58 protein-coding genes (2 of these 58 only partly in view) are annotated in these 53,710 nt (G+C 67.2%); 30 read left to right on the forward strand and 28 right to left on the reverse strand.

What is annotated here, in order from left to right; all coding sequences use genetic code 11:
* On the forward strand, positions 1 to 1,047 hold the 3' end of the coding sequence (locus BLV15_RS09040; protein ID WP_090226850.1) for a winged helix-turn-helix domain-containing protein. 1,689 nt of this gene lie to the left of the window's left edge; 1,047 of the gene's 2,736 nt are visible here — the last part of the coding sequence; its start codon lies beyond the left edge, outside the window; its stop codon occupies positions 1,045 to 1,047.
* 122 nt (positions 1,048 to 1,169) lie between these two features.
* A complete protein-coding gene (locus tag BLV15_RS09045) occupies positions 1,170 to 2,111 on the forward strand; it encodes an alpha/beta fold hydrolase (RefSeq protein WP_090226852.1) in 942 nt (313 codons plus the stop codon).
* 11 nt (positions 2,112 to 2,122) lie between these two features.
* On the opposite strand, the gene BLV15_RS09050 is transcribed toward BLV15_RS09045, so the two are convergent.
* Positions 2,123 to 2,956 (reverse strand): metal-dependent hydrolase, encoded by an 834-nt coding sequence (locus tag BLV15_RS09050; RefSeq protein ID WP_090226855.1) that lies wholly within the window; start codon positions 2,954 to 2,956, stop codon positions 2,123 to 2,125.
* Between the two features lie 107 nt (positions 2,957 to 3,063).
* Between BLV15_RS09050 and BLV15_RS09055 the strand changes: the two genes are divergently transcribed.
* Positions 3,064 to 4,092: an AraC family transcriptional regulator gene (locus BLV15_RS09055; protein ID WP_407072473.1), complete on the forward strand. Its 1,029-nt coding sequence runs from the start codon at positions 3,064 to 3,066 to the stop codon at positions 4,090 to 4,092.
* A 1-nt stretch (position 4,093) separates the two neighbouring features.
* On the opposite strand, the gene BLV15_RS09060 is transcribed toward BLV15_RS09055, so the two are convergent.
* A complete protein-coding gene (locus BLV15_RS09060) occupies positions 4,094 to 4,420 on the reverse strand; it encodes a thioredoxin family protein (protein ID WP_090226858.1) in 327 nt (108 codons plus the stop codon).
* A gap of 90 nt (positions 4,421 to 4,510) precedes the next feature.
* Here BLV15_RS09060 and BLV15_RS09065 point away from each other — a divergent pair, with 90 nt between their 5' ends.
* On the forward strand, positions 4,511 to 5,188 hold the full coding sequence (locus tag BLV15_RS09065) for a YiaD family glycine zipper/OmpA-like lipoprotein (RefSeq protein ID WP_090226862.1): 678 nt from the start codon (positions 4,511 to 4,513) through the stop codon (positions 5,186 to 5,188).
* A 224-nt stretch (positions 5,189 to 5,412) separates the two neighbouring features.
* Complete coding sequence (locus tag BLV15_RS09070; protein WP_090226865.1) at positions 5,413 to 7,557, forward strand: putative bifunctional diguanylate cyclase/phosphodiesterase; 2,145 nt, start codon at positions 5,413 to 5,415, stop codon at positions 7,555 to 7,557.
* A gap of 6 nt (positions 7,558 to 7,563) precedes the next feature.
* On the opposite strand, the gene BLV15_RS09075 is transcribed toward BLV15_RS09070, so the two are convergent.
* The 4 genes from BLV15_RS09075 to BLV15_RS22495 form a co-directional block, all read right to left on the reverse strand.
* Positions 7,564 to 8,475, reverse strand: a complete 912-nt coding sequence (locus BLV15_RS09075) for an acyltransferase (protein WP_090226867.1) — start codon at positions 8,473 to 8,475, stop codon at positions 7,564 to 7,566.
* A gap of 147 nt (positions 8,476 to 8,622) precedes the next feature.
* A complete protein-coding gene (gene pta / locus BLV15_RS09080) occupies positions 8,623 to 10,716 on the reverse strand; it encodes a phosphate acetyltransferase (protein WP_090226870.1) in 2,094 nt (697 codons plus the stop codon).
* 58 nt (positions 10,717 to 10,774) lie between these two features.
* Positions 10,775 to 11,959, reverse strand: a complete 1,185-nt coding sequence (locus tag BLV15_RS09085) for an acetate kinase (RefSeq protein WP_090226872.1) — start codon at positions 11,957 to 11,959, stop codon at positions 10,775 to 10,777.
* Positions 11,960 to 12,124, reverse strand: a complete 165-nt coding sequence (locus BLV15_RS22495; RefSeq protein ID WP_376747811.1) for a DUF3565 domain-containing protein — start codon at positions 12,122 to 12,124, stop codon at positions 11,960 to 11,962. It lies immediately after the preceding gene.
* A 132-nt stretch (positions 12,125 to 12,256) separates the two neighbouring features.
* On the opposite strand from BLV15_RS22495, the gene BLV15_RS09095 reads away from it, so the two are divergent.
* The 4 genes from BLV15_RS09095 to BLV15_RS09110 all read left to right on the forward strand — a co-directional run bounded on the left by BLV15_RS09095 (position 12,257) and on the right by BLV15_RS09110 (position 15,178).
* Complete coding sequence (locus tag BLV15_RS09095) at positions 12,257 to 12,742, forward strand: FKBP-type peptidyl-prolyl cis-trans isomerase (protein ID WP_090226877.1); 486 nt, start codon at positions 12,257 to 12,259, stop codon at positions 12,740 to 12,742.
* 81 nt (positions 12,743 to 12,823) lie between these two features.
* Entirely contained in the window at positions 12,824 to 13,306 is a 483-nt protein-coding gene (locus BLV15_RS09100) for a glutathione peroxidase (protein ID WP_090227445.1), read from the forward strand.
* A gap of 109 nt (positions 13,307 to 13,415) precedes the next feature.
* Positions 13,416 to 14,009: a TetR/AcrR family transcriptional regulator gene (locus BLV15_RS09105; RefSeq protein WP_455430408.1), complete on the forward strand. Its 594-nt coding sequence runs from the start codon at positions 13,416 to 13,418 to the stop codon at positions 14,007 to 14,009.
* Positions 14,010 to 14,068: 59 nt separating this feature from the next.
* Positions 14,069 to 15,178 carry an NADH:flavin oxidoreductase gene (locus BLV15_RS09110; RefSeq protein WP_090226881.1) on the forward strand — a complete coding sequence of 370 codons (1,110 nt, stop codon included), beginning with the start codon at positions 14,069 to 14,071 and terminating at the stop codon, positions 15,176 to 15,178.
* A 68-nt stretch (positions 15,179 to 15,246) separates the two neighbouring features.
* Here the strand turns inward: BLV15_RS09110 and cysZ are convergent, their stop codons facing one another.
* Positions 15,247 to 16,005, reverse strand: a complete 759-nt coding sequence (cysZ, locus tag BLV15_RS09115) for a sulfate transporter CysZ (RefSeq protein ID WP_090226884.1) — start codon at positions 16,003 to 16,005, stop codon at positions 15,247 to 15,249.
* A gap of 78 nt (positions 16,006 to 16,083) precedes the next feature.
* Positions 16,084 to 18,051 (reverse strand): sensor domain-containing diguanylate cyclase, encoded by a 1,968-nt coding sequence (locus BLV15_RS09120; RefSeq protein ID WP_090226885.1) that lies wholly within the window; start codon positions 18,049 to 18,051, stop codon positions 16,084 to 16,086.
* A gap of 227 nt (positions 18,052 to 18,278) precedes the next feature.
* Here BLV15_RS09120 and trxB point away from each other — a divergent pair, with 227 nt between their 5' ends.
* Positions 18,279 to 19,223, forward strand: a complete 945-nt coding sequence (trxB, locus tag BLV15_RS09125; protein ID WP_090226888.1) for a thioredoxin-disulfide reductase — start codon at positions 18,279 to 18,281, stop codon at positions 19,221 to 19,223.
* Positions 19,224 to 19,232: 9 nt separating this feature from the next.
* On the opposite strand, the gene BLV15_RS09130 is transcribed toward trxB, so the two are convergent.
* Both BLV15_RS09130 and BLV15_RS09135 read right to left on the reverse strand, forming a co-directional pair.
* On the reverse strand, positions 19,233 to 19,571 hold the full coding sequence (locus BLV15_RS09130; protein WP_090226890.1) for a HopJ type III effector protein: 339 nt from the start codon (positions 19,569 to 19,571) through the stop codon (positions 19,233 to 19,235).
* Positions 19,568 to 19,861 carry a DUF1244 domain-containing protein gene (locus BLV15_RS09135; RefSeq protein ID WP_090226893.1) on the reverse strand — a complete coding sequence of 98 codons (294 nt, stop codon included), beginning with the start codon at positions 19,859 to 19,861 and terminating at the stop codon, positions 19,568 to 19,570. The genes BLV15_RS09130 and BLV15_RS09135 overlap by 4 nt, the downstream gene beginning before the upstream one ends.
* A gap of 211 nt (positions 19,862 to 20,072) precedes the next feature.
* Here BLV15_RS09135 and BLV15_RS09140 point away from each other — a divergent pair, with 211 nt between their 5' ends.
* Positions 20,073 to 20,441, forward strand: coding sequence for a sensory rhodopsin transducer (locus BLV15_RS09140; RefSeq protein WP_090226895.1), 369 nt, complete (start codon positions 20,073 to 20,075; stop codon positions 20,439 to 20,441).
* Between the two features lie 4 nt (positions 20,442 to 20,445).
* Here BLV15_RS09140 and BLV15_RS09145 read toward each other — a convergent pair whose 3' ends face one another.
* From BLV15_RS09145 to BLV15_RS09155, 3 genes are all read right to left on the reverse strand, one after another.
* Entirely contained in the window at positions 20,446 to 21,192 is a 747-nt protein-coding gene (locus tag BLV15_RS09145; protein WP_090226898.1) for a hypothetical protein, read from the reverse strand.
* Complete coding sequence (folM, locus tag BLV15_RS09150; protein ID WP_090226899.1) at positions 21,185 to 21,880, reverse strand: dihydromonapterin reductase; 696 nt, start codon at positions 21,878 to 21,880, stop codon at positions 21,185 to 21,187. Before folM ends, BLV15_RS09145 begins: the two co-directional genes overlap by 8 nt.
* 92 nt (positions 21,881 to 21,972) lie before the next feature.
* On the reverse strand, positions 21,973 to 22,551 hold the full coding sequence (locus BLV15_RS09155) for a putative antibiotic biosynthesis monooxygenase (protein ID WP_090226902.1): 579 nt from the start codon (positions 22,549 to 22,551) through the stop codon (positions 21,973 to 21,975).
* A gap of 418 nt (positions 22,552 to 22,969) precedes the next feature.
* On the opposite strand from BLV15_RS09155, the gene BLV15_RS09160 reads away from it, so the two are divergent.
* A complete protein-coding gene (locus BLV15_RS09160; protein WP_090226905.1) occupies positions 22,970 to 23,920 on the forward strand; it encodes a MerR family transcriptional regulator in 951 nt (316 codons plus the stop codon).
* Positions 23,921 to 23,923: 3 nt separating this feature from the next.
* Here BLV15_RS09160 and BLV15_RS09165 read toward each other — a convergent pair whose 3' ends face one another.
* Both BLV15_RS09165 and BLV15_RS09170 read right to left on the reverse strand, forming a co-directional pair.
* Complete coding sequence (locus tag BLV15_RS09165; RefSeq protein ID WP_090226908.1) at positions 23,924 to 24,544, reverse strand: hypothetical protein; 621 nt, start codon at positions 24,542 to 24,544, stop codon at positions 23,924 to 23,926.
* Positions 24,545 to 24,601: 57 nt separating this feature from the next.
* On the reverse strand, positions 24,602 to 25,051 hold the full coding sequence (locus tag BLV15_RS09170; RefSeq protein WP_090226910.1) for a PAS domain-containing protein: 450 nt from the start codon (positions 25,049 to 25,051) through the stop codon (positions 24,602 to 24,604).
* 97 nt (positions 25,052 to 25,148) lie between these two features.
* Here BLV15_RS09170 and BLV15_RS09175 point away from each other — a divergent pair, with 97 nt between their 5' ends.
* Positions 25,149 to 25,604, forward strand: coding sequence for a flavodoxin (locus tag BLV15_RS09175; protein WP_090226913.1), 456 nt, complete (start codon positions 25,149 to 25,151; stop codon positions 25,602 to 25,604).
* A 1-nt stretch (position 25,605) separates the two neighbouring features.
* Positions 25,606 to 26,070: a cupin domain-containing protein gene (locus tag BLV15_RS09180; RefSeq protein ID WP_090226916.1), complete on the forward strand. Its 465-nt coding sequence runs from the start codon at positions 25,606 to 25,608 to the stop codon at positions 26,068 to 26,070.
* Here the strand turns inward: BLV15_RS09180 and BLV15_RS09185 are convergent.
* The gene (locus BLV15_RS09185; protein ID WP_090226918.1) at positions 26,062 to 26,949 is read right to left on the reverse strand and encodes a LysR family transcriptional regulator; all 888 of its coding nucleotides are present in this window, start codon (positions 26,947 to 26,949) and stop codon (positions 26,062 to 26,064) included. The genes BLV15_RS09180 and BLV15_RS09185 overlap by 9 nt on opposite strands.
* A gap of 85 nt (positions 26,950 to 27,034) precedes the next feature.
* On the opposite strand from BLV15_RS09185, the gene BLV15_RS09190 reads away from it, so the two are divergent.
* The 9 genes from BLV15_RS09190 (at position 27,035) to BLV15_RS09230 (ending at position 38,243) form a co-directional block, all read left to right on the forward strand.
* On the forward strand, positions 27,035 to 27,421 hold the full coding sequence (locus tag BLV15_RS09190) for a CidA/LrgA family protein (protein ID WP_245728152.1): 387 nt from the start codon (positions 27,035 to 27,037) through the stop codon (positions 27,419 to 27,421).
* Complete coding sequence (locus tag BLV15_RS09195; RefSeq protein WP_090226923.1) at positions 27,411 to 28,097, forward strand: LrgB family protein; 687 nt, start codon at positions 27,411 to 27,413, stop codon at positions 28,095 to 28,097. Before BLV15_RS09190 ends, BLV15_RS09195 begins: the two co-directional genes overlap by 11 nt.
* Before the next feature lie 194 nt (positions 28,098 to 28,291).
* Complete coding sequence (locus tag BLV15_RS09200) at positions 28,292 to 29,059, forward strand: class II aldolase/adducin family protein (RefSeq protein WP_175534336.1); 768 nt, start codon at positions 28,292 to 28,294, stop codon at positions 29,057 to 29,059.
* A complete protein-coding gene (locus tag BLV15_RS09205) occupies positions 29,059 to 29,973 on the forward strand; it encodes an alpha/beta fold hydrolase (RefSeq protein ID WP_090226928.1) in 915 nt (304 codons plus the stop codon). The genes BLV15_RS09200 and BLV15_RS09205 overlap by 1 nt, the downstream gene beginning before the upstream one ends.
* A gap of 157 nt (positions 29,974 to 30,130) precedes the next feature.
* Entirely contained in the window at positions 30,131 to 31,042 is a 912-nt protein-coding gene (locus BLV15_RS09210) for an SDR family oxidoreductase (RefSeq protein WP_090226931.1), read from the forward strand.
* A gap of 82 nt (positions 31,043 to 31,124) precedes the next feature.
* On the forward strand, positions 31,125 to 31,892 hold the full coding sequence (locus BLV15_RS09215) for a crotonase/enoyl-CoA hydratase family protein (protein ID WP_090226933.1): 768 nt from the start codon (positions 31,125 to 31,127) through the stop codon (positions 31,890 to 31,892).
* A gap of 326 nt (positions 31,893 to 32,218) precedes the next feature.
* The gene (locus BLV15_RS09220) at positions 32,219 to 34,090 is read left to right on the forward strand and encodes a DUF1302 domain-containing protein (protein WP_090226936.1); all 1,872 of its coding nucleotides are present in this window, start codon (positions 32,219 to 32,221) and stop codon (positions 34,088 to 34,090) included.
* Positions 34,091 to 34,118: 28 nt separating this feature from the next.
* Positions 34,119 to 35,486 carry a DUF1329 domain-containing protein gene (locus tag BLV15_RS09225; RefSeq protein ID WP_090226938.1) on the forward strand — a complete coding sequence of 456 codons (1,368 nt, stop codon included), beginning with the start codon at positions 34,119 to 34,121 and terminating at the stop codon, positions 35,484 to 35,486.
* Between the two features lie 153 nt (positions 35,487 to 35,639).
* Positions 35,640 to 38,243: a LuxR C-terminal-related transcriptional regulator gene (locus BLV15_RS09230; protein ID WP_090226941.1), complete on the forward strand. Its 2,604-nt coding sequence runs from the start codon at positions 35,640 to 35,642 to the stop codon at positions 38,241 to 38,243.
* 3 nt (positions 38,244 to 38,246) lie between these two features.
* Here BLV15_RS09230 and BLV15_RS09235 read toward each other — a convergent pair whose 3' ends face one another.
* The 3 genes from BLV15_RS09235 to BLV15_RS09245 all read right to left on the reverse strand — a co-directional run bounded on the left by BLV15_RS09235 (position 38,247) and on the right by BLV15_RS09245 (position 40,019).
* On the reverse strand, positions 38,247 to 39,050 hold the full coding sequence (locus tag BLV15_RS09235; RefSeq protein WP_090226943.1) for a SirB1 family protein: 804 nt from the start codon (positions 39,048 to 39,050) through the stop codon (positions 38,247 to 38,249).
* A gap of 166 nt (positions 39,051 to 39,216) precedes the next feature.
* Positions 39,217 to 39,510 carry a DUF3509 domain-containing protein gene (locus BLV15_RS09240; RefSeq protein WP_090226946.1) on the reverse strand — a complete coding sequence of 98 codons (294 nt, stop codon included), beginning with the start codon at positions 39,508 to 39,510 and terminating at the stop codon, positions 39,217 to 39,219.
* A 245-nt stretch (positions 39,511 to 39,755) separates the two neighbouring features.
* The gene (locus BLV15_RS09245) at positions 39,756 to 40,019 is read right to left on the reverse strand and encodes a YebG family protein (RefSeq protein ID WP_090226949.1); all 264 of its coding nucleotides are present in this window, start codon (positions 40,017 to 40,019) and stop codon (positions 39,756 to 39,758) included.
* A gap of 219 nt (positions 40,020 to 40,238) precedes the next feature.
* On the opposite strand from BLV15_RS09245, the gene BLV15_RS09250 reads away from it, so the two are divergent.
* The gene (locus BLV15_RS09250) at positions 40,239 to 40,733 is read left to right on the forward strand and encodes a phosphate-starvation-inducible protein PsiE (protein ID WP_090226951.1); all 495 of its coding nucleotides are present in this window, start codon (positions 40,239 to 40,241) and stop codon (positions 40,731 to 40,733) included.
* A 183-nt stretch (positions 40,734 to 40,916) separates the two neighbouring features.
* The gene (locus tag BLV15_RS09255; protein ID WP_175534323.1) at positions 40,917 to 41,198 is read left to right on the forward strand and encodes a DUF3509 domain-containing protein; all 282 of its coding nucleotides are present in this window, start codon (positions 40,917 to 40,919) and stop codon (positions 41,196 to 41,198) included.
* A gap of 24 nt (positions 41,199 to 41,222) precedes the next feature.
* On the opposite strand, the gene BLV15_RS09260 is transcribed toward BLV15_RS09255, so the two are convergent.
* The 3 genes from BLV15_RS09260 to BLV15_RS22090 form a co-directional block, all read right to left on the reverse strand.
* Positions 41,223 to 43,880: a DEAD/DEAH box helicase gene (locus BLV15_RS09260; protein ID WP_090226956.1), complete on the reverse strand. Its 2,658-nt coding sequence runs from the start codon at positions 43,878 to 43,880 to the stop codon at positions 41,223 to 41,225.
* Positions 43,881 to 44,006: 126 nt separating this feature from the next.
* The gene (locus BLV15_RS09265; RefSeq protein ID WP_090226958.1) at positions 44,007 to 44,888 is read right to left on the reverse strand and encodes a helix-turn-helix domain-containing protein; all 882 of its coding nucleotides are present in this window, start codon (positions 44,886 to 44,888) and stop codon (positions 44,007 to 44,009) included.
* Between the two features lie 113 nt (positions 44,889 to 45,001).
* Positions 45,002 to 45,163 carry a hypothetical protein gene (locus BLV15_RS22090; RefSeq protein WP_175534324.1) on the reverse strand — a complete coding sequence of 54 codons (162 nt, stop codon included), beginning with the start codon at positions 45,161 to 45,163 and terminating at the stop codon, positions 45,002 to 45,004.
* 299 nt (positions 45,164 to 45,462) lie between these two features.
* On the opposite strand from BLV15_RS22090, the gene BLV15_RS09270 reads away from it, so the two are divergent.
* Positions 45,463 to 46,362 (forward strand): DMT family transporter, encoded by a 900-nt coding sequence (locus BLV15_RS09270; protein WP_090226961.1) that lies wholly within the window; start codon positions 45,463 to 45,465, stop codon positions 46,360 to 46,362.
* Positions 46,363 to 46,372: 10 nt separating this feature from the next.
* On the opposite strand, the gene BLV15_RS09275 is transcribed toward BLV15_RS09270, so the two are convergent.
* From BLV15_RS09275 to yaaA, 3 genes are all read right to left on the reverse strand, one after another.
* Positions 46,373 to 46,705, reverse strand: a complete 333-nt coding sequence (locus BLV15_RS09275; protein ID WP_090226964.1) for a YnfA family protein — start codon at positions 46,703 to 46,705, stop codon at positions 46,373 to 46,375.
* Between the two features lie 58 nt (positions 46,706 to 46,763).
* Positions 46,764 to 47,594 (reverse strand): SDR family oxidoreductase, encoded by an 831-nt coding sequence (locus BLV15_RS09280; protein WP_090226965.1) that lies wholly within the window; start codon positions 47,592 to 47,594, stop codon positions 46,764 to 46,766.
* A 142-nt stretch (positions 47,595 to 47,736) separates the two neighbouring features.
* A complete protein-coding gene (gene yaaA, locus BLV15_RS09285; protein ID WP_090226968.1) occupies positions 47,737 to 48,516 on the reverse strand; it encodes a peroxide stress protein YaaA in 780 nt (259 codons plus the stop codon).
* Positions 48,517 to 48,981: 465 nt separating this feature from the next.
* Here yaaA and BLV15_RS09290 point away from each other — a divergent pair, with 465 nt between their 5' ends.
* The 4 genes from BLV15_RS09290 to moaE all read left to right on the forward strand — a co-directional run bounded on the left by BLV15_RS09290 (position 48,982) and on the right by moaE (position 51,689).
* Positions 48,982 to 50,373: a PhoH family protein gene (locus tag BLV15_RS09290; protein WP_090226971.1), complete on the forward strand. Its 1,392-nt coding sequence runs from the start codon at positions 48,982 to 48,984 to the stop codon at positions 50,371 to 50,373.
* Between the two features lie 119 nt (positions 50,374 to 50,492).
* Positions 50,493 to 50,966: a cyclic pyranopterin monophosphate synthase MoaC gene (moaC, locus tag BLV15_RS09295; protein ID WP_090226974.1), complete on the forward strand. Its 474-nt coding sequence runs from the start codon at positions 50,493 to 50,495 to the stop codon at positions 50,964 to 50,966.
* Positions 50,966 to 51,214: a MoaD/ThiS family protein gene (locus tag BLV15_RS09300; RefSeq protein WP_090226976.1), complete on the forward strand. Its 249-nt coding sequence runs from the start codon at positions 50,966 to 50,968 to the stop codon at positions 51,212 to 51,214. The genes moaC and BLV15_RS09300 overlap by 1 nt, the downstream gene beginning before the upstream one ends.
* Position 51,215: 1 nt before the next feature.
* Entirely contained in the window at positions 51,216 to 51,689 is a 474-nt protein-coding gene (moaE, locus tag BLV15_RS09305; RefSeq protein ID WP_090226979.1) for a molybdopterin synthase catalytic subunit MoaE, read from the forward strand.
* Positions 51,690 to 51,743: 54 nt separating this feature from the next.
* Here moaE and BLV15_RS22095 read toward each other — a convergent pair whose 3' ends face one another.
* The 3 genes from BLV15_RS22095 to rhlB form a co-directional block, all read right to left on the reverse strand.
* On the reverse strand, positions 51,744 to 51,908 hold the full coding sequence (locus BLV15_RS22095) for a hypothetical protein (protein ID WP_175534325.1): 165 nt from the start codon (positions 51,906 to 51,908) through the stop codon (positions 51,744 to 51,746).
* 71 nt (positions 51,909 to 51,979) lie between these two features.
* Complete coding sequence (locus tag BLV15_RS09310) at positions 51,980 to 53,020, reverse strand: DUF2157 domain-containing protein (protein WP_090226982.1); 1,041 nt, start codon at positions 53,018 to 53,020, stop codon at positions 51,980 to 51,982.
* Between the two features lie 117 nt (positions 53,021 to 53,137).
* On the reverse strand, positions 53,138 to 53,710 hold the 3' end of the coding sequence (gene rhlB / locus BLV15_RS09315; protein WP_090226984.1) for an ATP-dependent RNA helicase RhlB. The gene runs 879 nt beyond the window's last position; only the last 573 of its 1,452 coding nucleotides appear in the window; its start codon lies off the right edge, out of view — the gene reads right to left on this strand; the stop codon is at positions 53,138 to 53,140.

The raw sequence follows: 53,710 nt of genomic DNA on the forward strand, positions 1-53,710 counted from the left end.
GCGCGGGGGGAAGTGGTCCGCGCGCTGGATGAAGTGCGCCAGGGCCTGCAACGTCTGTACGGGCTGCCGGCGCAACGGCTGTACGCGGTGCGCGCGCGGCTGACGATCTACGAGGGTCACCTGCTCTCGCTGGGCCTGCAGCCGCAACAGGCGCGCACTCGGCTGGTGGGCGGAATCGGCGAGGCGCGCGCCTGCCGCGACGTCAGCGTGCTGATCGGCTATTGCGTGCTGGCCACCCTGGAGGGGCGCAACGGCAACCTGCCGGAGGCCTTCGTCCAGTTGGCCGAGGCCGAGCGGCTGATGCACATCTGGGACATTCCGCCAGTGTACTACCTGGCGATGATCACCCTGGTGAAGTGCGAGCTCTGGCTGGCCCAGGGGCAACTGGAGCTGGCGCAATCCTGGCTCGAGCGCCTGGCGGAAACCTACGGCGGCGCGCAGCCGGCGGCGGCCCCCGAGTGTCATCCGCAGTTGCCGCTGTTCATCGAGCTGCAATGCGCGGCCCTGGAGCGTCACCAGGGCCAGATGCAGGCCGCCGAACGCCGCCTGCGCGCGCTGTGCACCCGCGCGCAGACCGAGGGCGGGCAACTGGTGGCGGTGATCGCCCAGGTGCAGCTGACCCTGCTGATGCTCGCTGGCGGCCGTGAGGGTGAAGCACGCCAGCAGTTCGGCGAAAGCCTGGCCGGCGCGGCGGGCGGCGCCCTGCTGCCCTTCAACGAATTGTTCGTGCAGCGGCCGGAATGGCTTCGCGAACGGCTCCGCGAGCGGCCGGGCTGCCCGATTCGCGGGGCGATTTCAGCGGCCATTCCGGCGCCCAGCGAAGCCGTGGCCAGCGTGGCGACGGCGCTCGCCGACGCGCTCAGCTCGCGCGAGCTGGCGGTGCTCCAGCTGATCGCCCAGGGCTGCTCCAATCAGGAGATCAGCGACCAGCTGTTCATCTCGCTGCACACGGTGAAGACCCACGCCCGCCACATCAACGCCAAGCTCGGCGTCGAGCGGCGCACCCAGGCCGTGGCCCAGGCGAAGACGCTCGGCCTGCTGAGCTGATCCGCGCGCGTCCGTTTTCGTAACGCCCTTCTTGCTTGCCCGGCGGCGACCTGCCGAACCAAAGTTGGGCACAGTTGCGCCGTGCTGCGTGCTGTGATGGAGCCTGCCAAGAGGGAACTGCCATGCCTGCGTCCGCCTACTCACTGCTGCCTCCGGTAGCCTCCGGTTTGTCCCGCCTGGGTTTCGGCGCCTTGTCGCTGGAGCGTCTTAAAGCCCGTTATGGCAGCGCGGAAAGCGGCTCGAGGTTCGTCGCCCTGGACGGCTTCGAGGTTCATTACCGCGACGAAGGCAGCCGCGACAAGCCGGTCCTGGTGCTGATCCACGGCGTGGTGTCCTCGTTGCATACCTGGGACGGCTGGGTCGCCGAGCTCGCTCCGCACTACCGCCTGGTCCGCTTCGACCTGCCCGGGTTCGGCCTCACCGGTGCGCCCCGCGACGGTGGCTATTCCGCCGAGCGGCTGGTGCGCGTGCTCGGCCTGCTGCTGGACCACCTGGGCATCCGCCGCGCGCATATCGCCGGCAATTCGCTCGGCGGTCACGTCGCCTGGAACTTCGCCCTGCAGGCGCCGCAACGGGTGGACAAGCTGCTGCTGATCGACAGCGCCGGCTACCCGATGAAGAAGGTCCCGTGGATGATTGCCTCCGCCGCGCTGCCCGGCGCCCACCTGACGATTCCGCTGTGGATGCCGCGCGCGCTGATCGCGCAGGGCATCAAGGAAGTCTACGGCGACCCCGAGCGCATCGCGCCCGGTGTGGTCGATCGTTATTACGATCTGACCCGGCGCCCCGGCAACCGGCGCGCGATGGTGGATATCTTCCGCCTGCTGCTGCAGGTCAACCGCGACGACCTGCACGACACGCCGGCGCGGGTGGCGAGGATCGAGGCGCCGACGCTGCTGATGTGGGGCGAAAGCGATCGCTGGATTTCACCGCGCCACGTCGACCTCTGGCGCCGCGACCTGCCGGGGTTGCAGGTGATCACCTACGAAGGCGTCGGGCACATTCCCATGGAGGAAGTGCCCGAGCGCAGTGCGATGGACGCACTGCGCTTCCTGCGCGGATGAGGGCCGGGGGATCAGGCGGCGTGAGGTTGCGGATCGAATTCTTCCTGGACCCGCTGCAGCAGTTCGAGGTTGTCGTGCTGCCAGGGGTGGAAGTCGCTATCGAAGAAGTCCCGGTAGGTGCGCAGCAGCGGCCTGAACACGCCGTTCCTGCCCCACATCCATTGCAGGCCGTCGCGCCATACCCGCCAGTTCCACAGCAGGCCGTCGCGCCTGAGCATGTGCACCAGGCCGCGGGTGGTGTCGAGCACGAAGAACAGCGTGGCCAGCCGCATCGCCCGGCGCAGCAGCCGGCGGCTGCCGCAGACCTGCTGGTAGACGTCGAAAGCCACTGCCTTGTGCTCGGTTTCCTCCAGCGCGTGCCAGCGCCACAGCCGTGCCATGTTCGCCTCGGCGCCGCGCAGGCACTCGGGTTCGCGCAGCACCTGGTCCGCCATGATCGCGGTGATGTGCTCCAGGGCCGCGGTGGCTGCCAGTTGGCGCTGCGGCGAAAGGCGTTTCTGCGCGTAGCGAATGCGCCCGCGGGCACGCCGTTCGATCGGCTCGATGGCGTAGCCCAGGTCGCGCAGGCGCTGGCTGTACTGCAGGTGTTCGCGGCTGTGATGACCTTCCTGGCCGATGAAGCCGCGAATCTGTTCCTTCAGTGTCGGATCGGTGATCTGGTCGCGAAACTGCCTCACCGAGTCGATGAAGAAACGTTCGCCATCGGGAAACAGCACGGACATGGCGTCGAACAGGTGACTCTTGAACGCGTCGCCACTGTGCCAGTGGCGCGGCAACGGATCGGGCAGGTCGAAGTCGAGGTGCCGCGGGCGAATCTGCAGTCCTTCCGGCGTGCTGCTGGCCATGATCGGTACTCCTGGAACGGGATGGGCCTTCACTATCGCCAGGCGCGCGCATGGCGCACAGGTCGCTACCTGCCAATCGAGCGGTCATATCCGGCCAAGAGGCGCCCATGACGCTGCGCCGCTCCCTCGACGCGGGCAGCGACCAGTTGCCCCTGGCCTACGCCGAAGCGCTGCTGGATCTCGCGGCCGAACGGGGTGTGCCGCGCGAGCGCCTGCTGACGGCCGCCGGGCTGCGTGCCGAAGCGCTCGCCAGCGTCAGCGGCAGGCTGGGTTTCGCCGATTTCTACCGCCTGGCCAGCACCGCGTTGCAGATCTGCGACGAGCCGGCGCTGGGGCTGCTGTTCGGGCAGCGGCTGAACCTGTCCAGCCACGGCATCCTCGGCTATGCGGTGCTGGCCAGCGCCGACCTGGGCACGGCGATCCAGTTCGCCTTGCGCTATTACCGGGTGCTGGGTCTGGCCTTCGACCTGGAGGTGCGCGAGGAGGGCGACTACCTGGTGCTGAGCGCCGTCGAGGGCGTGCCGCTGGCGGGCCTGGCGCGATTCGCTGCGGAAAGTCTGCTGAGCAGTCTGTACCGCATCGCCTGTTTCCTGCTGGGGGAGCCGCCGCAGGGCGTCCAGGTTGGGTTCGCCCACGCCGCGCCGGACTACGCCGCACGCTATGCCCCGGCGTTCGGTGGCGCCGACGTGGCGTTCGCCCAGGCCGAGCATTGCCTGAGGCTGCCGCTGCACTACCTGCAACGGCCGATGGCGCTGGCCAACCCGGCGGCGCTGCGCATGTGCCAGGAGCAATGCGAGGCGCTGCTGGCGACGCTGGATCTGGGCGAGGGGCTGCTGACCCGCCTGCGGCGCCTGCTGCTGGCGCGCCCCGGCGAATTTCCCGATCTGGAAAGCGCCGCGAAGGCCCTGCACATCAGCGGACGCAGCCTGCGCCGTCATCTCGCGGCCAGCGGAACACGCTACCAGGCGGTGCTCGACGACGTGCGCAGGCGTCTCGCGCTGCAATACCTGACCACCACGCAATTGCCGTTGCAGGAGATCGCCGGCCTGCTGGGGTTCAGCGACCCGTCCAACTTTCGCCGCGCCTTCCGCAACTGGACCGGACGCACGCCGGGCAGCTACCGCTCGCCGCGCTGAGTCAGCCTTCGATGCGCGTCAGCGCGCGCTCGATCTCCTCGGCTTCGGTCGGGCGCACCAGCCGTGCGACTTCCTCGCCGTCCTGCAGGAACACCAGCGTTGGCCACAGCTTGACCTTGAACGAGCGACCCAGGCGCCGGCCCTGGCCATCCTCGATCTTCAGGTGGCGCACGCCGGGGTGCGCGGTGAAGGCGTCGGCGAGCAGAGGCTGGGCGGCGCGGCAGTGACCGCACCAGCCGGTGCCGAATTCGATCAGCGTCGCTCCGTGAAGGGCGTCGACCTCCCGGCGCGTGGGCTCGACATTTGTATACTCGGTAGTCATGGGCATCGTGTTGCATCCTCCTCGGGATGTCCCCTGGGGGAATTTCCACTGGGGCTGGCTCTCTAACCGGCCTGGTTCTGTAAAGAAGGAGCAATCATGTTCGAAGTTCCCCGCCTGTTAATCGGTGCGACAGTTCTGGCCCTGATGGCCGGCTGCGCCTCGCCCAACCCCTACGACAACCAGGGTTCCGCGGGCGGCAGCAACCACACCGCCAAGTACGGCGGCCTCGGCGCGCTGGCCGGTGCGGTGGCGGGCGCCGCCATCGACCACAACCACCGCGGCAAGGGCGCGCTGATCGGTGCCGCAGTGGCCGGCGCGGCAGGCGCCGGCTACGGCTATTACGCCGATCGCCAGGAAGCCGAACTGCGCCGCAGCATGGAAGGCACCGGCGTGGAAGTGCAGCGCCAGGGCGACGACATCAAGCTGATCATGCCGGGCGCGATCACCTTCGCCACCGACTCGGCCGAGATCGTCAGCGCCTTCTACGCACCGCTGAACAACCTGGCGACCTCGTTCAAGCAGTACGAGCAGAACAACATCGAGATCGTCGGCCATACCGACAGCACCGGCTCGCATGCCTACAACATGAGCCTCTCGCAGCGCCGGGCGCAGAGTGTCGCCGACTACCTGACCGCCCAGGGCGTCTCTGCGGCCCGCCTGACCACGCGAGGCGCCGGGCCGGACCAGCCCGTAGCGAGCAACGCGACGGACAGCGGCCGCGCGCAGAACCGCCGTGTCGAAGTGAACCTGCGTCCCATAACCACGCAACAGTAATGGCCAATAGCCGCCCGTCGACCGCCTCGTGGGAACGGTCGACGGGACGGTCGTGTCAGACAATAGCGGCTATCCTCAGAAGTGCGGTCAGCGCGACCGCCGATAACTAAAGTGCAGTTCGATAACAGGTGTGCCTTATGTGCCAACGATCCTGGTTCTCCGTTCACGCCCTTTGCCCAAATCGACTGCCGACTGGTAAATCCTTGTCTTCAAAGGAGTGAAGAATGGCTTCGGCACACGCTAAGGTTCCTTTCGCAGCAGCCCAGACGCTGCTGGTGGTCGATGATCGCGAAGCCAACCTGATAGCCATGAAGGCACTCCTGCAGAACGGCGACTGGAATGTGCGTACTGCCATTTCCGGCGTCGAGGCGCTGCAATGCCTGCTGGAGGATGACGTCGGCCTGGTGCTGCTGGACGTTCAGATGCCGGAAATGGACGGCTTCGAGGTCGCCCGGCTGATGCGCGGCAACTCGCGCACGCGCTTCACCCCGATCATCTTCATCTCCGCGGTGGACCACACCTCCGAGTCGGTGATGCGCGGCTACGCCACCGGCGCCGTGGACTTCATCCACAAGCCTTTCAACCCCCAGGTGCTGCGCCACAAGGTCAGTTCGCTGCTGGACCACGAACGCAGTCGCCGCGACCTGCAACTGCTCACGCAACAGCTGGAAAGCGAGCGCGCCTTCAACGCCTCGGTGCTGGAGAACGCCGCCGAAGGCATCCTGGTGGTGAACGATGAAGGCATGATCGACTTCGCCAACTCGGCCATCGCGCAGATGCTGCATTGCCAGGTGAGCCAGTTGCAGGGCACGCGCCTGCTCGATCACATCGAGACCACCACGCTGCAGGACGGCAACTGGAAGGAGTCGCAGATCTACGAGCACTGGCGTCGCGGCATGGTCTACCGGCTCCACGATGCCTTCCTGCGGATCGTCAACGACGGGCTGTTGCCGGTCGCCTTGTCCTGCTCGCCGCTGTCGCGCCAGCAGCGCTCGATGGTGGTGATCGTTCTCGACATGTCGGTGGTGCACAGCCTGCACGCGCAGCTCGAATCCCAGGCCGTCACCGATGCGCTGACCGCGCTGCCCAACCGGCGCGGCTTCGACCAGGCGCTGGAAGCGGCGCTGGCGCGCAACGACCGCAACGGCAAGTACCTGGCGGTGCTCTACCTCGACCTCGACGGTTTCAAGCGCATCAACGACTCCCTCGGCCATGCGGCGGGCGACGAGGTGCTCAAGCGCGTCGCCGACCAGTTGCAGAAATGCCTGCGCCCGTACGACATCCTCGCGCGCATGGGCGGCGACGAATTCACTGCCTTGCTCGATTCCCTCGATCACCCCGAGGACGCCGCGCGGGTCGCCGAGAAGCTGATCGAGGCCATCTCGATCCGCTACAAGGTCGACGGCATGGAGGTCACCCTGGGCGCCAGCATCGGCATCGCCTGCTTCCCGGACAGCGGGCGCAGCGTAGACGCCATATTGCGTGCGGCGGACATGGCGATGTACGAGGCCAAGCGCGCGGGGCGTCAGCAGTACCGCTTCTTCTCACCGGAAATGAACGGCCGCGCGCGTTCGCGGCTGATGCTCGAGGAAAGCCTGCGGGTGGCCATCGAGCAGAACGAGTTCGCCCTGGTCTACCAGCCGCAGATCTACCTCGATACGGGTCGCCTGCGCGGCTTCGAGGCGTTGCTGCGCTGGCAGCACCGGGTCGCCGGCAGCGTGTCTCCCGGCGTGTTCATCCCGCTGCTGGAGGAAACCCGGCTGATCAATCGCCTGGGTGGCTGGATTTTCCGCCAGGGCGTATCGCAATGCCGGACCTGGCCGAGCTTCAGTCAGGGGCTGGTGGTCAGCCTCAACGTCAGCCCGGTGCAGTTCGGCATGCCGCAGTTGGTGGACGACCTTCGCCGGGTGATCGAGGAGGAGGGGCTGAATCCGGCGCAGGTCGAGGTGGAAGTGACCGAAGGCGCGCTGATGGCCGATCTGGAGAACACCCGCGAACAGCTGCGCCAGTTGCGCCTGCTGGGGGTGAAGATCGCCATCGACGACTTCGGCACCGGCTACTCGTCGCTCGCCTATCTGCGCCACTTCGAGCTGGATACGCTGAAGATCGACCGACTCTTCATCTCCAACATGCTCGACTCGCCGAAGGACGCCGCGGTGGTCAGCACCATCATCAACCTGGGACGCGAACTCGGCCTCGAGGTGATCGCCGAGGGCGTGGAAACCATCGCCCAGCGCGACTGGCTGATCGACCACCAGTGCCACATCATGCAGGGCTTCCTGGTGGCGCCGGGCTTGCCGGTCGATCGGGCCCAGGAGTTTCCGCTGCAGATCGACTGGCGCGACCTGCCGCACAGCATCAGCAAATAGGCCGGGTCAGCGCGTTGCGGGGGCGAACTGCTGGTGCAGGCGCCCCAGCTCTTCGTCCTTTTCCTCCCAGAGCGCGTTGACCCACTGCTGGAACTCGAGGCGGTAGGTCGCGTCCTGGTCGTAGCTCTTGCCGATGAAGGCCGCGGGAATCTTCAGCTCCTGCAGGCGCACCACCACTTCGCCGATCTGCCCGCTGAGCAGCGTCCAGAAATCCGGAATGCCCTCGGGGTAGTGGATGGTCACGTTGACGATCGATTCCAGTTGTTCGCCCATGGCATCCAGTACGAAGGCGATGCCACCGGCCTTGGGCTTGAGCAGGTAGCGGAACGGCGATCCCTGCTCGTCGTGCTTGGCGCGGGTAAAGCGCGTGCCTTCGAGGAAGTTGAACACGCCGACCGGCGTATGGCGGAACTTCGCGCAGGTGCGCCGCGTGGTCTGCAGGTCCTTGCCCTTCTTCTCCGGATGCTTGGCCAGGTAGGCCTTGCTGTAGCGCTTCATGAACGGGAAATCCAGCGCCCACCAGCAGGCACCGATCACCGGAACCCAGATCAGTTCCTGCTTGAGGAAGAACTTCATCGGGCGGATGCGCCGGTTCAGCTGGTGCTGCAGCACCAGGATATCGACCCAGCTCTGGTGGTTGCTGGTGACCAGGTAGGAGTGCTGGTAATCCAGCCCGTCGAGGCCCTCCACGTTCCAGCGTGTGCGCCGCACCAGCGCCATCCAGCCCTTGTTGCAGCTGATCCACCCTTCGTGGATGAAATTGACCGCCGGGGTCATCGCGCGGCGCAGTGCCTCGGAGGGCAACAGCAGCTTGATCAGCGTGAGGGTGAACAGCGGAACGCAGCAGATCAGCGTATTCAGGGCCAGCAGCAGCGCGGCGAGGATGCCGCGCACGAAGGAAGGAAGAAAACTGAGCATGGAACCGACACGTCTCGGCAGGGGGCGAAGGGCCCGCCGATCGGTCGCCGGCGGGCAGTTGGCGGTAAAGGGTAACGATTGCCCGGTGAACTGCAAGCCTGGCTTTCGGTGGGTTCGCCGGGCCTGCAGCGCCGTTCGCGGCGGCTGTCAGGCTTCCTGGCTGGCCGCCTGGATCGCGGTAAGCGCGATGGTGAAGACGATGTCGTCCACCAGCGCCCCGCGCGAAAGGTCGTTCACCGGCTTGCGCAGGCCTTGCAGCATCGGCCCCACGCTGATCACCCCGGCGCTGCGTTGCACGGCCTTGTAGGTGGTGTTGCCGGTGTTCAGGTCGGGGAACACGAACACCGTGGCGCGGCCGGCGACCTGGCTGTTCGGCGCCTTCTGCCGGCCGACGCTCTCGATGGCGGCGGCATCGTACTGCAGCGGGCCGTCGACCAGCAGGTCGGGGCGATTCTCGCGGGCGATGCGGGTCGCCTCGCGGACTTTCTCCACTTCCTCGCCACTGCCGGAGTCGCCGGTGGAATAGCTGATCATCGCCACCCGCGGCGAAATACCGAAGGAAGCGGCCGAATCGGCGCTCTGGATGGCGATCTCGGCCAGCTCCGCGGCGCTCGGGTCGGGATTCACCGCGCAGTCGCCGTAGACCACTACCTGGTCGGGCAGCAGCATGAAGAACACCGAGGACACCAGCTTGTAGCTCGGCGCGGTCTTGATCAGCTGCAACGCGGGGCGAATCGTGCTGGCGGTGGTGTGCACGGCGCCGGAGACCAGCCCGTCGACTTCGTCCAGCGCCAGCATCATGGTCGCCAGAACCACGCTGTCTTCCAACTGCTGCTCCGCCATCGGCGCATTCAGGCCCTTGTTCTTGCGCAGTTCGACCATCGGTTCGACGTAGCGCCCGCGGATCAGGTCCGGGTCGAGAATCTCCAGCCCGGCCGGCAGCGTGATGCCGTGCGCCTGGGCGACGGCCTGGACTTCCTCGGGCTTGGCCAGCAGCACGCAGCGGGCGATGCCGCGCGCCTGGCAGATCGCCGCCGCCTGCACGGTACGCGGCTCGGCGCCTTCGGGCAGGACGATGCGCTTGTTCGCCGCCAGCGCGCGCCTGACCAGTTGATAGCGGAACGCCGGTGGCGACAGGCGCAGCTCGCGCGGATCGCCGCAGCGCTGCTTGAGGAACTCATGCTCGATGTGCCCGGCGACGAACTCGGTGACCTTTTCCGCACGCTCGCGATCGTCCACCGGGATCTCGTTGTTCATCCGGTTGAGGTTGGTGGCGGTGTCGTAGGAGCCGGTGGACACCGTGAGCACCGGCAGGCCGCCGTGCAGCGCGCTTTTGCACAGCTCCATGATCCGCGGGTCCGGCTGGAAATCGCTGCACAGCAACAGGCCGGCGAGCGGCACGCCGTTCATGCTGGCCAGGCTGGCGGCGAGGATGATGTCGTCGCGATCGCCGGGTGTGACCACCAGCACGCCCGGTTTGAGCAACTGCACGGTGTTCGGCACGGCGCGCGCGCAGAGCACGATCTTGAGCATGCGCCGCTGCTCGTAGTCACCGGCGTTGAGCACCCGCGCGCCGAGCAGGTCGGCGATGTCGCGGGTGCGCGGGGCGTTCAGTTCGTCCTGCCAGGGGATGCAGCCGATCAGGCGGAAATCCTCGCTGCGCAACAGCTGGGCGTGCTCCTGCAGGCGCCGGGTGAAGCCCTCGATGCCGTCGTCGCTGCGGACCTTGTTGAGGATCACGCCGAGCACCTTAGGGTCCTTCGGTCCGCCGAACTGCTGGGCCTGGATCTCGATGCGGTCGGACATCTCGGTCAGCGTTTCATCCTCCGGCGCGGAAACCAGGATCACGTCGGCATCCAGGCTGCGCGCCAGGTGCGCGTTGACCCGCGTCGCGTAGCTGGCCTGGCGCGTCGGCACCATGCCTTCGACGATCACCACGTCCTTGTCCTGCGCGGCCTGCTGATAGAGGCTGACGATCTCCTCGAGCAGCTCGTCGAGGTGGCCGTCGCCGAGCATGTGCTCGACGTGCGCCTGGCCCAGTGGCTGCGGCGGCTTCAGGCCGTGGGTGCGGGCGATGAGCTCGGTGGAGCGCTCCGGGCCTTCGTCGCCTGGATGCGGCTGGGCGATCGGCTTGAAGAAGCCGACCTTGAGGCCGCCGCGCTCCAGCGCACGGACCAGCCCGAGGCTTATGGAGGTGAGGCCGACGCCAAAACCGGTCGGCGCGATGAAGAAGGTGTGCATGGCGGTACTCCTGAAACCGGGTGGAGCGTGCCGGCGAGGTTCGCCGACAGCGTCTTGATCAGCCGAGCGAGGCCAGTGTTTCCAGGGCGATCTGGCGTTCCTCGTTGGTCGGCACCACCAGCACCCGCGGGTGGCCGGCGGCTTCGATCGGGCCGGCGACACCGCGCACGCAGCGCGCGTTTTGCGCGTCGTCGAGGGCCAGGCCGAGCAGCTTGAGGTGGGCGATGGTCTTGCTGCGCACCAGCGGCGAGTTCTCGCCGATCCCGCCGGTGAAAATCACCCCGTCGAGGCGTTCCAGCGCACAACTCATGCTCGCCAGCGATTTGCCCAGGCGGTAGCAGAACACCTCGATGGCCAGCGCCGCGCCGGGGTGGCCCTGTTCGCGGGCCTGCTCCAGCGTGCGCATGTCGTTGGACATGCCGGACAGGCCGAGCAGGCCGCTGTCGTTGTTCAGCATGTGGTCGATCTTTTCCAGGTTCCAGCCCAGGTTGCGTGCCAGGTGGCTGTGCAGGTTGGGGTCGACGTCGCCGCTGCGGGTGCCCATCACCAGGCCTTCGAGCGGTGTCAGGCCCATGCTGGTGTCGCGGCTCTCGCCGTTAACGATGGCGCAGGTCGAGCTGCCGTTGCCCAGGTGCGCCACCAGCCAACTGCTGGAGGCGTAGGGCAGGCCGGCCATCTGCGCGCCGCGATGGCTGACGTAATGGTGGCTGGTGCCGTGGAAGCCGTAGCGGCGTACGCCGTGCTCGCGGTACAGCGCCTCCGGCAGGGCGTAGCGGTAGGCGTGCTCGGGCATGCTCTGGTGGAACGCGGTATCGAACACGGCGACCTGCGGCAGGGTCGGGAACAGCTTCAGCGCCGCCTCGATCCCCTGCAGCGCGGCGGGATTGTGCAGCGGTGCCAGCGGCGCGATGGTGGCGATGGTGGCGATCACCTGGTCGTCCAGCCGGCGCGCGCGGGTGAAGGATTCCCCGCCGTGCACGACTCGATGGCCGATGCCGTGCAGGTGGCCGTCGGCGGCGCCCTGCACCATCGGCAGAAGGTGGGCGAGGGCGATGCGGTGGTCGGCATTCGGGATCGCCAGGCTGTCCTTGCCGCCATCACGCTGCCAGTGGAGCACGGCATCCGCGCTGCCGAGGCGTTCGGCCAGGCCACTGAGGGGGAAGTGTTCCTGTGCCTCGTTGACCAGGGCGAACTTGATCGAGGAACTGCCGCAATTGATGACCAGGATATTGCGTGCTGGCATTCAGGAATCCTTGCTCTGTTCGGTCTGTTGGATGCGGCACCAGCCGCAGGCAAACGGACGGCCTAGCTGAGCGAGGCGTCGTGCCGGGTCGAGCACCCATTCGCGCAACTGCCAGGGCGGTTGATGGCGCAGATGCTGGGTGTGACCGCAGGACAAGATTGCCACCCAGTGGCCGTCCTCGTCCTGACGGAAATCAAGCAGATATGGGCGGTCCCGTCCGTCAGCGCCGGGTTCGCTTTCCCGCGGGGCGACGGTTAAACTCGTTCGTTCATCATACTTTTGCAAAGGTCCCGCCCCATGCTGATCGCCGCCAACAAGGCCGTCTCCATCGACTATACCCTGACAAACGACGCCGGCGAGGTGATCGACAGCTCCGCCGGTGGTGCGCCGCTCGCCTACCTGCAAGGCGCAGGCAACATCATAGTCGGTCTGGAAAAAGCCCTTGAAGGCAAGAAGGTCGGTGACCAGGTCAAGGTCGCCATCGAGCCCGAAGACGCCTATGGCGAGTACAGCGCCGAGCTGGTCACCACCCTGAGCCGCGCGATGTTCGAGGGCGTCGACGAGCTGGAAGTCGGCATGCAGTTCCACGCCTCCGGCCCGGACGGCGGCATGCAGATCGTCACCATCCGTGACCTCGACGGCGACGACGTCACCGTCGACGGCAACCATCCGCTGGCCGGCCAGCGCCTGAACTTCGACGTTACCGTGGTCGACGTTCGCGACGCCTCCGCCGAGGAGATCGCCCACGGCCACATCCATGGCGAAGGCGGTCATCATCACTGATCGGCATCGATCGAAAGGCGCCTTCGGGCGCCTTTTTGTTCGGCGCGGGAAAGGGCGGCAATGCGCCGTCAGGAGTTCGTCATGAGTGTCTTTCACGATCTGCAGCTGCTCGACCTCGAAGGTCGTCCGCTGCCTCTGGCGCCCTTCAAAGGCAAAGTCGTGCTGGTCGTCAACGTCGCCTCCAGGTGCGGGCTGACGCCGCAATACGCCGGCCTCGAGAAGCTCCATCGGCAGTACCGCGACCAGGGCTTCAGCGTGCTCGGTCTGCCATGCAACCAGTTCGCCGGGCAGGAGCCGGACAGCGAGAGCGAGATTCGCGCGTTCTGCAGCCTCAACTACGACGTCAGTTTCCCGCTGGGCGCCAAGCTCGAGGTGAACGGCCCGGGACGGCACCGTCTGTATGGCCTGCTGGCAGGCGAGGGCGCCGAGTTTCCCGGCGATATCACCTGGAACTTCGAGAAATTCCTCGTCGGCAAGGATGGCCGCGTGCTCGCGCGCTTCTCGCCGCGCACCACACCGGATGACCCGGCGCTGATCCAGGCCATCGAGAAAGCCCTGGCCTGACCCTCCCTCGCGCCGGCCGACGGCCGCCACTCGATGACCTCTGATCCCGCTTCATCATCTGCATCAATAGTGATGGGCGCGCGAGACGACCGGTCATATGCTCGCCGCCATGAGCACAAACCCGCGTTCCGACAAGCGTGAACTGATCCTCGCAAAAGGTGCGCAGGTGATGCTGCGTCGCGGCTACCACGGCACCGGCGTGCAGGAAATCGTCCAGGCCGCGAGCATCCCCAAGGGATCGTTCTACCACTACTTCGCGAGCAAGGAAGACTTCGCCCTGCAGGCGCTGGAGTACCTCTACCTGCCGCGCCTGGAGCGCTACGCCCAGGCGCTGGCGAATCCGGCGCTGTCGCCGCGCGAGCGCATCCTCGGTTACTACCGCGAGTTGCTGGCGCATTTCGCCCGGCCGGAAAAACTCCAGTTCCACTGCTTCATCGGCAGCCTGAGTTTCGAGATGGCCGAGTTGTCGCCGGCCATCGGTAACCAGGTCGGCGCCATCCTGCAACGCTCGGCGCAGATTCTCCAGGGCTGCCTGGAGCAGGCGCGGGCCGCCGGAGAACTGCCGGCCAACGAGGATTGCGAGAACCTCGCCGCGTTCATCGCCAATGCCTGGCAGGGCGTGCTGACGCAGTTGAAGGTCGGCAGCCGCGGCGAGCCGATCCAGTCGTTCATCGTGCGCCTGGAGCGCCTGCTGCAGGCCTGATTTTTTAACCCCCAAAAACGAGACGACCGGTCACCTGGCCGGCCGAAGGAGAAACGCCCATGTCCGCCCCCTTGCACACCCTGTTCGAGCCCTTCCGCCTGGGCGCTCTCGAATTGCCCACCCGCGTGGTGATGGCGCCGATGACCCGCTCGTTCTCGCCGGGCGGAGTGCCCAATGCGAAGGTCGTCGAGTATTACCGCCGTCGTGCCGGCGCTGGCGTCGGCCTGATCGTCACCGAGGGCACCACCGTCGGGCACAAGGCCGCCAACGGTTACCCGCACGTGCCGCGCTTCTATGGCGAGGATGCCCTGGCCGGCTGGAAACAGGTGGTCGACGCGGTGCACGCCGAAGGCGGCAAGATCGTTCCGCAACTGTGGCACGTGGGCAACGTGCGCAAGCTCGGCACCGAGCCGGACGCCAGCGTGCCGGGCTACGGCCCGTGCGAAAAACTCAAGGACGGCCAGGAAGTCGTGCACGGCATGACCAAGGCCGACATCGACGAAGTGATCGCCGCCTTCGCCCAGGCCGCGCGCGACGCCAAGGCCATCGGCATGGACGGCGTGGAAATCCACGGCGCCCACGGCTATCTGGTCGACCAGTTCTTCTGGGAAGGCAGTAACCAGCGGACCGACGAGTACGGCGGAGACCTCGCGCAGCGCTCGCGTTTCGCCATCGAGCTTATCCAGGCGGTACGCGCCGCGGTCGGCCCGGATTACCCAATCATCTTCCGTTTCTCGCAGTGGAAGCAGCAGGACTACAACGCCCGCCTGGTGCAGACGCCGGAGGAGCTGGGCGCGTTCCTCAAGCCGCTGTCCGAGGCCGGCGTGGACATCTTCCACTGCTCCACGCGACGTTTCTGGGAGCCTGAATTCGAGGGTTCGGACCTCAACCTCGCCGGCTGGACCCGCAAGCTGACCGGCAAGCCGACCATCACCGTCGGCAGCGTCGGCCTGGACGGCGAGTTCCTGCAGTTCATGGTCAACACCGACAAGGTCGCCCAGCCGGCCGGCATCGAAAGCCTGCTGGAGCGTCTGAACAACCAGGAGTTCGATCTGGTAGCCGTCGGCCGCGCGCTGCTGGTCGACCCGGACTGGGCGGTGAAGGTCCGCGAAGGCCGCCAGCAGGACATCCTGCCGTTCAGCCGCGACGCGCTCACCAGCCTGGTCTGATTCCTGCCCCTCCGCGCCGTCCCGCCGTTGAAGCGGGGCGGCCGCGACATGCCCCGGAATGCCCGCGTCTAGCGCCGGACCGGGTTGCCGATCCCGCCCTTGCCCCCCTCACGTACCCAGAACAGCGTCGCGCCGGCTACGGCGGCGGGCATGATCAGCAGGTTGAGCAGCGGCACCAGCAGCGCGACGTAGACGATGCCGCCGAAGCCCAGGCTCTGCCAGCGCTTGGCGCGCAGCCAGGCGAGCATTTCGTCGAAGCCCAGCTTGTTGTTGTCCGCCGGGTAGTCGATGTATTGCACGGCCATCATCCAGATGCCGAACAGCACCCACAGCGGCGTCGCCACCAGGTTCAGCACCGGGATGAAGGACAGGATCAGCAGGCCCAGCGCGCGCGGCAGGAAGTAGCGCAGCTTGCGCAGTTCGCGGCCCAGGGTGCGTGGCAGCATGGCCACCAGCTCGCTCCAGTGGAACGGCGGAAAGTCGTCCTGACCGCGGACCACCACTTCGACCTTTTCCGCGAGGAAGCCGTTGAACGGCGCGGCGATGATGTTCGCCAGCAGGGTGAAGCTGAAGAAGATCATCACCAGCACGAGCATCACGAACAGCGGCCAGAGCAGGTATTCGAGGAAGCCCAGCCAGCTCGGCAGGCTCGGCATCAGCGTCTCGACCCAGACGTTGAACTGGGTCAGGGCGAAGCCGACCAGGCCGGCGAACAGCAGCACGTTGATCGTCAGCGGCAGCAGCAGGAACAGCCGCAGGCCAGGGCTGAGCACCAGTCTCAAACCTTCGCGCAGGTACTGCGGGCCACTCAGGGCGGGTAGCGCCATGTCGTCCTCCTAAAGGGTAAGGCTGCCGAGCTTATCAGCGGCGCCGCCTGGCCGCTGCGGCGCAATTTCGACGACGCGTTACCGCGAGTCGGGCTGCGGCCGGTAGAGCAACACCTGGTTGCGCCGTTGCTTGGCCTGATACATGGCGCTGTCGGCGGCCCTGATCAGTTCGTCCGGCTGGCGGGCGTGGTCCGGATAGAGCGCGATGCCAATGCTCGGGGTGACGAAATCCACGCGCTGGCCGTTGAGCTCGAAGGCCGGTTCGAGCACCTGCAGCAGGCGTTCGGCGAGCGCCAGCGCGCTGCTCGCGTCCTCGCCGCCGAGCAGCAGGGTGAACTCGTCGCCGCCCAGCCGGTAGAAGTGGTCGGGGTAGCGCAGCGCGCCGCGCAGGCGTTCGGCGATGGCTGTCAGCAGGGCGTCGCCGAGGTCATGGCCGAAGCGGTCGTTGACTTCCTTGAAGCGGTCCAGGTCGATGAACAGCAACGCCAGCGGCGCCTCGTCCTGCTGCGCCTTTTCCAGCGCCGCGTGCAGGTGTTCGTCGAAGGCCTTGCGGTTGCCCAGGCCGGTCAGCGGGTCGCGGTAGGCCATGTCCAGCAGGCTGTTCTGGTAGGCCACCAGATCGCTCACATCGCGCAGGATTCCGCGGATGCCGGCGTACTGGCCGTCGGCATCCTCGATGTTGGAGAAGCGCGTCTCGAAGTAGCGCAGGCTGCCGTCGCGGCGCTTGAACGGCGAGATCAGGCTGGCGTGCTCGCCCTTGCTCTCGCGCATCAGGGTGCGGGCGCGCTCGACCACGTCAGCATCGAGGATTTCCTCGATGGCATGGCCGACCAGCTGTTCGCGGCTGCAATCCAGCTGCCGCTCGAGGCTGCGGTTGACGGCGAGGATCTCGCCGCCCGGGGCGATCTCGAAATAGCCTTCCTGGATCGAGTCGAGAATCGCCTTGTCGCGTTCCTCGCTGCGTTCCAGTCGCTCCAGCATGTGGTTGAGTTCGCCGGCGAGCTGCCCCAGTTCGTCGTCGCCCTGTTCGCTCAGTCGTTTCCGGCCGCTATCGATGCCGATCGCCGCCACTTCCTGGTTGAGCCGGCGCACCCGCCGCAGCACCCAGCGATCCAGGCCGGTATAGGCGAGCAGCATGGCCGCGACCAGAAGCAGCAGCGTCAGGCCGAGAAAGAAGCCCACCGCCGTGCGGCCCTGCTGGTAGAGCAGCCGCGGCTGGGTGATCTGCAGACGCAGCTCGGCCTCGCCCAGCGGATTGAAGAACTGCAGGTCGACCTGCTGGGTGTTTGCATCGAGCACCCGCCGCGGGCTCAGGCGAATCTCGCCCTGGCGCGAACTGCGCGGGCGCAGCTGCTGCCAGCCCGTGGTGTCGCCGGCTAGCGGCACCACCCGCAGGCTGCCGGGGGCGTCCTGGAGGAAACCGTCGAGAAGGCGCTGATCGAGGATCTGCCCGGCGACCACCACCCCGTTGGGCGGCGCCTTGCCCAGGTTGTCGCTGATCGGGCTGCTCACCAGCAGCAGCGCCACGCCCTGCACGACCATCACCTGGCCCATCGCATGCTGGGCGTCGCCGGCGTAGTCGAGGCTGCCCATCTGGCGACTGCGTTGCAGGATGCCCTGGCGCAGTCCGATCATGCTGCGCGGGCCTTTGCCGCCCTCGGGCAGCAGGTCCGTCACTTCGAGCAACTGCTGGGCGCGCCAGGTCTGCGCGACGATGCGCGGCTGGCGATCGAAGAACACCATGAAGTCCAGGTCGAGGTTCGCCAGCCTCGCCGCCGGCAGGTTGCTGCGGATGTAGTCGACGCGCGGCCGCTCGATGAAGGCGTAGGTCCGGTCCCACCAGGCCAGGCTGCGCAGCAGGTCCAGGTGGCGGGAGATGTCCGCCTCCATGTGTTCGTGCAAATGGCGCGACTTGCTCATCAGCTGCGCGCTGTCCTGGCGGTCGAAACGGCTGAGCAACAGCCGTTCGGAGAGCGCACCGACGGCCACCAGCGTCAGGGTGAGCGTCGGGATGAACAGCCAGAGCAGGCGTTTGCGCAGATTCATGGGAGGGTACTGACCTGTTGGGACAGCGGCGACACCACATACGATAGCCGCTGCCTATCGGGGAAATTGAAAAGCGCCACTTTGCCCAGGCAGAAGGCGGCTATAGGCTCCAGCGCATTCGAGCCGAACCCTGCGCAATCGTGCATCGGGTCGGCGTGTTTTTTCGGAGCCGCCTGTTGAGTCTTCCCCTATTGCCTGGCGGCTCCGCTTTATTCGAGGAGTCCGTGATGTCTGCCGATCGTCATTCGAAGGTGATCATTCTCGGCTCGGGTCCCGCCGGTTACACCGCGGCGGTCTACGCGGCCCGGGCCAACCTCAAACCGCTGCTGATCACCGGCCTGCAGGCCGGTGGCCAGCTGACCACCACCACCGAGGTCGACAACTGGCCCGGCGACGCCCACGGCCTCACCGGCCCGGCGCTGATGCAGCGCATGCAGGAGCACGCCGAGCGCTTCGAGACCGAGATCGTCTTCGACCACATCAACGGGGTGGACCTGGCCGGAAAACCCTTCGTCCTCCACGGCGACAACGGCAGCTACAGCTGCGATGCGCTGATCGTCGCCACCGGCGCCAGCGCGCGTTACCTCGGCCTGCCCTCGGAAGAAGCCTTCATGGGCCGCGGCGTTTCGGCCTGCGCCACCTGCGACGGCTTCTTCTATCGCAACCGCGAAGTGGCGGTGGTCGGCGGCGGCAACACCGCCGTGGAAGAAGCGCTGTATCTGGCCAACATCGCCAGCAAGGTGACCCTGGTGCATCGCCGCGGCAGCTTCCGCGCCGAGAAGATCCTGCAGAACAAATTGCAGGCCCGTGTCGCCGAAGGGCGCATCGTGCTCAAGCTGCATGCGGAAGTGGAAGAGGTGCTGGGCGATGCCGGCGGCGTCACCGGCGTGCGCCTGAAAACTGCCAGCGGCAGCGAAGACCTGGCCGTCGACGGGCTGTTCGTCGCCATCGGCCATACGCCCAACACCGGCCTGTTCGAAGGCCAGCTGGCGCTGCGCGACGGTTATCTGGTGGTGGGCGGCGGGCGCGACGGCAATGCCACCGCGACCAGCCTGCCGGGCGTGTTCGCCGCCGGCGACGTCGCCGACTCGGTGTATCGCCAGGCGATCACCTCGGCCGGCGCCGGTTGCATGGCCGCCCTGGACGCAGAGCGCTACCTCGACCAGGCCTGAGCCGGGCCGTCAGGCAGCGCGCACCAGGGGCTGGCGGGCGAAACGCACGCCGGCCAGCCCGGTTTTCATCAGCGCGCGGATGTTGCCGTGGTCGCTGCCTTGCGGATTCGCCAGCACGCTGCGGTAGTGTTCGCCGAACGCGCGCAGGGCTTCTTCGTCACTCAACGCTTCCAGCTGCGCCAGGCCGAGGGTCTTGCAGGAACCCTCGTTCTGCCCCTCGGCATTCTCCACCGCGCCGTTGACGAAGGCGCTGGGGCTGAACCGGTAGTTGGCCTCGATGAAGGCGAGGGTGTCGGAAAAGCGATGCTCGTCGCTGCCGAGGGCGGCGCGGAAGTCGTCCAGCGTCATGCCTTGTTTCCCTTGTCGAAAGCGGCCTTCTGCTCGGCGCTGGCTTCCTTCTGGTATTTGGCTTTCCAGTCGGCGTAGGGCATCCCGTAGATCTCCTCGCGCGCCTGTTCCGGGCTGACGTCCAGGGACAGGTCGTCGGCGGCCGCCTTGTACCATTTCGACAGGCAGTTGCGGCAAAAGCCGGCGAGGTTCATCAGGTCGATGTTCTGCACGTCGGGGCGCGAGCGCAGGTGCTGGACCAACTGGCGGAAAGCGGCGGCTTCGAGCTCGATGCGTTGTTCTTCGGTCATCTCGATTCTCGCGGGCGGATTGATCGGTGCCCGGCGCGAGGCGGCGGGCGGTGAGGCGTGGCGATGATAACGCGGGGCCGGAACGATCATCCAGCCTCGCTCGGCGGGCCCGCCGGCCAGCTTTCGCGAGGAACTTTGCCGCGCGCCGCCGGGTCCGGACATCAGGTGCCTGCCGCTCGGGCGGGCGCATCGCATCCCATGGGGAGTACGCATGTCCATTGGAAAGAAACGCTGGGTGATCGCCGAAGGCTACCTGCCGCCGCTCGGTCCGAACCCCGACGACCGCACCCTGCGCAGCCACGAGGCGGCGTGCATTCTGAATGCCGGCGACCAGCCGGCGCAGGTCGACATCACGCTGTACTTCACCGACCGCGAGCCCATCGGCCCGTATCGGCTCGAGGTGCCGGCGCGGCGCACGCTGCATGTGCGCTACGACGACCTTGACGATCCGCAGCCGCTGCCGCGCGAGACCGACTATTCCAGCGTGATCGAGTCCGACGTGCCGGTGGTGGTGCAGCACACTCGCCTGGACGCCCGCGCCGGCATCGCCCTGATGAGCACGGTCGCGTTCGCCGAGTGAGCGTCTAGAGCGGGCCCGGATCGCAGCGGGTGAGGATGCCGACCGAGTTGCGCTCGGCCGTGCGGATGAACGACTGCGTCATCATCGCGATGTCCTGAATGATGAACAGCTTCTTCTCCGGGTTGCTCAGCAGCTCGGTGGAGAGGTGCGAACTGTCCTGGATCGCCGGCCAGGTGCACCAGATCGAGATGATCTGCTCGCCGCTGTCCTTGATCGTGGCTTCCTCGTAATTGACCTTGTAGCCCACCGACTCGGCGCCGCCGAAGGTGTAGCGGAAGGTTTCGCGCACCTCGTCGGTGGTCTGCGTGGCCGGCAGGAAGTAGGCGATGATGATCCGGTCCACGTTGAAGCCGATCCACATCTTGGTCGCCACGCCCGGCGTGTCCAGGCGGTAGTTGGCGCCGAAGATGTTGTTCATCTTCGAGACCTGCACCTTCGGCTTGTGGCCGTTCGAGTCCTCGATGCGTTCCAGCACCGACGGCAGCTGCTTGAGCAGCAGGCGCTCGGTCTTGCTTACCAGGAACTGCAGGTTGGCTTCGCGCTCGCCGAAGATCAGCACCATGCTGATCACCAGCGCCGTGGCGGTGATCTGCGCCATCGACAGTGAAAGCAGAATCCAGTCGCTGCGGTCGGGAACGCCGACGAAGGACAGCGAGATGTAGATGGAGGCGGCGAGGCAGCTGAACAGCGCGGTGACGATGGTGATCTTGATCCAGCGCGGCAGGTAGATGATCTTCTTCGAATCAATCAAGCGGGGCTTCCTTCCTCAGGTGCCGGCCGCCGTTGATCACGACGTTGCTGCCGGTGGTGTAGTTGGATTCGAGCAGATAGGCGACGGTCTGGATCAGCGGCTCGGCACCCGGCTCGAACTCCAGCAGCGCCTTGCGGAAGGTTTTCTCGACGTATTCCGGGGTGCTGTCCTCCTTGAGGATCAGCAGGCCCGGCGAGATGCTGTTGACGCGCACGTTCGGCGCGTACATCTCGGCGAATGAAAGGGTCATGTTCTGCAGCGCGGCCTTGCTCGCGGCATAGGCGACGTGGTTCTTGCTGCCGCGCGAGGCGCTCTCGTCGCAGATATGGATGATGTCGGCGCGGCCGGCCTTCTTCAGCCAGTCGCCCAGTTCCAGGTTCAGCTGGAACGGCGCCTCCACGTGCAGGCGCAACATCGCCTCGAGGTTTTCCAAGCTGTCGTCCAGCCACTGCGAGGCGTTGTGGACGATGCCGCGCAGCGCGTCGTGGCGGGTTCGCACATGGGCGACAAGCCGCTCGCGCTGGGCGCGGTCCATCAGGTCCGCCTGAAAATGGACGATCCGCGGATGCTTCGGTGAGGTGTCGGTGCGGTTCACCGAAAGGATCTCGTAACCCCGCTCGGCCAGGCTCAGGGCCAATTCGTAGCCGACGCGCTTGCTGGTTCCGGTGATCAGGAGAGGAGTGGTCATGTCGAATAAATTCAATCCGTTACGGCATGACCCATCTTATGCATATGCGCCGCCCGCGGCCAGCCTGGCGGCCGCGGGCGGCGGCGCGCTGGCTACTTTGCGTCGAACGCCGGTTTGCCGGTGCGTGCCACGCGGTCGCGCGGGCGCCTGCCTTCCAGCCAGGGCGCCAGCAGGCGGGTGGAGAGCGGGATGAACAGGCAGACCATCACCGGCGTCAGCACCAGGGTGCTGAGCAGTACCCGTTGCACCAGCGGCAGCGCGACCAGGGCGTCGCCGAACAGCAGGTTGAAGGCCAGCGAAACCGGGAAGAACGCCAGCCATACGGCAACGCTCTGCTTCCAGCGTGGCGGACGCTTGTCGGCGCTGCCGAACCAGGCGTCGAGGCCCTGGGCGCGACGTTCGTGCGGCTGGACGAACAGGCCCTGGCCGCGTTCGAGCCAGGCGCTGCGCGACGCCGAATGTTCCCAGGCAGCCATGGTCGCGGCGTCGGCGAAGCGGAAGACGATCTGGAATTCGTTGTCGTGGGCGGGCGGGGCGAGGACGCCGGAACCGAGGTAACCGGCGAAGTCCGCGGCGAGCTGTTCGCCTTCGCGGAGCCAGGTCATGAAATCCTGATAGCGGCCATGGGCGACACGGCGCGCCACCATGAGGGTGACGGGTTCGGCAGACATTGTGTATCTCCATCGATGGGGCGAGCGGTCCGGGTAGGACGTTTCGCATCACGCAGCGCCGGGGTGGTGGGCTGCCTGAAATGACAAGCAAGGATTATTCCTCATGGCGGCGTCGCAGCGCTACCCGCATGCCCATGCGTGGCGTGGGAAAGCGCCGTGTACGGCGCGTGAACCGGGCTTTTTCGACGCCAGGGTGGGCCGGTCTTTAGCGGTCGCTTTGCCTGCAGGGAATAGCCTCGCTCCCCGTCAATCACGGAAATTGCCCACCCAGGTCGCAGCGGCGCGCCAAGTTCGCACCAGCAGGGCGCGTCTTCTGGTCGGTTGTCGCCAAATGGACCGGCGTCCTGCCGGGTCGGATGCTGCCGAGCGTTTCCCTCGCGCGTTACACTGTGCGACACCTTCGCGAGTTGGCGGCGCCATGACTCAGTTCTCCCATGCAGCTTCCCTTGCCTCCGAGGCGTTGAAACGCCAGGAGCTGTTCCCGATCCGCGAGGTTTCGCGGCTGACGGGCGTCAACCCGGTCACCCTGCGTGCCTGGGAACGACGCTACGGCCTGATCGAACCGACCCGCACCGACAGCGGCCACCGCCTGTACTCGCAGGCGGACATCGACCGCGTGCACAGCATTCTCGGCTGGCTCGAACGCGGCGTCGCGGTGAGCAAGGTGGGCACCGTGCTGGCGCGTGGCGAGAGCGTGCCGAAAAGCATGGTCGCCGAGCGCGCGGCGGTTGGCGGCGAATGGGCGGAATGGCAGGCGCGGGTCAGGCGCGCCGTCGCGACCTTCGACGAGCAGGGGCTGGAACGGCTCTACGGCCTGCTGTTTTCCAGCTACCCGCTGCCGGCGCTGTTCCAGGACGTGCTGATGCCCGTCTGGGAAGAGCTGCTGGTGCATCAGGGCGAGTTCGGCAAGACCAGCGAATGGCTGTTCCTCGACGGCTTCCTGCGTGGGCGCGCGTTGCTGCGCCTGCAACTGACCCGCAGCGAGGACGCCGCGCGCGTGCTGCTGGTGGCGGTGCCCGGGCATTGTCGGGAGCTGGAGCTGCTGGTGGCCGGCGTGCTGCTCGGCGGGCCGGACGTATCGATCAGCCTGCCGGGCTTCGGTGTGCCGCTGAACGAGCTGCTGCTGATTGGCGAGAAGCTCCAGCCCGATGCCGTGGTGGTGTTTTCCCACCAGCCGCGCGACGCCGGCTTGCCGCGGCAGCTGTCGAAGCTGGCGCTGATGCTCGACTGCCCGCTGTTGCTGGCGGGCGCAGCGGCGGATTTCGCCGAGGCTCAACTGGCGGGAACCCCGATAGGCTGCCTAGGCAGCGAGGGGCGCGAGATGCACAAGCGCCTGCTGCGCTTTCTCGCCGAGCGCCTCGATACCTGATCGTCAGGCGTCGACGGCGCTGCGCGCCTTGGCGTGCAACTGCGGATGCTGCAGACGATGCTGCTGGAAGATAAACGTGTGCAGGCGCCGCAGCGTGCGCTCGTTCTCGTGCAGCAGGCGGTAGGCACATAGTCCCTGTCCCACCTTGCGTACCAGCCGGCCACGCAGCGGAATCGGCTTCGCGCCGGGCAGCGGCAGTGAAAGTTCGAAACGCGCCGGGGCGACGTCGGTGACTTCCAGCAACAGCCCGTTCGGCGACAGTTCGTGGACCCGCAGGTCGCTGGCCTCGCCGCGTTCGTCGAGAAGCGCCACGGGCTTGTTCAGGTGCAGGCGCCACGGCCGGTCGACCGGGCCCTGTTCGAAGATGCGCGGGGCTTCCAGCTTCAGGTGCAGCGTCTGGAAGTCATCTTCCACGAGCTGCAGCGGAAAGGTCAGGCGTTGATGGCCGATCTGCGCCTCGAGCGACAGTTGCGCGCGTGAGCCGAGCGCCGCCAGCAGCGCCTGGGTTTGCGGGCTGCTGTCGATCAGGAAGTTGGATGCATTGAGTCGCGCACCCTCGCCCTCGTTGAGGAGGCTGCGGATATAGGCCAGCTCGTCGGCGGTAAGCAGCGGATCGTCTTGCATCGGTAGGCTCCCGGCTCGGGGGATAACCTCTGTTGGACCCTTGCGAACTGCGGGGGTTCAGCCTTCCGTCGCTTTCCTGAGCGCAGCCTTCAACGCGGCCACTTCGCTTTCCAGCGCCTTCACCCGTTCGCAGGCCTCGACGAATTCGGTGACGTCCTTCTGGATGCCGATCAGGTAGGTCAGCTGGTCGGCCTCGTTGTGCACCGGCGTGATGGACAGCTCGTTCCAGAACAGGCTGCCGTCCTTGCGGTAATTGCGCACGATCTCCCGGCTGGGTCGGTTGTCCTGCAGCGCGGCGCGGATCGCCCGAATCGCGGGCTGCTCGCGGTCGTCGCCCTGAAGGAAGCGGCAATCCTGGTACAAAACGTCTTCGGCGCGATAGCCGGTGAGCCGTTCGAAAGCCGGGTTGGCATAGATGAGGATGTTGTCGTCGCCTTCGCGTTCGGCCACCACGATGCCGTCGTTGGACGCGTCGATGACCAATTGCAGCAGTTTGGGACTGATCATTCCGGGCTCCGCAGGGTAGAAGCGCGATTCTAAATGATCGGGCCCGCTCATACAGTTATTGCATAATCCGCCCTCCGACTGGTTCTGGAACCCTCGTATGAACGTCCTGATTCTCTCCGGCTCGGTCTTCGGTACCGCCGAGGAAGTCGCCCGGCATGCCGGGCAGCTGCTGCGCGACGCCGGCCTGCAGACCTTGCACAAGCCACGCGCCGAACTGGGCGAGCTGCTGGAATTCCCCGCGGACGCCATTCTCGCGGTGACCTCGACCACCGGCGTCGGCGAATTGCCGGAGACGCTGCAGCCGCTTTTCCACGCCATCCGCGACCAGCTTCCAGCGTCCTGGCGCGGCCTGCCGGGAGCGGTGATCGGCCTGGGCGACTCGGCCTACGGCGACAGCTTCTGCGCCGGCGGCGAGCAGTTGCGCGAGCTGTTCGCCGAGCTGGGCGTGCGCGAGGTGCTGCCGATGCTGCGCCTGGACGCCAGCGAAACGGTGACGCCGGAAACCGACGCCGAGCCCTGGCTGGGCGAATTCATCGTCGCCCTGGGCGCCTGAGGTGCATCCGCGCGCGCAGGAACTGATCGACACGCTGGGCCTGCAGGCGCATCCAGAGGGCGGCTACTACCGGCGGCTGTTCGCCTCGGCGCAGCGCCATGGCGAGCGCGCGGCCTGCAGCAGCATCGTCTTCCTGCTGCTGGAAGGGCAGGCCAGCCGCTGGCATCGGGTGGATGCCGACGAGATCTGGCATTTCCATGAAGGCGACGCGCTGGAGCTGCTGATTGCCGAATCGCCCGACGAGCTGCGTAGCCAGCGCCTCGGCCCGCTCGCCGTCGACCAGTTGCCGCAGGCGGCGGTGCCGGCGCATGCCTGGCAGGCGGCGCGTGCGCTCGGGCGCTACACGCTGGTCGGCTGCACGGTCGCGCCGGAGTTTCGCTTCGAGGGTTTTCGCCTGCTCGCCGATGACCCGCAGGCGCAGCGCGAATGGCCGCGCCTGGCTGGCGAGTTCCCCGAGCTAGTCTGACGGCGACGGGTACTCGCGCAGCAGGGCCAGCCACGCCTGCGCGGCATGCGACAGGTAGGCGTCGCGGCGCCAGATGAAGCCGATGTTCCAGCGCAGGTCGTCGTCGCGCAGCGTCAGGCGTACCACGCCGGGGCGCATCAGCCCACGGGCGACGATGCTCGGCAGCAGCACCGTGCCCTGGCCGGCGGCGACCAGGGCGGCGAGGAAGTCGGCCTGGCCGCTGCGGCCCCCTTCGCGCGGGTTGAAGCCGACCTGCAGGCAGGCCTGCAGCAGGCGGTCGTTGAGGGTGAAGCTGCGCTGGTAGAGCAGGAACGGGGTGTCGGCGAGCTGCGCCAGTTCCAGGCTGCCTTCGCCCGCCAGCGGATGGTCGGTGGGCAGCAGGATGTCCAGCGGCTCGTTGCAGAACAGTTGGCTCTCGAATGCCGGATCGTCGGAGAGCATCCCGGCGCCGATCTCCAGTTCGCCGCTGCTCACCAGTTGCTCGATGCTCTTGCTGCCGTCCTCGGTGAGGTGCACGGCGATGTTCGGGTAGCGCCGTCGGTACTCGGCGAAAGGCCCGGCGAACAGCGCGTTGCTGCCGAGCATCGGCAGGCCGAGGTTCAGCTCGCCGCGCGCCAGGTGGCTGAGGTCGTCGAGTTCGCTGAGCAGTTCCTTGCGTACCCGCAGCAGCTCCTCGACGCGGCGCAGCACGATTTCTCCGGCGTCCGTGAGGCGCAGCTGCGGTCCCTGGCGCTGCAACAGCTGCACGCCCAGGCGCTGCTCCAGTTGCGCCACCTGTTTGCTGATCGCCGACTGGCTGGCGTTGAGCGTGCGTGCTGCCTGGGTAAAGCCGCCCTGACGAACGACTTCGGCAAAGCTGCGCAGCTGTCTGAATTCCATTCTGGAATACCTGTGATTCGAACAATTCGTTTTTTCGATGGTAACGCGCGCCGTAGACTTTCTTCCAACTGTTGAGGAATCCACCGTGACCCGCGCCCGCGTTACCCATCTGTCCCGTCTGCTCTCCGAGTTGCTGGTCCTGCTCGGCCTCTATCTGTTCGGTTCCCAGCTTGCGCTCTGGCTGCACTGGCCGATTCCGGGCGGGGTGATCGGTCTTGGCCTGCTACTGGCCGCGTTCGCCACCGGCTGGATCAAGCCCGCCGCGCTGCAACTGGGCGCCGGCGTGCTGATGGCGGAGATGCTGCTGTTCTTCATTCCGGCGCTGATGAGCATGCTCGACTACGGCGCACTGCTGCGCAGCGAAGGCCTGCGCATCCTCGCGGTGATCGCCTGCAGCACGCTGCTGGTGATGCTGGCCACGGCGCTGACGGTGGAGGCGGTGTGCCGCTGGAGTCTGCGCCATGAATCTTGAGCCGATGCCGCTGTTCTGGTTCGTCCTGACACTGGCGGCCTACCTGCTCAGCCGCTGGCTGTACCGGCGCAGCGGCCGCTACCTGCTGTCACCACTGCTGTTCGTACCAGCGCTGCTGCTGGCGGTGGCGATCCCGCTGCACACCGCCTACGCCGAATACTCCAGCAATACGCACCTGCTCGTGCTGCTGCTCGGCCCGGCCACCGTGGCCTTCGCCGTGCCGATCTGGCAGCAGCGCGCGCTGCTGGTCCGGCACTGGCCCGCGCTGTCGCTGGGCATGCTCGCTGGCAGCACCGTGGCCATCCTCAGTTCCTGGTGGCTGGCCAACGCGCTGGCGCTGGAGGGCCCGGTCAGCCTGTCGCTGGTGCCGCGCTCGATCACCACGCCGTTCGCCATGCCGATCGCCACCGGCCTCGGTGGCGTGCCGGAACTGACGGCGATCTTCGTGATGTTGACCGGTGTGTTCGGCGCGCTGGTCGGTGGCCTGCTGCTGAAGTGGCTGCCGCTGCGCAGCGCGCTGGCCCGTGGCGCGCTGTTCGGCGTCGGCGCGCACGGTGCCGGCGTCGCCCGCGCCCAGGAAGTCGGCAGCGAGGAGGGCACCGTGGCCGGCCTGGTGATGGTGCTGATGGGCCTGCTCAACCTGTTCGCCGCGCCGTTGATCGCCCACCTGATCTGAGCCGCCGGGTCGCGCGCGGCCCGGGCTTTCATCGCCAACCGTCGCGGTTGGCGCCGCTACGGTCAGTCGCCGACGAAACGGCGACGGACGCAAAACTGGCTTCCAGGGCCACTGGCCGTGCACCGAAGCGCCGCTAGACTCTCGGCACACCCACAACAATAAATGCCGAGGTGATCGCCGTGTCCGTAGCCCAATTGCTGCACCCCTCCGAAGTGAAGAACCAGGTTTCCGCCGCTGAATGGCAGACGCGTATCGACCTGGCCGCCTGTTACCGGCTGATCGCGATGTACGGCTGGGACGACCTGATCTTCACCCACATCTCGGCCAAGGTGCCGGGCACCGACGACTTCCTGATCAACCCGTACGGGCTGATGTTCCACGAGATCACCGCGTCGAGCCTGGTGAAGGTCGACCTGGCCGGCAACAAGCTGATGGACAGCCCCTACGACCTCAACCCGGCCGGCTACACCATCCACAGCGCGGTGCACGAAGTCCGTCACGACGTCGGCTGCGTGCTGCACATCCACACCGCCGCCGGCATCGCCGTCTCCGCGCAGAAGCAGGGCCTGTTGCCGCTGTCGCAGCAATCGCTGTTCGTCCTCGCCAGCCTGGCCTATCACGGCTACGAAGGCGTGGCGCTGAACCACGACGAGAAGTCGCGCCTGCAGGCCGACCTCGGCGACAAGAACTTCATGATCCTGCCCAACCACGGCCTGTTGACCGCCTTCGGCAGTATCGCCGACGCCTTCCTCGGCATGTTCACCCTGCAACGCGCCTGCGAGATCCAGGTGATGGCGCAGAGCGGCGGTGCCGAACTCATCCACATTCCGCAGCAGGTTCTCGACGGCGCCCGGGCGATGATCGCCGGGGTGATGCGCAGCCCGCAGGGCATGGGCGGCGCGCTGCCCTGGCCGGCGCTGCTGCGCAAGCTCGACCTGCACAATCCCGGCTACGCCGCCTGATGGCCGCCGTCGGCATCGGCCTGGACGACTGGCGCGCCCAGGGCCGAACGCTGCTGTTCCATCGCCATGAAATCCGCCACTGGATGGCTGGCCCGGTAGACGCGGAGCCGCTGCTGCTGATCCACGGGTTCCCCACCGCCAGCTGGGACTGGCATCGCCTCTGGGCACCGCTGGCGCAGCGCTACCGGGTGATCGCCTGCGACATGCTCGGCTTCGGCGACTCGGCCAAGCCGCGCCACCACCCCTACAGCCTGCTGGAGCAGGCCGACATACAGCAGGCATTGATCAAACACCTGGCCATCGACCGTCCGGTGCACGTGCTGGCCCACGACTACGGCGACAGCGTCGCCCAGGAGCTGCTCGCGCGGCATCAGGAAGGGCGCGTGCGGCTGGCCAGCTGCGTGTTCCTCAATGGCGGCCTGTTTCCCGAAACCCATCACCCGGTGCTGCTGCAGAAGCTCCTGCTCAGCCCGGCCGGCTTCCTCGTCGACCGGCTGTTCACCCGGCGCAGCCTGGCGGTCAACTTCGCCAAGGTGTTCGGTCCGCAGACCCAGCCGAGCGAGGCCGAGCTGGATGCGTTCTGGCAACTGATCGCGAAGAACGGGGGCGCCGCGGTGATGCACCGGCTGATTCGCTACATGCCGGAACGTCGCGAGCAGCGCGAGCGCTGGGTGACGGCGATGCAGCGCAGCGACGTGCCGCTGCGGGTGATCGACGGCGCCGTCGACCCGATCTCCGGGGCGCACATGGTGGCGCGTTACCGCGAGTTGATCCCGCAACCGGACTGCGTGCTGCTCGACGGCATCGGCCACTACCCGCAGGTCGAGGCGCCTGAGCAGGTGCTGGCGCATTACCTGGCGTTCCGCGACAGGCTGCCGCCAACGGATGCTCCGCAGCACGCCGAGGCGGTCTGAGCCCGCCGGGGCCGGCGACTTAGTTCGCCGGTTCCGGTCGCGGTCACGCAGCTCATCCCGTGGCGTTATCGACCATCATTCAGGTGCGTCGTCCCGGTTGTGACCGTTTCCTGTCTGTTGGACACTTCGGGCATCTCAACCTGCCAAGGAGTTTCCCATGAGCCAAGCCGTGCGTTTCGAAGACAAGGTCGTGATCGTCACCGGCGCGGGCGGTGGCCTCGGTCGCGCCCACGCATTGCTGTTCGCCAAACACGGCGCGCGGGTGGTGGTGAACGACCTGGGCGGAAGCACCCATGGCGAGGGCGCCAACGCTTCGGCGGCGGACAAGGTGGTCGCGGAAATCCGCGAGGCGGGCGGCACCGCGGTCGCCAGCCATGACTCGGTGACCGATGGCGAGAAGATCGTGCAGGCCGCACTGGACAGCTTCGGTCGCATCGACGTGGTGGTGAACAACGCCGGCATCCTGCGCGACAAGACCTTCCACAAGATGGAAGACGCCGACTGGGACCTGGTCTACAAGGTCCACGTCGAAGGCGCCTACAAGGTGACCCGCGCCGCCTGGCCGCACCTGCGCGAGCAGAACTACGGCCGGGTGATCTTCACCGCGTCCACCTCGGGCATCTACGGCAACTTCGGGCAGAGCAACTACGGCATGGCCAAGCTCGGTCTCTACGGGCTGACCCGCACGCTCGCCATCGAGGGCCGCAAGAACAACATCCTGGTCAACGCCATCGCCCCCACCGGCGGTACGCGGATGACCGAAGGGCTGATCCCGCCGCAGGTCTTCGAGCAGCTCAAGCCCGAGCTGGTCAGTCCGCTGGTGGTCTACCTCGGCAGCGAGCAGTGCCAGGACACCTCCGGGCTGTTCGAGGTCGGCGGCGGCTGGATGGGCAAGGTGCGCTGGGAGCGCAGCCTGGGCGCCGGCTTCGACCCGCGCGCCGGCTTTTCGCCGGAGGACGTGGCGGCGCACTGGCAGCAGATCGTCGACTTCGACAACGCCGCGCATCCCAAGGACAACATGGAAGCGCTCAGGGAAATGATGGCCAACCTGCAGAAATACGTGGTCTGACGACGGCAGGGTGCGGCTTCTTCCGCGGTTCGCGACGGCAGCACGCTGACCGGTCGCGCCGCTCACCTCGGTGGAGTTCTGCATGGGCGTGATCGTCGAACGGCTGGACGCGATAACCGTCATCACCCTCGACCGGCCGCAGGCGCGCAACGCGGTCGACCGCGCCACCGCCGACGCGCTGAGCGCCGCGTTGCGTGAGTTCGAGGAAGACCCGCAGGCACGCGTCGCGGTCCTCACCGGCAGCGGCGGGACCTTCTGTGCCGGTGCCGACCTGCACGCCGTGGCCGAAGGCGGCGAACGCCGCAACCGCCTGCAGGCGCAGGGCGACGGCCCGATGGGGCCGAGCCGGATGCAACTGCGCAAGCCGCTGATCGCCGCCATCGAAGGCCACGCGGTGGCCGGCGGGCTCGAGCTGGCGCTGCTCGCCGACCTGCGGGTGATGGCGGCGGATGCGGTGCTCGGGGTGTTCTGCCGGCGCTTCGGCGTCCCGCTGATCGATGGCGGCAGCGTGCGCTTGCCGCGCCTGATCGGTCAGGGGCGCGCGCTGGACCTGATCCTCACCGGCCGTCCCGTGCATGCCGAAGAGGCCCTGCAGATCGGCCTGGTCAGTCGCGTGGTCGCCGCCGGCCGCGTACGGGCCGCGGCCGAAGCGCTGGCCGCCGAGATTGCCGCGTTCCCTCCCACCTGCCTGCTGGCCGACCGCGCCAGCGTCCATGCGCAATGGGACCTGCCGTTTTCCGAAGCCCTGGCCAACGAGTTCGCCGGCGGCATGGCGGTGCTCGACAGCGGCGAGACGGAGGAGGGAGCGAAGCGCTTCAGCGCCGGCGACGGCCGCCACGGGCGCTTCTAGGTCGCGTTTCTCCCGGCCTCATCTGCTCATTCCCTGCCTTCCCCGCCATCGCGCCCTGTCGCGTGGTGTTCCTTTTCCCGCTGAAACGACCCACCCAGCGCCTGCGGAACGCCTTCGCCGATGCCCGTCGGGCGCTTTGGTTACGCCCGGCCCGACGTCGCTCTTGGTCGGCCCCATTCAGCGCCTGAATGGCGGCTCCGGCGCAGGCGTGGCGCAGGCATTCATACTTTCGGGCGACAGTCCAAATCCGTCCTTGGTGCGCTTAACCGGGCGTCGGCGCGTGAGTAGGGTTGGCGCCAGTTCTATCCGCCAACAAGGAGCGCCGAATGACAACAACAACACGGCATGCAAAGGTCCAGCCCACGCTATTGGCTCTGGCCGTCGCCATGGGAATTTCCGCCCCCGCAGGGGCCGTCAATTTCAACATCGGTGAAGTCGAGGGCCAACTCGACTCGTCGCTGTCGGTGGGGGCCAGCTGGTCCACCGCCAAGCCCGATCGCGACCTCATCGGGATCAACAACGGCGGCACCGGCTATACCCAGACCGGTGACGACAACCGTCTCAACTTCAAGCGCGGCGAGACCTTCTCCAAGATCTTCAAGGGCATCCACGATCTGGAGCTGAAGTACCGCGACACCGGCGTGTTCGTGCGCGGCAAGTACTGGTATGACTTCGAGCTGAAGGACGAAAGCCGGCCGTTCAAGGACATCAGCGACTCCAACCGCAAGGAAGGCGCGAAGTCCTCCGGCGCGCAGATCCTCGATGCCTTCGTCTACCAGAACTACAGCATCGGCGACCTGCCCGGAACCGTCCGCGTCGGCAAGCAGGTGGTGAGCTGGGGTGAAAGCACCTTCATCCAGAACAGCATCAACTCGATCAACCCGCTGGATGTCTCCGCCTTCCGCCGCCCGGGCGCGGAGATCAAGGAAGGCCTGATCCCGGTGAACATGCTGTACCTCTCGCAGACCGTTAACGACCGCCTCAGCATGGAAGGTTTCTACCAGCTGGAATGGGACCAGACGGTGGTCGACAACTGCGGCACCTTCTTCGGCTCCGACGTGGTCCAGGACGGTTGCGTCAACAACTACAACGTCGCCAGCGGCGCCATCGCGCCGTTCCAGCCGGCCGCCGCGGCGTTCGGCCAGGGCTTCGGCGTTACCAACGAGGGTGTGATCGTGCCGCGCGGGCCGGATCGCGACGCCCGCGATTCGGGCCAGTACGGCCTGGCGCTGCGCTGGCTGGGCGATGCCACCGAGTACGGCTTCTACTTCATGAACTACCACAGCCGCACGCCGGTGCTGAACACCGGCACGGCCGGCGCCGCGACGCTCGCCGCGCTGGGTAACGCCAACCCGCTGGCGGGGCCGCTGAGCGGCATCCTCGGGCAGGTCTGCGGCGCGTTCGGCGGTCCGGCCAGTTGCTTCACCGATCCGCGCTACTCGCCGACGGCGGCAGGCCTCGCCCAGAGCGTGTTGCTTGGTAACGGCAGCTACTCGCTGTCCTACCCCGAGGACATCCGCCTCTACGGGATGAGCTTCTCCACCACGCTGCCCACCGGCACCGCCTGGTCCGGCGAGATCAGCTACCGGCCGAACGCGCCGGTGCAGATCAACACCACCGACCTGACCCGCGCGCTGCTCAACCCGATCGCGCCGGGCACCTCGCCGGTGGCGAGCGCGGCGGGCGCCGAGAACCGCGGCTACAACCGCAAGGAAATCACCCAGATCCAGACCACCCTGACGCACTTCTTCGATCAGGTGATGGGCGCCGAGCGCTTCACCCTGGTCGGCGAGGTCGGCTTCACCCACGTCGGGAATCTGGAGAGCACCAGCGAGCTGCGCTACGGCCGCGATTCGATCTACGGCACCCCGGACGATGCGACGCAACGGGCGGCTTATGGCACCCATGGCTTCGTCACCAGCAATTCCTGGGGTTATCGCCTGCGCGGCATCTGGGACTACAACAACGTGTTCGCCGGTGTGAACCTGCGGCCCAACGTGTCCTGGTCGCACGACGTCGACGGCTATGGCCCGAACGGCGTGTTCAACGAAGGCGCCAAGGCGGTGAGCTTCGGTATCGATGCCGACTACCAGAACACCTACACCACCAGCCTCTCGTACACCAACTTCTTCGGCGGCGACTACAACACGCTCACCGATCGCGACTTTGTTGCGCTCAGCTTCGGCGTGAACTTCTAAGCGGCCTTCAGCAAGTGAGGAAACCCTGATGCATACAACAAGAAAAATCCTCGGTGCGCTTGCCCTCTCGCTGCTCGCCGGCAGCGTGATGGCGGCAGTCGCCCCCGACCAGATCGCCAAGCTCGGCACCAGCCTGACCCCGCTGGGCGGGGAGAAGGCCGGCAACGCCGACGGCAGCATTCCGGAGTGGACCGGCGGCCTGCCGACCAACGCCGCGCCGATCAGCAAGAACGGCTTCGTCGGCGATCCCTACGCCGGCGAGAAGGCGCTGTTCACCATCACCGCGCAGAACGCCGAGCAGTACAAGGACAAGCTCAGCGCCGGCCAGCTGGCGATGTTCAAGCGCTACCCGGAAACCTACAAGATGCTGGTCTACACCACCCACCGCAGCGCGGCCGTGCCGGACGCGATCTACGCCGCGGCCAAGCTCAGCGCGCAGAAGACCGGGCTGGTCGAGGGCGGCAACGGTCTGACCAACTTCACCGAAAGCCGCTACTACGCCTTCCCGATCCCGCAGAACGGCCTGGAAGCGATCTGGAACCACATCACCCGTTACCGCGGCGGCAACCTGCAGCGCACCATCGTCCAGGCCACGCCGCAGACCAACGGCAGCTTCACCCTCGTGCAGTTCGAGGACGAAGTGGCGATGCCGGACAACATGCCCGACCTCGATCCCGCCAAGGCCGCCAACGCGCTGCTGTTCTTCAAGCAGCGGGTGACCGCGCCGGCGCGCCTGGCCGGTAACGTGCTGCTGGTGCACGACTCCCTCGACCAGGTGAAGGAACCGCGCATGGCGTGGATCTACAACGCCGGCCAGCGCCGCGTGCGCCGCGCGCCACAGGTGTCCTACGACGGTCCCGGCACCGCCGCCGACGGCCTGCGCACCTCGGACAACTTCGACATGTTCAATGGCGCGCCGAACCGTTACGACTGGAAACTGATAGGCAAGCAGGAGATGTACATCCCCTACAACAACTACCGCCTGGCGTCGCCCGAGCTGAAGTACGCCGACATCCTCAAGGCCGGCCACATCAACCAGGACCTGGCGCGCTACGAGCTGCACCGCGTCTGGGTGGTGGAAGCCACGCTGAAGAGCGGCGAGCGCAACATCTACGCCAAGCGCCGCTTCTACCTCGACGAGGACTCCTGGCAGATCGCCGCCTCCGAGCTGTACGACGGTCGTGGCCAGCTGTGGCGCGTCGGCGAGGCGCAGATGTACCAGCAGTACGACAAGCAGGTGCCGGTGTACGCCTTCGAATCGCTCTACGACATCATCGCCGGCCGCTACCTGTCGATCGGCATGAACAACGAGGAGAAGAGCGCGATCCGCTACGGCACCAAGGCGTCGGCCAACGACTTCACCCCGGCCGCACTGCGCAACGCCGGCGTTCGCTGAGACGCGCTTCGCCGCGTGCCCGACCGGGCAACAACAGTCCTGCTGATAGGCGGCCATCACGGCCGCCTTTTTTACGACCGCGTATCGCACCGCCGACTGAGCAGGCACTACTATCGGGCAAGGTTCCACAATCACAACAAGAGAGCCGACGTCATGCTTACCCGCGCCATCAGGGACAGCCTGCCGGTCGCGCCGAAAGCGCCCGCATTGCCCCGTCTTCCGCCCCTGCATCTGCCGCGCACGCGGCTCACCCAGCCTTTGCTCGCCAGCGAATGCCGCCTGCGCCTGCTCTGCGCGCCCGCCGGGTTCGGCAAGAGCGTGCTGCTCAACGAGTGCGCGCGCCAGCTGCCGCGCGACGCCCGGCTGGTCTGGCTTGACCTCGCCGGCCGCGCGCTGAGCCCCGCCGCGCTGCTGGAGCGGTTGAGCACGGCGCTGGCCGACGAGGCGGCCGAGGGGCCGGTGCTGGAGGCGCTGCTCGACCTGTTGCAGCGGCAGGCGCAGCCGCTGTGGCTGGTCCTCGACGATTACCCGCGCGAAGACGCGGCGGAGCTGGATGCCTGCCTGGACCAGGTGTTCGAGCGCGGCCCGGCATCGCTCTGCTGGTGGATCAGCAGCCGCCGGCGGCCCGCCTGGAACCTGCCGAGGCTGCAACTGCAGGGCGACCTGCTGATGCTCGGCGCGCAGGCGCTGGCGCTGACTCGCGATGAGCTTCAATGCCTGCTCGACCTGCAGGCACCGACGCTCGGCGCGCAAAGCCTGGAGCGCTTGCACGACGTGAGCGAGGGCTGGCTAGCCGGCGTGCGTCTGCTGTTGCTCGACGCCGATGAGCAGGCACTGGAGCAGCGGCTGGTGAACGGCACGCCGCTGTTGCGCGACTACATCGTGCAGGACGTACTGGCCGACCTGAACGACGAGTTGCGCGAGGCCCTGTTCGCCCTGACCCTGCTGCCGCGCTTCTGCGCCGAACTCTGCGAGCACGTGCTCGATGGCGGAGCCGAGCGGCTTGCCACGTTGCGTCAGCGCCAGCTGTTCATCCGCGGGCTGGACAGCTGCGGCGACTGGTTCCGTCTGTGGCGACCGCTGGCGCTGGTGCTGCGCCGGCTGCCCAGCCCGCTGCCGCCCAACTCGGTGCACGTGCGCGCCTGCCAGTGGTTCGCCAGCCACGGCGACATTCGCGAAGCGGTGGAGCAGGCGCTGCTCGCCGGGCAGATGGAGGTCGCGGCCAATTACCTGCAGCGCTTCGGCCAGGAGCAACTGCTGATCGGGCAGAACGTCTCGCTGTTCCTGCAATGGCGCAACGAGCTGCCGCACACGCTGTTTTCCAGCACCAGCCGGTTGATCGCGCTGCAGGCCTGGGCGCTGATGATCTGCGCGCGGCTCGACGAGGTGGAGACGTGCCTGGCCGACCTGGCGCACTTCCTGCCGCAGCCCGACGCGCGCCGACAGCGCGAGCTGCTTGCCCACTGGCAAGCCATCAGCGGGGCGCTGGCGCGTCAGCGCGGCCAGCCGCAGGCGCGCCAATGGTGTCTCGAAGCGCTGGCCGAGCTGCCCGAGCGGGCCTGGTCGCAGCGCGTGCTGTGCTACCAGATCCTCAGCCAGCAGGCGCTGGCCGAGGGCCATCTGGACGAAGGCGAGCACTACGGCGACGAAGGCATCAAGCTGGCCCGGCTGCATGCCAGCGTGCTCTACGAGGGCCTGCTGACCGTCGACCGCGTGCATCTGCTGGAGATGCGCGGGGAAACCGATCGCGCGCTGGAGCTGCTGGAGCAGGCGCTCGATGCGCTGGGCGACACGCCGACCGGTCCGGTGCCGGCGCGGCTTTGGCTGCTGCGCGGCCATCTGCTGGCGATCCAGGGGCTCTCCAGGCAGGCGCGCGAGGCGTTTCAGGTGGGACTGGATGCGGCGCTGGGCAGCGGCGATGCCTACACCTTCTTCGGCTACCTCGGTCTTGCCGAGCTGGCCGCCTATACCGACCAGCATGCCGAAGCCTTTCGCTGGCTCGCCGAGGCCGAGCGCCTGATGCAATGGCGGCACGTGCCCGCGATCCGCTATCGCTGCGTGCTGCAACTGGGCTTCGGTGTGCTCTGGTTGCAGCAGGGCGAAGTGGGCAAGGCCCGCGCCGCGCTCGAACCGGTTCTCCAGCACTACCGGGACAACGGCCTGCTGGCGCCGCCTGGCGCCTACGACGTGGTGATCCGCGTGCGCCGCCAGCTGGCGCTGTGCGAACTGCTCGACGGATCGCCGCAGCGGGCGGTGGACGACCTGAGCGCGCTGCTCGAGGAATGCCTGCAGAACGACCTGCAGAACCTCGCCTGCGAATGCCGCTGCAGCCTGGCCGAGGCCCTGCTGGCGGCCGGGCAGGCGAACGCGGCGGAGGAGGAGCTGCGCCGCGCGCTCGGCATGGCGGCGCGTCAGCGCCTGGCGCGGCCGCTGTTGGCGTTGCAGCAGCGCCAGGCCCACTGGCTGGATCGCCTGCTGCCCGGCGCCAGCGCGCAGCCGTTGCACGAGCGCCTGCTCAACCCGCTGGAGCGCGAAGCGCAGGTACAGCCGGTGGCGGACGGGGCACTACTCAGCCAGCGCGAACTGACCGTGCTGAAACTGATCGCCCAGGGCTGTTCGAATCAGGACATCGCCCAGCAGCTTTACATCTCGCTGCATACGGTGAAGACCCATGCGCGGCGGATCAACGTCAAGCTGGGCGTGCGCCGCCGCACCCAGGCGGTGGCCACCGCCAAGGCGCTGGGTTTGATGGGGTAGCCCTCAGTGCAGGGCGGTGGTGCGGTTCATCTGCCGCAGGCGCTGGCTCACCGTCAGCCGCTGGGCCTCGTCGTCGCTGAGCAGCAGGGCGCGTTCGAGGTCGTAGCGCTCGCCCTGCGGGCAGTCGATCAGGCGGTAGAGGTCCGCGCGCGCCAGGTGATCGGCCACGTTCGGCGGCCCGAGCAGCAGGACCCGTTCGGCATCCTTCAACGCCGCCAGCGGATCGTCGGCCTGCTGGTGCAATTGCCGCAGGTTGCGCGACAGCCGCCGCAACAGCCCGTGGCCGTCGCAGGTGGCCAGGTGCGCGGCGCTCAGTTCGACCGTATTGCCGAAATGACGCACCAGCAGGTCGCGGCAGTCACGGGTATACAGGCGACGCCCGCCGCAGGGGTCGAGCAGGTGATCGGCGCCGGGCACGCGGAGCAGGAAGTAGCCGGGGAAGTTGACGCCCTGCAGGGGAATCTCCAGACGCCGCGCCAGTTCCAGGGCGATCAGCGCCAGCGACAGCGACTGACCGCGGCGACGCTGCAGCACCTTGTGCAGCAGCGCGGCCTGCGGGCGCAGCGGCGAATCGTCGTCTTCGTGGAAGTCCAGCGCGCTCAGCTGGCGCAGCAGCGGTTGCGCCAGCTCCCTGGCTGGCAATTGCGGCAGTGCCACGGCCACGCGTTGCTCGAGGCTCGCCAGCTCGCGCAGCACCTGCGCGGGTTGCACGTCGGCGTCATGTTCGGCGGCAACCCAGAGCGCCGCCTCGAAAACGGCGGGGGGGGCCGATTCCAGACAGGCTAGGCAGGCTTGACGCGGATTCATGGCGACCCTCCAGGCTGGCTCGCTCTAGTTATTTAGCTGGCCGACGAACCTTCGTCCAGCAGGAGCGGCCCGGCGGTGGAGGCGGGGCGAAAACGGGAGGGGCGGGGTGCGGTCGGGCGAGGCCACCTGCGATGACCGGCGTGCCGGCGCTCGCAGGATTCCTGGTTCAGTTGCGGGCTTGGCTGGCCGAGGATGTCGAATGCGCGCCTTGCGCCATGGAGGCGAGCAGCGCCGGGGAAGCCTCGCCATTCTCGATGGCCAGGCCGAGCTGCACGCTCATGATGAAACGCTCGAGCTTCTCGCGATTGCGCCACTGATCGGCACTGATGAAGCGCTTGACGGTCACGCCGTCGTCATTGGACAGCGTCAGCAGCACGCTGCCATCAAGCCGCTCAATGCTGAAGTTCACGTAATAGTCAGCCTGGAAGACGTCGGAAATCATCTGAAAGGGGCTTTCCATCTCGGTACCTGCCTGGGTGGCTTAATTCACACAGGTAGATGGACGAGGCGGTGCCGATAAAGTTCGCGGCGCATCTACGGAAGGCGGCGCGTTTCGCTGGTTTTCCGGCGAAACCGATGGACGGTCGGGCGATGCACCAGAAAGACCACGGAAATCAAGGCTTTGCCCTTTTCTGGTGAGATTTCGAGCAAGCCTTCCGAGGCGCGCCGGCAGTGCGGTGCAGGCGCTGCCGGTGAGCCGCGCCGCTACTGCCCGGCGCCGTCGAGGACGATTTCGCTCAGGGCGTCCGCCTGATTCTTGAAGGCGCGGGCGAACACCTCGCGATTCTTCGCCATGAAAATGCCGACTTCCTCGACCTGCTGTTCGCTCAGCGAAGGCACGGCCTTCTGCAGCACCTCGCCGAGGGATTCGGCCAGCTCGAGCATCTTGTCGTAACGATCCGCCTCGGCTTTATCCATGAACAAACGCTCCTGATCGCGACTGCTGCGATACACCACTTCGACGGCCATTCCCCACCTCGATTGCCTTCAGCTTGGGTTGATGTTACTGGATTTATATACAGTGTACGGTGCCGCCGCCGCCGAGGAAAGTCTGTCGGCGATTTCCTGCTTTGGTACTGCCGCGGCGAAATCGTCACGGCCATCGCGTAGCATCTTCGATGCCGCTGGTGCCGTTCCTGCATGCGCCGTGCACAGGATAATCCCGCGAGCCAGCCAAGGAGCGTCAACGTGAAACTGAATTGGGCCGAGTCCCTGCGTCATTCCCTGCATGAACTGGCCGAGTCGCTGGGCAACCTGCTGGTGGAGAGCTTCCATTACCTGGCGCTGTTCGCCATTGGCGCGGTGACCGCCTGGGCGGCGGTGATGGCGTTCTGCGACATGGTGGAGAAGGGGCACACCAGCGTCGACGACATCCTCCTGCTGTTCATCTACCTGGAACTGGGCGCCATGGTGGGGATTTACTTCAAGACCAACCATATGCCGGTGCGCTTCCTGATCTACGTGGCGATCACCGCGTTGACCCGCCTGCTGATCTCGGACGTTTCCCACCACAACCGGCCGGACCTCAGCGTGATCTACGTGTCGGCTGCGATCCTGCTGCTGGCCGTGGCGATTCTGGTGGTGCGTTATGCCTCGTCGCGCTTCCCTTCGGTGCAGCACGACGGGCCGGGCAAGCCGGGGCCGCGTCCGGCGGCGGAACGCGAGGCTTCCGAACGCGATTGAAACGCTTCGCGCGTCGGTTCAGGCGCTTTGCGGCGGGGTGTCTGGCGAGGCATTCGGGGATCGAAGGACCGCGTCCCTGTCCGGAATGTGCACTGTTGCTCAACCGGTCGTCGGTGGTTTTCAAGAGTTGGCCGTGGACTTGCTAGGTCACCAGGGACACTCATGTTCCGCAGGTGTACGCCCATGCTCAATCCTTTCCAGTTCGTCAGCGAATCCTTCAAGGACGAGTTCCATGTGCGCTTCAGCATCGAACGCATGGACGGCAGCATCACCATGTCGCTGACCAACGAGAGCGGCGTGGTCGCCCGTCGTGCGCTGAGCAGCGAACAGCTGGGCGACCTGTCCAAGCTGGAGCAGACGGTGCAGAGCATTCGTTTCGGCCTGGCCATCGACAATGGCCAGGGCATTCGCTGCCTCAATCAGATCAGCGCCAAGGCCGCCAACGAGCCGTTGCCCAACGGTTAGATCCGTCACGGGCCGCTGGCTGCCTCAGGCATCCAGCGGCGCCAGCAGCCGGTCCACTTCTTCCTCGGTCATCTCCCATTCGCTCTGCGATCCGCCCTCCAGCACGCCGCGGGCCAGGCCGGCCTTGGCCTGCTGCAGCTGCTGGATCTTCTCCTCGACGCTGCCGCGGGCGATCAGCTTGTAGACGAACACCGGCTTGTCCTGGCCGATGCGGTAGGCGCGATCGCTGGCCTGCGCCTCGGCGGCCGGGTTCCACCAGGGGTCGAAATGGATCACGGTGTCGGCGGCGGTGAGATTGAGCCCGGCGCCGCCGGCCTTGAGGCTGATCAGGAAGATCGGCAGGGTGCCGGCCTGGAACTGCTGCACCGGCGTGCGCCGGTCGCGCGTCGCGCCGGTGAGCAGCGCATAGGGAATCTTGCGGCGCTGCAATTCGGCCTCGATCAGCCCGAGCATGCCGGTGAACTGGGAGAACAGCAGCACCCGCCGGTTTTCGCTGAAGAGCGCCTCGAGCATTTCCAGCAGGGTTGCCAGCTTGGCCGAGTGCTCGGGTTTGTAGGGCGTCTTCTCGCCCTCCAGCAGGCGCAGGTCGCAGCAGGCCTGGCGCAGGCGCAGCAGCGCCTCGAGGATGATGATCTGGCTGCGCGCCAGGCCCTGGCGCCCGATCTCCTCGCGGACCTTGCGATCCATCGCCAGGCGCAGCGTCTCGTAGCGGTCGCGCTGCGCATCGCTGAGCTCGACCCACTGGATCACCTCGGTCTTCGGCGGCAGCTCGCGCGCCACCTGCTCCTTGGTGCGGCGCAGCAGGAACGGGCGCACGCGGGCGTTCAACTGGGCCAGGCGGGCGGCGTCGGCGTGTTTCTCGATCGGCGCGCGGTAGGCCTGGTTGAAACTCTTCTCGGTGCCCAGCCAGCCGGGCATGAGGAAGTCGAACAGCGCCCAGAGTTCGCCCAGGTGGTTCTCCAGCGGCGTGCCGGTCAGGCACAGGCGCTGCCCGGCGTTGAGTTCGCGCACCGCCTGGGCCGCCTTGCTGCGGGCATTCTTGACGTTCTGCGCCTCGTCGAGGATCAGCAGGTGGAAGGGTTGCGCGGCCAGCACCTTGGTGTCGCGCGGCAGCAGTGCGTAGGTGGTGAGCAGCAGGTCGTACTGGTCGAGCTTGGCGAAATGCGCGCGCCGACGTGGACCATGCAGCGCCAGCACGCGCAGATCCGGGGCAAAACGCGCGGCTTCGTCCTGCCAGTTGGGGATCAGGCTGGTGGGCATGACGATCAGCGCCGGGCGGGTCAGGCGTCCGGCGCGTTTTTCCGCCAGCACGTGGGCGAGGGTCTGCAGGGTCTTGCCCAGGCCCATGTCGTCGGCCAGCACGCCGCCGGCCTCCAGTTCGCCCAGCGCCTGCATCCAGGCCAGGCCCTGCGCCTGATACGGGCGCAATTGTGCGTTGAGTCCCGCGGGCGCGGCGGCCGGCTGCTGCGGCAACTCGCGCAGGCGTTCGGCGAAGCGCCGCAGGCGTTCGCCGCCCTGCCATTCCAGCGCGAGGCTGGCCTCCATGCCGGCCAGCCGTGCGGCGTCCGGCTTGGCCAGGCGCAGGCGATCCTGTTCCAGCGGCGGATCGCGGAAGAACAGGTCGCCGAGCGCGCCGAGCAGCGGTTTCAGGCGCGCGAAAGGCAGCGCGACGCGGCGCCCGTCGCCGGGCAGCGGCACCATCAGCATCTCGTCGTCACGGCGCTTGTGCAGCGTGTCGGCGCTGAGCAGCCAGGGCGTATGGCGGATCGCATGGAGCAGTACCGGCAGCAGGCTGACGCGGCGGCCCTCGACTTCGACGCCCATCTCCAGATCGAACCAGTTCTGCTCCGGGGTTTCTTCCAGGCGCGAATACCAGGCGTCGATTTCGGCCAGGTGGAAGAGGAACTCGGGGCGGATCAGGATGCGCCAGCCCCGCTCGCGCAGGCGCGGCAGGCCTTCGCGGACGAAGCTCAGCCAGGCGGCGTCGGAGGGCAGCTCGAAGGCCTCGCCGGCCTTTTCCGGCAGCGCTTCGCTGACCCGTAGGGCGACGCTGAAACCATACTGGCCGAGTTCGCGGCGCAGCGCCGCTTCGGCGTCCAACTGGCGGCGGATGCGCAGTTGCCGGTGGTCGGCGAGCGGCACCACCAGGTCGCGGTTCTGCCGTCCGTGCGCCAGGTGCCCGGCGTATTCGAAGGCGAGGGCGGCGCGGTGCTGGGTCTGTTCGGTCATGCGCCCCTTGCGCGCGTCGAAATGCACGCGCACGTGGCTGTTCAGGCTGAGCAGCGGCTGCGGTTGCAGGTCCTCGCGAAGGATCTCCTCCGCCGCATTCACGCTGGGCAGCGCGTCGTGGCGATCGAGCTGGCGCTGCAGGGTCAGCAGGGCGGCGGCAGCGTGCTTGCAGTTGCGTCCGACCGGGCAGGTGCAACTGCATTGCAGGGTCCAGCCGTCGCCCTGCGCGCGCAGGTGCACGGTCTGCCGGTAAGGCAGGTCGGCGCTGCCGGAGCAGAGCGCGCGCAGCTTCAGTTCGTCCACTTCCAGCAGCGTCGCGCGGTCCTGTTCGGCGTAAGCCCGGGCACGCTCCAGGCAGGCAGGCTCGAATGCGGCCTGCCAGTCGTCAGGCAGGCCCCGGCGGAGGTCCGGGCGCGTGGGCACGGCGGAAGGGGGCGATGAGGGTTTCAACATGCTCGGTCGCTGCGAGTCGTGAACCGTCAATTCTCGCACGCGCCGCCGCGCTTGGGCACCCGTTGGCAGGCGTTCGTCGGAGGTGCAAGCGTGTGCGGGACGGCGCGCGAGCCCGGCGCAAGCGCGCTACAGCGGGCGGTTCAGTGCCTGCCGGTACTGGCCCGGCGTGCCGCCGAATTCGGCGCGGAAGCGGTTGCTGAAGTGGCTGGCGCTGGCGAAGCCGCAGGCCAGGGCGATGTCACCGAGCGCCAGAGGGCTGTCGCGCAGCAGCTCGCGGGCACGTTGCAGACGCCGGGCCAGCAGGTAGCGGTGCGGCGGCAGGCCGAAGCTCTCGCGGAACATCCGCGCGAAGTGATACTCGGACAGCGCCGCGATGCCGGCCAACTGGCCAAGGCTGATGGCGTCGTCCAGGTGCGCTTCGATGTAGTCGACCAGACGCCGCCGCAGCCGCGGCGCCAGCCCGCCCTTCAGGCGCAGCTCGGGCCGACGACCGACCTGGGTCAGCAGCGCGTGTTCGAGCATGGCGTGGGCGAGGCTGCTGGTCAGCAGGCGCTCACCCGGCTCGCTCCAGTCCAGCCGGCTCAGCTGGCGGAAGCGCCGGGCCTGCTGCGGATCGTCGAGGAAGGTCGCTTCGTTGAGCTGCAGTTCGCGCGGTTCGCGGTCGAGCAGGGTCACCGCGCTCTGCGCGAAGCGTTCCGGGCTGACGTAGAGGTGAGCCAGGCGGATGTCGCCGTTGATCACCCAGGCCGATTCATGCCCGGCGGGGAGGACGCACAGCTTGTCCGGCGCGCCCTTGGCATGCGGGCGCTCGCGGCGGAAGGTACCGGTGCCGCCGTCCAGGTAGCAGGACAGCGTGTGCCAGGCCGTACCGGTGTAGTCGCGGGCGTCGTGGTGGTTGCTCCACAACGCCGCGGCCAGCCCGTCGCCCAGTTCCGCGCTGTGTTCCAGGCGGGCATGGGGAGAGCTGGCAAGGGATTGGAAGACCTGATTCTGTTCGAGCTGCGACATGCGGATACCTCAATGTCGCCATCCTACGGCGCCGACGGCGGCCTGCGCAGCCACCGTCGGCGAAAAAGCGCAAGAATCTGCAATTCAGTGCAGCAGCTTCTCGATGGTGGCGATCAGGGCGTCGTAGGCCACGGCTTGCCCAGGTCGATGGACGTGTGCGGGCCGCGGCGTGCCTGCGGGTCGGTCAGGCGCAGGTAGCCGTCGTTCATCGACAGGTCCTTGCCCGGAGGAATCACATAGACGGGGTGTTTCTCGATCGGCACCGGTTCGGTCACCTGCTGATGCTGTTGTCGTTTCGCGGAACGGACATGGAGTCGCCTGGCACTGGGGTCATAGAACTCTATGGACAAGCCTTGCCGGAACCTAACGCTGCGCGGGGTGGATGGACGATGAAACGGGGGCTTGCGGCGCGTCCGTGTGCGGCCATGAAGTACCGCATGTCGATCACCTCCAACGGCTTCCGTTGCCGAGCGATCACGGCCGTCAAAAGCGCAAGTTCCTGCAAGCGGCCAGGCCCGACGCGCGGCAGACTCTGCGTCGCCGCATCGCTTGCCCTTTCGCTTCGGGAGTCACCATGAACCTCGCCTTGTACCTGCTCACCGTGCTGATCTGGGGGACTACCTGGATCGCCATCAAGCTGCAGATGGGCGACGTCGCCATCGCCGCTTCCATCGCCTATCGCTTCGCCCTGGCCGCGCTGGTGCTGTTCGCCTACCTGCTGCTGCGCGGCAGCCTGCAACGGCTCGATCGTCGCGCGCAGCTGCTCTGCGTGGCCCAAGGGCTGTGCCTGTTCTGCGTCAACTTCCTGTGCTTCTACAGCGCCAGCCAGTGGATACCCAGTGGCTTGATCGCGGTGGTGTTCAGCACCGCCACCCTGTGGAACGCGCTGAACGCGCGGGTATTCTTCGGCCAGCGCATCGCGGCGAACGTGCTGGCCGGCGGCGCGCTGGGGCTGTTCGGCCTGGCGCTGCTGTTCTGGCCGGAGCTGGGCGGCCATTCCGCCAGCCGTGAAACTCTGATTGGCCTCGGCCTGGCGCTGCTCGGGACCCTGTGTTTCTCCGCCGGCAACTTGCTCTCCAGCCTGCAGCAGAAGGCCGGCCTGCGCCCGCTGAGCAGCAACGCCTGGGGCATGCTCTACGGCACGCTGGCGCTGCTCGCGGTGTGCCTGGTCAGCGGCACGCCGCTGAGCTTCGACTGGAGCACGCGCTACGTCGGCTCGCTGCTGTACCTGGCGATTCCCGGCTCGGTGATCGGCTTCACCGCCTACCTGACCCTGGTCGGCCGCATGGGGCCGGAACGCGCCGCCTATTGCACCGTGCTGTTCCCGGTGGTGGCGCTGAACATCTCGGCGTTCGTCGAGGGCTACCAGTGGACGCTGCCGGCCCTGTGCGGCCTGGTGCTGGTGATGGCCGGCAACCTGCTGGTGTTCCGCAAGGCGCGTCCGGTCCCGGCGGTGGCGCCGACGCCGGCCTGAAACCGCGGCTTCAGCTGTGCGACAGCCGCGGGCCGAAGAGGATGATCGCGGCGCCCAGCAGGCACACCGCGCCGCCGAGGTAGTCGCTGGGTAGCGGGCGGGTACGCTCGACGAACGCGAGCCAGAACAGTGCCGAGCAGACGTAAACGCCCCCGTAGGCGGCGTAGGCGCGACCGGCGAACTCGGCCTCGACGCGGGTGAGGATCAGCGCGAAGGCCGTCAGCGCCAGCAGGCCGGGGGCGATCCACAGCGCGCTGCGGTCCATCCGCAACCACAGCCAGAAGGCGTAGCAGCCGGCGATCTCGAACAGCGCGGCGGCGAAGAACCAGAGGTAGTTGAGCACGGCGAGGCCTTGTCATCGAAGGGAGCGCCGATTCTACAGGCGCGGCGGATCAGCCGCTCTACAGCGCCACGTTCAGGCCGAAGCGCCGGCGCAGGCCCTTTTCCAGCAGCCCCTTGGGCAACCAGCGCGCCAGCAGCGGCAGCGCCTGGCTGCCGTTGCCCAGGCGCAACAGGCGCGGGCGTTGCGGGCGGCGCACGGCGTCGAACAACTGCTGGGCGAAGTCGCTGGCCGGCGTCGGGTTGTCCTGCGAGGCGTTGGCGCGGGCGCGGATGCCGTCGCGGATCGGCCACCAGGGCGAATCCTCGCCGATCAGCGATTCGGCCTCGCGGCTGGCGTTGGTGCCGAAGCTCGAGGCGATCGCGCCGGGCTGCACTTCCATCACCTCGATGGCGAACGGCGCCAGCTCCATGCGCAAGGCATCGGACAGCGCGTGCACCGCCGCCTTGGAGGCGCAGTAGGCGCCGGCGAAGGGGGTCACCAGAACGCTGGAAACGCTGCCGATGTTGACCACCAGGCCACGGCTCTCGCGCAGCAGCGGGAAGCAGGCCCGGGTCACGCCGACCACCGCGAACACGTTGGTTTCGAATTGCCGGCGCAGGGCTTCGGCGCCGCCGTCCAGCAGCGGGCCCATCGCGCCGTAGCCGGCGTTGTTGATCAGCACGTCGAGGCGCCCGGCGTTTTTCAGCAGGCGTTCGGCGAGGCGGTGGACGGCGCTGGCATCGTTGACGTCGAGCTGCACGGCATTGAAGCCGGCGCTTTCCAGGGAAGCCAGGTCCTCGGATTTGCGGGCGCTGGCCCAGACCTGGTAGCCGCCGCGCTTGAAGGTGTCGGCCAGCGCGCGGCCGATGCCGCTGGAGCATCCTGTGATCAGGACGACGGGTTGGCTCATGTGGCAGTTCCTTCTTCTTGTAGTTGTCATGCGCAAGCCCGGCCTTGGTCGAATTGCCAGGCGACCAAGGTGCGGCAAGCGCTGCGACATCGTACAACAAGAAGCGTGGCGGGCGGCTACCGCGACGCGTTCGGCGGCTCGATCAGTCCTGCGGTTCGTCGCGCAGGAACACCAGGCTGTCCGCACTCGACTGGTCGGCGCTGAAGCGGTAGCCGGCATAGTCGAAGCCCTGCAGCTGGCGCGGGTCCTTCAGGCGCTCCTTGATCACGTAGCGCGCCATCAGCCCGCGGGCCTTCTTCGCGTAGAAGCTGATGATCTTGTACTGGCCGTTCTTCAGGTCCTTGAACTCGGTGTCGATGATGCGGCCGGCGAACGCCTTGCGTTTGACCGAGGAGAAGTACTCCTTCGACGCCAGGTTGAGCAGGACGTCGTCGCCCTGCGCGGCCAGGGCTTCATTGAGCCAGCCGGTGATACGTTCGCCCCAGAAGGCGTACAGATCGGCGCCGCGCGGGTTCGCCAGCTTGGTGCCCATTTCCAGGCGATACGGCTGCATCAGGTCGAGCGGGCGCAACAGCCCATAGAGGCCGGACAGCATGCGCAGGTGCTGCTGGGCGAAGGCGAAATCCTTCTCGGTGAAATCCTCGGCGGCAAGGCCGGTGTAGACATCGCCCTTGAACGCCAGCAGCGCCTGCTTGGCGTTGGCAGGGGTGAAGTCCGCGTTCCAGCTGCCGTAACGCGCGGCGTTGAGGCCGGCGAGCTTGTCCGAGAGGTGCATCAGCTCGCCGATCTGCGCCGGGCTCATGGCGCGCAGCTGCTCGACCAGTACCCGGGCGTCGTCCAGGTGCTGCGGAAGGCTGTGTGTGGCGGTGGTCGGCGGGGTCTCGTAGTCCAGCGTCTTGGCCGGTGAAATCACCATCAGCATGCGTCGTTGTCTCCTTGGGGTCGGCGCCGATTCTAGGCGTTACCCGGGTGCGGCTCCAGCCACGCGGGCGATCAGTTGGGGCGATAGCGCGCAGGGAAGGCGAGAAAAGCGCCGGAGCGCATCAAGGACGGGCGTTTCGTGGGAAATGCGGGGAACCGCAGGGGCGATTTTTGCGGCAGGTTCCGATGGGGCGGACTTCCGACTTTAACGGCGGCCGGAAGCCTCGCCAAGGTCATTTCGTCGCTGTGACAAAAAAGGCCGTCCGGCAGGAAAAAAGACTTCTTATCGTCATCGAAACTGCTGTATGAACGTTTTCAGACAGCCGATTCCTGCAGACAGGTGGCGTCCCCAGCCCGCACCTTGCATGCAGTCCCCCGCGTCCGTGACGCAGGGAGTCGGCGGTCCTTCGCGGCGGAGCGCTGTTCCGGCATTCCGTCGCCTGGCCTCTCGAAAAGGTGACCGAGTATGGATGACCACGGACGCTCAAGCTCTACCCAGCCAATCCTCTACGTCCTCGATACCAACGTCCTGATCCACGATCCAAACGCCCTGCTCAATTTCCAGGAACACCACGTCGCCATCCCGATGACCGTGCTGGAGGAACTCGACAGCCTTAAAACCGGTAAACACAGCGTCGCCGCGGAATGCCGCCAGGCGATCCGCCTGATCGACAAGGTGCTGGGAGATGCCACTCCGGAAGAGGTGGAGAAGGGCGTACCGATCCAGCGCGGCAAGAGCGGGCCCAAGGGCACGCTGTCCATCCTCATGAGCAAGCGCGCGGAGCCGATCACCTGGCTGCCCGAGCACCTCAACGACAACAAGATCATCAACCAGCTAGTGGAACTGCGCAGCCGCTTCCCCGGCGAGCTGGTGGTGCTGGTGACCAAGGACATCAACATGCGCCTGAAGGCGCGTGCCTGCGGGATCGATGCCGAGGAATACCACTCCGACCAGCTGATCGACGACGTCGACATGCTCTCGCGCGGCTACCACAGCATGACCGGCTCGTTCTGGGACCGCGTGGCCAAGGTCGACACCCGCCAGGACCATGGTCGCACCTGGCACCGCGTGCAGCTCACCGACAACCTGCCGGCGGTGCACGTCAACGAGTTCATCCTCGACGAGCAGGGTTTCGTCGGCTGGGTGAAGGGCATTCGCGAGAGCGAGCTGCTGATCCTCGACATGCACCAGGAACCGCTGCTGCACCAGGAAGCCTGGGGCCTGCGCCCGCGTGACATCCACCAGGCGCTGGCGCTGTTCGCGCTGCTCGACCCGGACATCCACCTGGTCAACCTGACCGGCGCCGCCGGCTCCGGCAAGACCATCCTCGCGCTGGCCGCGGCCATCGAGCAGACCATGGTGACCAAGCGCTACCGGCGCATCATCGCCACCCGCAGCGTGCAGGGCCTCGACGAGGACATCGGCTTCCTGCCGGGCACCGAAGCCGAGAAGATGGAGCCCTGGCTCGGCGCCATCACCGACAACCTCGAAGCCCTGCACATGGACGACGAGAACACCCACGGCAGCGTCGACTACATCCTGCAAAAGGTCCCGCTGCAGTTCAAATCGCTCAACTACATCCGCGGGCGCAGCTTCCAGCAGAGCCTGATCCTCATCGACGAGTGCCAGAACCTCACCCCGCACCAGATGAAAACCATCATCACCCGCGCCGGCGCAGGCTCGAAGGTGATCTGCCTGGGCAACCTGGCGCAGATCGACACCCCATACCTGTCCGCCACCAGTTCGGGCCTCACCTACCTCACGGAGCGTTTCAAGGATTTCCCCCACGGCGTGCACATCACCCTGCAGGGCGTGCCGCGCTCGATCCTCGCGGAGTACGCCGAAGCGCACATGTAAGCCACACCCCGCGCACCGCCATCCCGGCGGTGCCTTCAGCCCGTCGCTGCGTGCCGCCTGCGGCACGCAGCGACGCACCTTCGTTGTAAACTGCCGGCTTTCAACGGCGGACGACTCCCATGCTGACCCACCTCGATTCCCAAGGCCGCGCCAACATGGTCGACGTCACCGAAAAGGCGGTGACCTCGCGCGAAGCCACCGCCGAAGCGCGGGTGCGCATGCTCCCCGCCACCCTGGCGATGATCCAGCAAGGCGGCCACCCCAAGGGCGACGTATTCGCCGTCGCGCGCATCGCCGGCATCCAGGCGGCGAAGAAGACCTCCGAGCTGATCCCGTTGTGCCACCCGTTGATGCTCACCAGCGTCAAGGTCGAGCTGAGCGCCGAGGGCGACGACAGCGTGCGCATCGTCGCCCGCTGCAGGCTGGCCGGGCAGACCGGTGTGGAAATGGAGGCGCTCACCGCCGCCAGCGTCGCCGCGCTGACGATCTACGACATGTGCAAGGCGGTGGACCGCGGCATGCTCATCGAGGGCATCCGCCTGCTGGAGAAACTTGGCGGCAAGAGCGGCCACTTCGTCGCCGGGGAGGCCTGATGATCCGCGTGCAGTACTTCGCCCGCTACCGCGAAAGCCTCGGCCTGGACAGCGAACAGCTGCCCTGGGACACGCGCTTCGCCTGCCTCGACGACCTGCGTCAGGTGTTGCTGGCGCGCGGTGGCGCCTGGGACGTGCTCGCCGAGCGCAACCTGATGTGCGCGCGCAACGACGAGCTGTGCAGCCTCGCCGAGCCGCTGCAGGACGGCGATCAGGTCGCCTTTTTCCCCACCGTCACCGGAGGCTGAGATGGCGATTCGCGTGCAGGCGGCAGCTTTCGATCCCGGCGCCGAACTCAACGCGCTGCATGCGGCGAATGTCGGTATCGGCGCGGTGGTCGGCTTCGTAGGCTACGTGCGCGATTTCAATGACGGCCGTGAGGTGGCGGGGATGTTCCTCGAGCACGCGCCCGGCATGACCGAGAAGGCCCTGGCGAAGATCGTCGCCGAGGCCGAGCGGCGCTGGCCGCTGCTGCGCGTCGACGTGCTGCACCGGGTCGGCGCGCTGCAACCGGGCGAGCCGATCGTCTTCGTCGGCACCGCCAGCGCCCACCGCCAGGCCGCGTTCGCCGCCTGCGATTTCGTCATGGACTACCTGAAGACCCGCGCGCCGTTCTGGAAGAAGGAAGACACCACCGAGGGCCCGCGCTGGGTGGAAGGGCGCGCCAGCGACGAGGATGCCGCCGCGCGCTGGGAGAGCCAGTGTCGGCCGGGTTGCGGTTGATCCGTTCGGGTCCCCTGCACGGCTTGCCCCGACCCCGAGATGCGGCCGGCTGCTTCAGTTGAGGCCGATGTAGATGCCCAGGGCGATCGGCGCGAGCATCGACAGGCCGCCGGCGCCGGTCATCCAGACGCCCCATTCCTTCTCGCGGAAGGTGAAGCCGATGCCGAGCAGCAGGAATCCTGCGACCAGAAGGGAAATCATGAGGTGGAAGTTGTCCATGACGAAGCCTCCCGCCAAGCGTTGGCGTACTTTCAGCGTAGCCCTCGCCTGATTACCCATGATGATCCGCGTCAGCGTCGCAGGGCGGGAAGCAACGCCAGCAGGCCTTTCGGCAGCGCCTGGCGCAGGTTTTCCGTCAGGGTCTCGCGGCGTTTCTGATAGGCGACGCCGATGCCGATCAAACCGATGCCGATCAGCGTCAGCACGATCGGGAACAGCAGGGAGTCGGCGAACACCCGGTACGACAGGTAGCCCAGGTAGGCCGCCACGCCGAGCGCGCCGAAGACCATGAACAGCGGCCGGCGCAGGGCCACCGCGATGCCCATCAGGGACAGGTTGATCAGGCAGTAGAAGGCCTTGCCCAGCTCGCTGCCGCTGTCCATCAGGGTCAGTCCGCCCCAGAACGCCAGCAGGCCGGCGAAGTAGCCCCAGAAGGCGAAGTCGCGCCGGGTTCGCCCGTCCACCAGCAGGCTGGCGAGAATCAGCGCCAGGCCGAACCAGAGCGACACCCAGCGCCGCTGTTCCCAGCTGAAGTCCGTGCCGTAGAGCAGGTCGGTCAGGTCCATCGACATGAACCACAGCGCCGCCGCCAGCGGCATGACGATGAACGGAAAGGGCAGCAGGCGCAGCATCAGCAGCCCGGCCAGCACGGTCGCCACCTCCATGCCGAGCCAGCCGCCGCGCACGTAGACGTAGTAGTCGTGGTAATCGCCGAGCCCGTCGTCCTCCGGCCACCAGCCGAGCAGGCGCTGCAGGGCGAACACCGCCAGCGGCGTCAGGCTCACCGCCACCGCGCCGAGCAGCCCGCCCGGAATCTGCAGGCCGCGGCGCCAGAGGCCCAGACCGCAGAGGGTGAACAGCGCCATGTAGGCGATGGCGATCAGCAGCAGGGCGATCTCGCCGATGCGCATCCACGCCTCGGTGAGCAGCCAGCCGAGCGCGCCGATGATCAGCACGGCGCCGAAGTAGTAGGCGACGTGGGCGAGCTGGAAGCTCGGCTGGTCCGGTTGCTGGCGGCGCAGGAAGGCCAGCAGCGCATGCTCCTGGCCGGGCTGGAGGATGCCGGCCTGCACGGCGCGGGTGAGGTCGGCAGCTTCGAAGCGCTCGGTCATGGCGTCGTTCCCTGGAGGCGATGAGCGAGTCTGGCGGAGCGCGCTTCGCTTTGCCAGACGGGCATGAGCGGCGCTGGAACGAAAAACCGAGCCCTGGGGCTCCGTTTTCGTCGGCGATCAGTGCTTGCGCGGCACCGGCTTGAGCAACTCGTCCGGCGGCATTTCGCAGGTGATCTTGCGGCCCATCAGTTCTTCGATCGGCGGCAGGGCGAAGGCGTCGTCCTCGCCGGCGAAGCTGATCGAGGTGCCACTGGCGCCGGCGCGGCCGGTACGGCCGATGCGGTGCACGTAGTCGTCCGGGTCTTCCGGCAGGGTGAAGTTGATCACGTGGCTGATGGCATCGACGTGAATGCCGCGGCCGGCGACGTCGGTGGCGACCATCACGCGGATCTTGCCTTCGCGGAAGTCTTCCAGGGTACGGATGCGCTTGTGCTGCGGCACGTCGCCGGACATCTGCGCGGCGCTGATACCGTCACGGGTCAGGCGCTCCTCGATGCGCCGCACTTCGTCCTTGCGGTTGGCGAAGACCATCACCCGCACCCAGTCGTTCTGCGTGATGAGGTTGTACAGCAGCTTGTACTTGTCGCTTCCAGCGACCGCGTAGACGTGCTGCTCGACGTTGTCGCTGGCGACGGTTTCCGGTTCGATCTCGACGATCGCCGGCTCCGTGGTCCACTGCTTGGCGAGGTT

The sequence above is a fragment of the Pseudomonas kuykendallii genome (assembly GCF_900106975.1).
GTDB lineage: Bacteria > Pseudomonadota > Gammaproteobacteria > Pseudomonadales > Pseudomonadaceae > Pseudomonas_O > Pseudomonas_O kuykendallii.

What these genes read in the sequence shown, in the direction of transcription:
- BLV15_RS09235 (WP_090226943.1), bottom strand. Translation starts at nt 39,050, where the DNA reads ATGAATCCGCGTCAAGCCTGCCTAGCCTGTCTGGAATCGGCCCCCCCC.
- BLV15_RS09230 (WP_090226941.1), top strand. Translation starts at nt 35,640, where the DNA reads ATGCTTACCCGCGCCATCAGGGACAGCCTGCCGGTCGCGCCGAAAGCG.
- BLV15_RS09210 (WP_090226931.1), top strand. Translation starts at nt 30,131, where the DNA reads ATGAGCCAAGCCGTGCGTTTCGAAGACAAGGTCGTGATCGTCACCGGC.
- BLV15_RS09165 (WP_090226908.1), bottom strand. Translation starts at nt 24,544, where the DNA reads ATGCAAGACGATCCGCTGCTTACCGCCGACGAGCTGGCCTATATCCGC.
- BLV15_RS09160 (WP_090226905.1), top strand. Translation starts at nt 22,970, where the DNA reads ATGACTCAGTTCTCCCATGCAGCTTCCCTTGCCTCCGAGGCGTTGAAA.
- BLV15_RS09065 (WP_090226862.1), top strand. Translation starts at nt 4,511, where the DNA reads ATGTTCGAAGTTCCCCGCCTGTTAATCGGTGCGACAGTTCTGGCCCTG.
- moaC (WP_090226974.1), top strand. Translation starts at nt 50,493, where the DNA reads ATGCTGACCCACCTCGATTCCCAAGGCCGCGCCAACATGGTCGACGTC.
- BLV15_RS09270 (WP_090226961.1), top strand. Translation starts at nt 45,463, where the DNA reads ATGAACCTCGCCTTGTACCTGCTCACCGTGCTGATCTGGGGGACTACC.
- BLV15_RS09095 (WP_090226877.1), top strand. Translation starts at nt 12,257, where the DNA reads ATGCTGATCGCCGCCAACAAGGCCGTCTCCATCGACTATACCCTGACA.
- BLV15_RS09260 (WP_090226956.1), bottom strand. Translation starts at nt 43,880, where the DNA reads ATGTTGAAACCCTCATCGCCCCCTTCCGCCGTGCCCACGCGCCCGGAC.
- BLV15_RS09075 (WP_090226867.1), bottom strand. Translation starts at nt 8,475, where the DNA reads ATGCTCAGTTTTCTTCCTTCCTTCGTGCGCGGCATCCTCGCCGCGCTG.
- BLV15_RS09140 (WP_090226895.1), top strand. Translation starts at nt 20,073, where the DNA reads ATGTCCATTGGAAAGAAACGCTGGGTGATCGCCGAAGGCTACCTGCCG.
- BLV15_RS09070 (WP_090226865.1), top strand. Translation starts at nt 5,413, where the DNA reads ATGGCTTCGGCACACGCTAAGGTTCCTTTCGCAGCAGCCCAGACGCTG.
- trxB (WP_090226888.1), top strand. Translation starts at nt 18,279, where the DNA reads ATGTCTGCCGATCGTCATTCGAAGGTGATCATTCTCGGCTCGGGTCCC.
- BLV15_RS09105 (WP_455430408.1), top strand. Translation starts at nt 13,416, where the DNA reads ATGAGCACAAACCCGCGTTCCGACAAGCGTGAACTGATCCTCGCAAAA.
- BLV15_RS09100 (WP_090227445.1), top strand. Translation starts at nt 12,824, where the DNA reads ATGAGTGTCTTTCACGATCTGCAGCTGCTCGACCTCGAAGGTCGTCCG.
- BLV15_RS09050 (WP_090226855.1), bottom strand. Translation starts at nt 2,956, where the DNA reads ATGGCCAGCAGCACGCCGGAAGGACTGCAGATTCGCCCGCGGCACCTC.
- BLV15_RS09120 (WP_090226885.1), bottom strand. Translation starts at nt 18,051, where the DNA reads ATGAATCTGCGCAAACGCCTGCTCTGGCTGTTCATCCCGACGCTCACC.
- BLV15_RS09045 (WP_090226852.1), top strand. Translation starts at nt 1,170, where the DNA reads ATGCCTGCGTCCGCCTACTCACTGCTGCCTCCGGTAGCCTCCGGTTTG.
- BLV15_RS22095 (WP_175534325.1), bottom strand. Translation starts at nt 51,908, where the DNA reads ATGGACAACTTCCACCTCATGATTTCCCTTCTGGTCGCAGGATTCCTG.
- BLV15_RS09135 (WP_090226893.1), bottom strand. Translation starts at nt 19,861, where the DNA reads ATGACCGAAGAACAACGCATCGAGCTCGAAGCCGCCGCTTTCCGCCAG.
- BLV15_RS09225 (WP_090226938.1), top strand. Translation starts at nt 34,119, where the DNA reads ATGCATACAACAAGAAAAATCCTCGGTGCGCTTGCCCTCTCGCTGCTC.
- BLV15_RS09290 (WP_090226971.1), top strand. Translation starts at nt 48,982, where the DNA reads ATGGATGACCACGGACGCTCAAGCTCTACCCAGCCAATCCTCTACGTC.
- BLV15_RS09130 (WP_090226890.1), bottom strand. Translation starts at nt 19,571, where the DNA reads ATGACGCTGGACGACTTCCGCGCCGCCCTCGGCAGCGACGAGCATCGC.
- BLV15_RS09265 (WP_090226958.1), bottom strand. Translation starts at nt 44,888, where the DNA reads ATGTCGCAGCTCGAACAGAATCAGGTCTTCCAATCCCTTGCCAGCTCT.
- cysZ (WP_090226884.1), bottom strand. Translation starts at nt 16,005, where the DNA reads ATGGCGCTACCCGCCCTGAGTGGCCCGCAGTACCTGCGCGAAGGTTTG.
- BLV15_RS09055 (WP_407072473.1), top strand. Translation starts at nt 3,064, where the DNA reads ATGACGCTGCGCCGCTCCCTCGACGCGGGCAGCGACCAGTTGCCCCTG.
- BLV15_RS09220 (WP_090226936.1), top strand. Translation starts at nt 32,219, where the DNA reads ATGACAACAACAACACGGCATGCAAAGGTCCAGCCCACGCTATTGGCT.
- BLV15_RS09060 (WP_090226858.1), bottom strand. Translation starts at nt 4,420, where the DNA reads ATGCCCATGACTACCGAGTATACAAATGTCGAGCCCACGCGCCGGGAG.
- BLV15_RS09085 (WP_090226872.1), bottom strand. Translation starts at nt 11,959, where the DNA reads ATGCCAGCACGCAATATCCTGGTCATCAATTGCGGCAGTTCCTCGATC.
- BLV15_RS09205 (WP_090226928.1), top strand. Translation starts at nt 29,059, where the DNA reads ATGGCCGCCGTCGGCATCGGCCTGGACGACTGGCGCGCCCAGGGCCGA.
- BLV15_RS09175 (WP_090226913.1), top strand. Translation starts at nt 25,149, where the DNA reads ATGAACGTCCTGATTCTCTCCGGCTCGGTCTTCGGTACCGCCGAGGAA.
- BLV15_RS09310 (WP_090226982.1), bottom strand. Translation starts at nt 53,020, where the DNA reads ATGACCGAGCGCTTCGAAGCTGCCGACCTCACCCGCGCCGTGCAGGCC.
- BLV15_RS09170 (WP_090226910.1), bottom strand. Translation starts at nt 25,051, where the DNA reads ATGATCAGTCCCAAACTGCTGCAATTGGTCATCGACGCGTCCAACGAC.
- BLV15_RS09245 (WP_090226949.1), bottom strand. Translation starts at nt 40,019, where the DNA reads ATGGCCGTCGAAGTGGTGTATCGCAGCAGTCGCGATCAGGAGCGTTTG.
- folM (WP_090226899.1), bottom strand. Translation starts at nt 21,880, where the DNA reads ATGACCACTCCTCTCCTGATCACCGGAACCAGCAAGCGCGTCGGCTAC.
- BLV15_RS09110 (WP_090226881.1), top strand. Translation starts at nt 14,069, where the DNA reads ATGTCCGCCCCCTTGCACACCCTGTTCGAGCCCTTCCGCCTGGGCGCT.
- BLV15_RS09215 (WP_090226933.1), top strand. Translation starts at nt 31,125, where the DNA reads ATGGGCGTGATCGTCGAACGGCTGGACGCGATAACCGTCATCACCCTC.
- BLV15_RS09255 (WP_175534323.1), top strand. Translation starts at nt 40,917, where the DNA reads ATGCTCAATCCTTTCCAGTTCGTCAGCGAATCCTTCAAGGACGAGTTC.
- yaaA (WP_090226968.1), bottom strand. Translation starts at nt 48,516, where the DNA reads ATGCTGATGGTGATTTCACCGGCCAAGACGCTGGACTACGAGACCCCG.
- BLV15_RS09185 (WP_090226918.1), bottom strand. Translation starts at nt 26,949, where the DNA reads ATGGAATTCAGACAGCTGCGCAGCTTTGCCGAAGTCGTTCGTCAGGGC.
- BLV15_RS09280 (WP_090226965.1), bottom strand. Translation starts at nt 47,594, where the DNA reads ATGAGCCAACCCGTCGTCCTGATCACAGGATGCTCCAGCGGCATCGGC.
- BLV15_RS09195 (WP_090226923.1), top strand. Translation starts at nt 27,411, where the DNA reads ATGAATCTTGAGCCGATGCCGCTGTTCTGGTTCGTCCTGACACTGGCG.
- BLV15_RS09240 (WP_090226946.1), bottom strand. Translation starts at nt 39,510, where the DNA reads ATGGAAAGCCCCTTTCAGATGATTTCCGACGTCTTCCAGGCTGACTAT.
- BLV15_RS09155 (WP_090226902.1), bottom strand. Translation starts at nt 22,551, where the DNA reads ATGTCTGCCGAACCCGTCACCCTCATGGTGGCGCGCCGTGTCGCCCAT.
- pta (WP_090226870.1), bottom strand. Translation starts at nt 10,716, where the DNA reads ATGCACACCTTCTTCATCGCGCCGACCGGTTTTGGCGTCGGCCTCACC.
- moaE (WP_090226979.1), top strand. Translation starts at nt 51,216, where the DNA reads ATGGCGATTCGCGTGCAGGCGGCAGCTTTCGATCCCGGCGCCGAACTC.
- BLV15_RS09300 (WP_090226976.1), top strand. Translation starts at nt 50,966, where the DNA reads ATGATCCGCGTGCAGTACTTCGCCCGCTACCGCGAAAGCCTCGGCCTG.